Origin of the sequence: Flavonifractor sp. An306, assembly GCF_002159455.1 — a bacterium.
Lineage (GTDB): Bacteria > Bacillota > Clostridia > Oscillospirales > Oscillospiraceae > Flavonifractor.
In genome coordinates this window covers 1-54831 of the sequence record NZ_NFIQ01000008.1, presented here as the reverse complement: position 1 = coordinate 54831, position 54831 = coordinate 1, and the positions used below count along the sequence as shown (strand labels likewise).

At 55.2% G+C, this 54831-nt stretch carries 58 protein-coding genes, 3 tRNA genes and 1 pseudogene (1 of these 62 only partly in view); 22 read left to right on the top strand and 40 right to left on the bottom strand.

Going from position 1 to position 54831, the window contains the following annotated elements; all coding sequences use genetic code 11:
* The 9 genes from B5F88_RS03245 to B5F88_RS03205 all read left to right on the top strand — a co-directional run.
* Positions 1-134 carry the end of a NifU family protein gene (locus tag B5F88_RS03245; RefSeq protein WP_087341587.1) on the top strand. It extends 151 nt beyond the left edge of the window, so the window shows 134 of its 285 coding nt (coding positions 152-285); its start codon lies off the left edge, out of view; its stop codon occupies positions 132-134.
* A complete protein-coding gene (locus tag B5F88_RS21715) occupies positions 124-846 on the top strand; it encodes a hypothetical protein (protein WP_087341585.1) in 723 nt (240 codons plus the stop codon). The genes B5F88_RS03245 and B5F88_RS21715 overlap by 11 nt, the downstream gene beginning before the upstream one ends.
* A 25-nt stretch (positions 847-871) precedes the next feature.
* On the top strand, positions 872-1969 hold the full coding sequence (locus B5F88_RS03235) for a glycerol dehydrogenase (RefSeq protein ID WP_087341583.1): 1098 nt from the start codon (positions 872-874) through the stop codon (positions 1967-1969).
* 41 nt (positions 1970-2010) lie between these two features.
* Positions 2011-3309, top strand: coding sequence for an acetyl-CoA hydrolase/transferase C-terminal domain-containing protein (locus B5F88_RS03230; protein ID WP_087341581.1), 1299 nt, complete (start codon positions 2011-2013; stop codon positions 3307-3309).
* A gap of 85 nt (positions 3310-3394) precedes the next feature.
* Entirely contained in the window at positions 3395-3631 is a 237-nt protein-coding gene (locus B5F88_RS03225; RefSeq protein WP_087341579.1) for an acyl carrier protein, read from the top strand.
* 3 nt (positions 3632-3634) lie between these two features.
* Positions 3635-4285, top strand: a complete 651-nt coding sequence (locus B5F88_RS03220) for an MBL fold metallo-hydrolase (RefSeq protein ID WP_087341577.1) — start codon at positions 3635-3637, stop codon at positions 4283-4285.
* Positions 4275-5354, top strand: a complete 1080-nt coding sequence (locus B5F88_RS03215; protein WP_087341575.1) for an acyl-protein synthetase — start codon at positions 4275-4277, stop codon at positions 5352-5354. Before B5F88_RS03220 ends, B5F88_RS03215 begins: the two co-directional genes overlap by 11 nt.
* A complete protein-coding gene (locus B5F88_RS03210) occupies positions 5344-6543 on the top strand; it encodes an acyl-CoA reductase (protein WP_087341573.1) in 1200 nt (399 codons plus the stop codon). The genes B5F88_RS03215 and B5F88_RS03210 overlap by 11 nt, the downstream gene beginning before the upstream one ends.
* Positions 6544-6660: 117 nt before the next feature.
* Positions 6661-7977 (top strand): AMP-binding protein, encoded by a 1317-nt coding sequence (locus B5F88_RS03205; protein WP_242959615.1) that lies wholly within the window; start codon positions 6661-6663, stop codon positions 7975-7977.
* A 74-nt stretch (positions 7978-8051) separates the two neighbouring features.
* Here B5F88_RS03205 and B5F88_RS03200 read toward each other — a convergent pair whose 3' ends face one another.
* Positions 8052-8510 carry a hypothetical protein gene (locus B5F88_RS03200; RefSeq protein WP_140402049.1) on the bottom strand — a complete coding sequence of 153 codons (459 nt, stop codon included), beginning with the start codon at positions 8508-8510 and terminating at the stop codon, positions 8052-8054.
* A gap of 113 nt (positions 8511-8623) precedes the next feature.
* Positions 8624-9361 (bottom strand): hypothetical protein, encoded by a 738-nt coding sequence (locus B5F88_RS03195; protein ID WP_087341569.1) that lies wholly within the window; start codon positions 9359-9361, stop codon positions 8624-8626.
* Positions 9362-9681: 320 nt separating this feature from the next.
* On the opposite strand from B5F88_RS03195, the gene B5F88_RS03190 reads away from it, so the two are divergent.
* Together B5F88_RS03190 and B5F88_RS03185 are read left to right on the top strand one after the other, a co-directional pair.
* Positions 9682-9924: a type II toxin-antitoxin system Phd/YefM family antitoxin gene (locus tag B5F88_RS03190; RefSeq protein WP_087341567.1), complete on the top strand. Its 243-nt coding sequence runs from the start codon at positions 9682-9684 to the stop codon at positions 9922-9924.
* Entirely contained in the window at positions 9921-10298 is a 378-nt protein-coding gene (locus tag B5F88_RS03185; RefSeq protein ID WP_087341565.1) for a type II toxin-antitoxin system death-on-curing family toxin, read from the top strand. Before B5F88_RS03190 ends, B5F88_RS03185 begins: the two co-directional genes overlap by 4 nt.
* A gap of 50 nt (positions 10299-10348) precedes the next feature.
* On the opposite strand, the gene B5F88_RS03180 is transcribed toward B5F88_RS03185, so the two are convergent.
* The 5 genes from B5F88_RS03180 to B5F88_RS03160 are packed head-to-tail and all read right to left on the bottom strand — an operon-like array spanning position 10349 to position 15090.
* On the bottom strand, positions 10349-12034 hold the full coding sequence (locus B5F88_RS03180; RefSeq protein ID WP_087341562.1) for a recombinase family protein: 1686 nt from the start codon (positions 12032-12034) through the stop codon (positions 10349-10351).
* Positions 12035-12066: 32 nt separating this feature from the next.
* Positions 12067-12270, bottom strand: a complete 204-nt coding sequence (locus B5F88_RS03175) for a hypothetical protein (RefSeq protein WP_087341560.1) — start codon at positions 12268-12270, stop codon at positions 12067-12069.
* 17 nt (positions 12271-12287) lie between these two features.
* Positions 12288-13598, bottom strand: a complete 1311-nt coding sequence (locus B5F88_RS03170; RefSeq protein ID WP_087341558.1) for a relaxase/mobilization nuclease domain-containing protein — start codon at positions 13596-13598, stop codon at positions 12288-12290.
* Positions 13598-13915 (bottom strand): hypothetical protein, encoded by a 318-nt coding sequence (locus B5F88_RS03165; protein WP_087341557.1) that lies wholly within the window; start codon positions 13913-13915, stop codon positions 13598-13600. The genes B5F88_RS03170 and B5F88_RS03165 overlap by 1 nt, the downstream gene beginning before the upstream one ends.
* On the bottom strand, positions 13903-15090 hold the full coding sequence (locus tag B5F88_RS03160) for an AAA family ATPase (protein ID WP_087341555.1): 1188 nt from the start codon (positions 15088-15090) through the stop codon (positions 13903-13905). The genes B5F88_RS03165 and B5F88_RS03160 overlap by 13 nt, the downstream gene beginning before the upstream one ends.
* 149 nt (positions 15091-15239) lie before the next feature.
* On the opposite strand from B5F88_RS03160, the gene B5F88_RS03155 reads away from it, so the two are divergent.
* The 4 genes from B5F88_RS03155 (at position 15240) to B5F88_RS03140 (ending at position 19306) form a co-directional block, all read left to right on the top strand.
* Positions 15240-16364, top strand: coding sequence for a DUF6076 domain-containing protein (locus tag B5F88_RS03155; RefSeq protein WP_087341554.1), 1125 nt, complete (start codon positions 15240-15242; stop codon positions 16362-16364).
* Positions 16361-17323, top strand: a complete 963-nt coding sequence (locus B5F88_RS03150) for a sigma factor (RefSeq protein WP_087341552.1) — start codon at positions 16361-16363, stop codon at positions 17321-17323. The genes B5F88_RS03155 and B5F88_RS03150 overlap by 4 nt, the downstream gene beginning before the upstream one ends.
* An 84-nt stretch (positions 17324-17407) precedes the next feature.
* Positions 17408-17749, top strand: a complete 342-nt coding sequence (locus tag B5F88_RS03145; RefSeq protein WP_087341550.1) for a hypothetical protein — start codon at positions 17408-17410, stop codon at positions 17747-17749.
* A gap of 30 nt (positions 17750-17779) precedes the next feature.
* The gene (locus B5F88_RS03140; RefSeq protein ID WP_087341549.1) at positions 17780-19306 is read left to right on the top strand and encodes a hypothetical protein; all 1527 of its coding nucleotides are present in this window, start codon (positions 17780-17782) and stop codon (positions 19304-19306) included.
* A gap of 28 nt (positions 19307-19334) precedes the next feature.
* Here the strand turns inward: B5F88_RS03140 and B5F88_RS03135 are convergent, their stop codons facing one another.
* The 6 genes from B5F88_RS03135 to B5F88_RS20590 form a co-directional block, all read right to left on the bottom strand.
* Complete coding sequence (locus B5F88_RS03135) at positions 19335-19637, bottom strand: DUF6809 family protein (RefSeq protein ID WP_087341548.1); 303 nt, start codon at positions 19635-19637, stop codon at positions 19335-19337.
* Positions 19638-19701: 64 nt separating this feature from the next.
* The gene (locus B5F88_RS03130) at positions 19702-20301 is read right to left on the bottom strand and encodes a Fic family protein (RefSeq protein ID WP_087341546.1); all 600 of its coding nucleotides are present in this window, start codon (positions 20299-20301) and stop codon (positions 19702-19704) included.
* Complete coding sequence (locus B5F88_RS21280) at positions 20286-20450, bottom strand: antitoxin VbhA family protein (RefSeq protein WP_275532906.1); 165 nt, start codon at positions 20448-20450, stop codon at positions 20286-20288. Before B5F88_RS21280 ends, B5F88_RS03130 begins: the two co-directional genes overlap by 16 nt.
* A 70-nt stretch (positions 20451-20520) precedes the next feature.
* Positions 20521-20596, bottom strand: a tRNA-Thr gene (locus B5F88_RS03120).
* 47 nt (positions 20597-20643) lie between these two features.
* Positions 20644-20739: transfer RNA gene (locus B5F88_RS20595), tRNA-Thr, on the bottom strand.
* 128 nt (positions 20740-20867) lie between these two features.
* Entirely contained in the window at positions 20868-21008 is a 141-nt protein-coding gene (locus B5F88_RS20590) for a hypothetical protein (RefSeq protein WP_162612103.1), read from the bottom strand.
* Positions 21009-21146: 138 nt separating this feature from the next.
* Here B5F88_RS20590 and nrdR point away from each other — a divergent pair, with 138 nt between their 5' ends.
* Together nrdR and B5F88_RS03110 are read left to right on the top strand one after the other, a co-directional pair.
* A complete protein-coding gene (nrdR, locus tag B5F88_RS03115) occupies positions 21147-21602 on the top strand; it encodes a transcriptional regulator NrdR (RefSeq protein ID WP_087341542.1) in 456 nt (151 codons plus the stop codon).
* A 237-nt stretch (positions 21603-21839) separates the two neighbouring features.
* A complete protein-coding gene (locus B5F88_RS03110) occupies positions 21840-22403 on the top strand; it encodes a hypothetical protein (protein WP_087341541.1) in 564 nt (187 codons plus the stop codon).
* A gap of 65 nt (positions 22404-22468) precedes the next feature.
* On the opposite strand, the gene rplT is transcribed toward B5F88_RS03110, so the two are convergent.
* From rplT to infC, 3 genes are read right to left on the bottom strand one after another with little or no spacing between them, the layout of a single operon-like run.
* A complete protein-coding gene (rplT, locus tag B5F88_RS03105) occupies positions 22469-22825 on the bottom strand; it encodes a 50S ribosomal protein L20 (RefSeq protein ID WP_087341539.1) in 357 nt (118 codons plus the stop codon).
* A gap of 40 nt (positions 22826-22865) precedes the next feature.
* Positions 22866-23069, bottom strand: coding sequence for a 50S ribosomal protein L35 (gene rpmI / locus B5F88_RS03100; RefSeq protein WP_087341538.1), 204 nt, complete (start codon positions 23067-23069; stop codon positions 22866-22868).
* A 45-nt stretch (positions 23070-23114) separates the two neighbouring features.
* The gene (gene infC, locus B5F88_RS03095; protein ID WP_087341608.1) at positions 23115-23669 is read right to left on the bottom strand and encodes a translation initiation factor IF-3; all 555 of its coding nucleotides are present in this window, start codon (positions 23667-23669) and stop codon (positions 23115-23117) included.
* 298 nt (positions 23670-23967) lie between these two features.
* Here infC and B5F88_RS03090 point away from each other — a divergent pair, with 298 nt between their 5' ends.
* On the top strand, positions 23968-25902 hold the full coding sequence (locus tag B5F88_RS03090) for a bifunctional UDP-sugar hydrolase/5'-nucleotidase (RefSeq protein WP_087341536.1): 1935 nt from the start codon (positions 23968-23970) through the stop codon (positions 25900-25902).
* A gap of 193 nt (positions 25903-26095) precedes the next feature.
* The gene (locus tag B5F88_RS03085; protein ID WP_087341534.1) at positions 26096-26842 is read left to right on the top strand and encodes a hemolysin III family protein; all 747 of its coding nucleotides are present in this window, start codon (positions 26096-26098) and stop codon (positions 26840-26842) included.
* Positions 26843-26882: 40 nt separating this feature from the next.
* Here the strand turns inward: B5F88_RS03085 and trmB are convergent, their stop codons facing one another.
* Positions 26883-27536 carry a tRNA (guanosine(46)-N7)-methyltransferase TrmB gene (gene trmB / locus B5F88_RS03080; protein ID WP_087341532.1) on the bottom strand — a complete coding sequence of 218 codons (654 nt, stop codon included), beginning with the start codon at positions 27534-27536 and terminating at the stop codon, positions 26883-26885.
* 371 nt (positions 27537-27907) lie between these two features.
* Here trmB and B5F88_RS03075 point away from each other — a divergent pair.
* Together B5F88_RS03075 and B5F88_RS03070 are read left to right on the top strand one after the other, a co-directional pair.
* Positions 27908-27983: transfer RNA gene (locus B5F88_RS03075), tRNA-Pro, on the top strand.
* Between the two features lie 346 nt (positions 27984-28329).
* The gene (locus tag B5F88_RS03070; protein ID WP_087341531.1) at positions 28330-31569 is read left to right on the top strand and encodes a hypothetical protein; all 3240 of its coding nucleotides are present in this window, start codon (positions 28330-28332) and stop codon (positions 31567-31569) included.
* A 125-nt stretch (positions 31570-31694) separates the two neighbouring features.
* Here the strand turns inward: B5F88_RS03070 and B5F88_RS03065 are convergent, their stop codons facing one another.
* From B5F88_RS03065 to B5F88_RS02985, 18 genes are all read right to left on the bottom strand, one after another.
* Positions 31695-32924, bottom strand: a complete 1230-nt coding sequence (locus tag B5F88_RS03065) for a site-specific integrase (RefSeq protein WP_087341530.1) — start codon at positions 32922-32924, stop codon at positions 31695-31697.
* A gap of 119 nt (positions 32925-33043) precedes the next feature.
* Entirely contained in the window at positions 33044-33262 is a 219-nt protein-coding gene (locus tag B5F88_RS03060; protein WP_087287484.1) for a helix-turn-helix domain-containing protein, read from the bottom strand.
* Positions 33263-33332: 70 nt separating this feature from the next.
* Positions 33333-35291: a MobP3 family relaxase gene (mobP3, locus tag B5F88_RS03055; protein WP_204246188.1), complete on the bottom strand. Its 1959-nt coding sequence runs from the start codon at positions 35289-35291 to the stop codon at positions 33333-33335.
* Positions 35279-35698 carry a hypothetical protein gene (locus B5F88_RS03050; protein ID WP_087341528.1) on the bottom strand — a complete coding sequence of 140 codons (420 nt, stop codon included), beginning with the start codon at positions 35696-35698 and terminating at the stop codon, positions 35279-35281. Before B5F88_RS03050 ends, mobP3 (B5F88_RS03055) begins: the two co-directional genes overlap by 13 nt.
* Positions 35699-35886: 188 nt before the next feature.
* Positions 35887-36432, bottom strand: coding sequence for a helix-turn-helix domain-containing protein (locus B5F88_RS03045; protein WP_087341526.1), 546 nt, complete (start codon positions 36430-36432; stop codon positions 35887-35889).
* A complete protein-coding gene (locus B5F88_RS03040) occupies positions 36429-36638 on the bottom strand; it encodes a helix-turn-helix domain-containing protein (RefSeq protein ID WP_087341524.1) in 210 nt (69 codons plus the stop codon). Before B5F88_RS03040 ends, B5F88_RS03045 begins: the two co-directional genes overlap by 4 nt.
* Positions 36635-36997 (bottom strand): hypothetical protein, encoded by a 363-nt coding sequence (locus B5F88_RS03035; protein ID WP_140402048.1) that lies wholly within the window; start codon positions 36995-36997, stop codon positions 36635-36637. Before B5F88_RS03035 ends, B5F88_RS03040 begins: the two co-directional genes overlap by 4 nt.
* 149 nt (positions 36998-37146) lie before the next feature.
* Entirely contained in the window at positions 37147-37536 is a 390-nt protein-coding gene (locus tag B5F88_RS03030) for a sigma-70 family RNA polymerase sigma factor (protein ID WP_162612102.1), read from the bottom strand.
* A 251-nt stretch (positions 37537-37787) separates the two neighbouring features.
* Positions 37788-40904 (bottom strand): type I restriction endonuclease subunit R, encoded by a 3117-nt coding sequence (locus tag B5F88_RS03025; protein WP_087341518.1) that lies wholly within the window; start codon positions 40902-40904, stop codon positions 37788-37790.
* Complete coding sequence (locus B5F88_RS03020; protein WP_087341516.1) at positions 40901-41572, bottom strand: hypothetical protein; 672 nt, start codon at positions 41570-41572, stop codon at positions 40901-40903. The genes B5F88_RS03025 and B5F88_RS03020 overlap by 4 nt, the downstream gene beginning before the upstream one ends.
* A 27-nt stretch (positions 41573-41599) precedes the next feature.
* Positions 41600-42838 carry a restriction endonuclease subunit S gene (locus tag B5F88_RS21275; RefSeq protein ID WP_087341514.1) on the bottom strand — a complete coding sequence of 413 codons (1239 nt, stop codon included), beginning with the start codon at positions 42836-42838 and terminating at the stop codon, positions 41600-41602.
* A gap of 14 nt (positions 42839-42852) precedes the next feature.
* On the bottom strand, positions 42853-43503 hold the full coding sequence (locus tag B5F88_RS03010) for a hypothetical protein (protein ID WP_087341512.1): 651 nt from the start codon (positions 43501-43503) through the stop codon (positions 42853-42855).
* The gene (locus B5F88_RS21710) at positions 43500-43634 is read right to left on the bottom strand and encodes a hypothetical protein (protein ID WP_275532904.1); all 135 of its coding nucleotides are present in this window, start codon (positions 43632-43634) and stop codon (positions 43500-43502) included. The genes B5F88_RS03010 and B5F88_RS21710 overlap by 4 nt, the downstream gene beginning before the upstream one ends.
* On the bottom strand, positions 43631-45199 hold the full coding sequence (locus B5F88_RS03005) for a type I restriction-modification system subunit M (RefSeq protein WP_087341604.1): 1569 nt from the start codon (positions 45197-45199) through the stop codon (positions 43631-43633). Before B5F88_RS03005 ends, B5F88_RS21710 begins: the two co-directional genes overlap by 4 nt.
* 38 nt (positions 45200-45237) lie before the next feature.
* Entirely contained in the window at positions 45238-45423 is a 186-nt protein-coding gene (locus B5F88_RS03000) for a helix-turn-helix domain-containing protein (RefSeq protein WP_087341510.1), read from the bottom strand.
* Between the two features lie 387 nt (positions 45424-45810).
* A complete protein-coding gene (locus B5F88_RS02995; RefSeq protein ID WP_087341508.1) occupies positions 45811-46779 on the bottom strand; it encodes a site-specific integrase in 969 nt (322 codons plus the stop codon).
* A complete protein-coding gene (locus tag B5F88_RS02990) occupies positions 46776-47486 on the bottom strand; it encodes an integrase (protein WP_087341506.1) in 711 nt (236 codons plus the stop codon). Before B5F88_RS02990 ends, B5F88_RS02995 begins: the two co-directional genes overlap by 4 nt.
* Positions 47487-47651: 165 nt before the next feature.
* The gene (locus B5F88_RS02985; protein WP_087341504.1) at positions 47652-48992 is read right to left on the bottom strand and encodes a DUF4143 domain-containing protein; all 1341 of its coding nucleotides are present in this window, start codon (positions 48990-48992) and stop codon (positions 47652-47654) included.
* A 749-nt stretch (positions 48993-49741) separates the two neighbouring features.
* On the opposite strand from B5F88_RS02985, the gene B5F88_RS02980 reads away from it, so the two are divergent.
* A complete protein-coding gene (locus B5F88_RS02980) occupies positions 49742-50458 on the top strand; it encodes an EcsC family protein (RefSeq protein WP_087341502.1) in 717 nt (238 codons plus the stop codon).
* Positions 50459-50532: 74 nt separating this feature from the next.
* On the opposite strand, the gene B5F88_RS02975 is transcribed toward B5F88_RS02980, so the two are convergent.
* From B5F88_RS02975 to B5F88_RS02955, 5 genes and pseudogenes are all read right to left on the bottom strand, one after another.
* Positions 50533-51762: a site-specific integrase gene (locus B5F88_RS02975; RefSeq protein WP_087341500.1), complete on the bottom strand. Its 1230-nt coding sequence runs from the start codon at positions 51760-51762 to the stop codon at positions 50533-50535.
* A gap of 56 nt (positions 51763-51818) precedes the next feature.
* Positions 51819-52037: a helix-turn-helix domain-containing protein gene (locus tag B5F88_RS02970; protein ID WP_087341498.1), complete on the bottom strand. Its 219-nt coding sequence runs from the start codon at positions 52035-52037 to the stop codon at positions 51819-51821.
* Between the two features lie 69 nt (positions 52038-52106).
* Positions 52107-54065, bottom strand: a complete 1959-nt coding sequence (gene mobP3, locus B5F88_RS02965; RefSeq protein WP_087341496.1) for a MobP3 family relaxase — start codon at positions 54063-54065, stop codon at positions 52107-52109.
* A 63-nt stretch (positions 54066-54128) separates the two neighbouring features.
* Entirely contained in the window at positions 54129-54515 is a 387-nt protein-coding gene (locus B5F88_RS02960) for a hypothetical protein (RefSeq protein ID WP_242959614.1), read from the bottom strand.
* Positions 54512-54831, bottom strand: a pseudogene (locus B5F88_RS02955) (integrase); the annotation flags it as partial. The gene B5F88_RS02960 and the pseudogene B5F88_RS02955, both read right to left, overlap by 4 nt.

Here is a 54831-nt window from a genome sequence, read left to right as displayed (position 1 = left end):
CCACTGAGGAGTTGATCCAAACCACCCTGATGGAGCATCTACCCCAGATCAAACAGGCTATTCTGGTTCAGGATATCAGCGATGAGCTGCTCAACGAGGCTCGCACCATTCTGAAAATGCTCCATGGCGGATAAGCGACAGGTAGCCATCCGCTATTGCGGAGGCTGTAATTCCAGATACGACCGGGTGGCCCTGGTCAAGCGGCTGAGCTCCTTTTTCCCCGAGGTGGAGTTTGTCAACGCCCTTCCCGGCGTTCCCTATCCGGCGGCGCTGGTGGTGTGCGGCTGTCCTTCCCGCTGCGCCAATACCAGCGATCTGGCCGTTCCGGCCGGCCGCCTCATCCCCCTCAACGGCTGGGAGGATCTGCTGCCGGCCAAGGAAAAGCTCACCCTTGCCCTGCAGGAGCAGGAGGTACTTACGCTGACCCACCAGCAGGTGCTGGAGATCCTGCCCCACCGCCCTCCCATGCTGTTTATCGACGAAGTGAGCCGCCTGGTGCCCGGCGAGGAGGTTGTGGCTTCCTTCCTGGCCCGGCCCGACCTGCCCGCCTTTGCCGGCCACTTTCCCGGCTCGCCGGTTCTTCCCGGCATCTACACCATCGAGGCGGTGGCTCAGGCGGCGGACATTCTGATGATGTCCGCCCAGCGGTACGCGGGCACCCTCCCCCTGTTCATGGGGGTGCGGGAGGCCACTTTCCGCCGCAAGATCCTGCCGGGGGAGACCCTGGACATCCATGTGTCCCTCCTGGAGGAAAAGCCCTCCCGGGCCATTGCCTTCTGCCGGGGGCAGGTCTTTGTGGACGGCACTCTGGCCGCCGACCTGGAGGTCCGGCTGGCCTTTCGCTAATCCAAACAAGTAGGAGACAAGAAACATGACTTACGCAATCAAAGCCCCCGCCCGCTATGCTCAGGGCGCGGGGGAGCTGGCCAACCTGGGCCGCAGCGCCAAAAAGCTGGGCGACAAATTTCTGATCATCTGCTCGGACAACAACCGCTCCCGCTTCGGCGCCCAGGTGGAGGAGAGCCTGACCGCCCAGGAGAAGCAGGTGGTCTTTACCACCTTCCACGGCGAGGCCACCAAGGAAGAGGTCTTTGCCAAGATGGACGAGTGCAAGGCCCAGGGCTGCGACGTGGTGGTGGGCATGGGCGGCGGCAAGGCTCTGGACACCGCCAAGGCTGTGGCGGAGAATCTGGGCCTGCCCTGCGTCATTCTCCCCACCGTGGCCTCCAACGACGCCCCCTGCTCCGGCGTGGCCGTGCTCTACAACGACGCCGGGGTGGTGATTAAGGCGGTGCTCATGCGCCGCAACCCCGACCTGGTCCTGGTGGACACCAGCATCATCGCCAACGCCCCCAAGCGGCTCTTCGCCGTCGGTCTGGGCGACGCGCTGTCCACCTGGTTTGAGGCCAGGGCCTGCCACAAGAGCGGCGCCCGCACCATGGCCCGGGGCAACGTGTCCAACACCGGCTTGATGATGGCCCGTCTCTGCTACAATCTGCTGATGGAAAAGGGCCGGGCCGCCCTGAGCGCGGTGGAGCGGCATGAGGTGACCCCCGAGCTGGAGGATGTGGTGGAGGCCACCATTTACCTCAGCGGTCTGGGCTTTGAAAACGGCGGTCTGGCCGCCGCCCACGCCATCAACGACGGTTTTGCCCAGGAGCCCCAGGCCCACGGCATGTACCACGGCGAAAAGGTGGCCTTCGGCACTTTGACCCAGCTGGTGCTGGAAAAGGCCCCCCAGGAGGAGCTGGAGCAGGTCCTCTCCTTCCTGAAGGACACCGGCCTGCCCATGACCCTGGCTCAGCTGGGCGTTGCCGAGGTTGTCCCCGAGACCCTGCACAAGGTGGCGGAGGCCGCCTGTGTGCCCACTCAGTCCACCAAAAACCTGCGGGCAGATATCACCGCCCAGGAGGTCTACGACGCCATTCTGGAGGCCGACCGTCTGGGCCGTGAGTGGCTGGCCCGCTGAGCCACGCGCCAAATTCTAAATGGAAGAAGTGTGATTATACCATGAGTTGGAAAGAGCATTATCAGCAGCACCTGATGTCCGCCGAGGAGGCGGTGAAGCACATCCAGTCTGGCAACCGGGTGGTGGTGGCTCACGCCTGCGGCGAACCCTCCTACCTGCTGGACGCCATGGTGGCCAACGCCAGCGCCTACAAGGACGTGGAGATCGTCCACATGGTGGCCATGGGCAAGGGCGAATACTGCAAGCCCGAGTACGCCGCCAACTTCCGCCACAACGCCTTCTTCGTGGGCGGCTCCACCCGTGCCGCCATCGAGGAGGGCCGGGGCGACTTCACCCCCAGCTTCTTCTTCGAGGTGCCCCGCCAGTTCAGCACCACCATGCCGGTGGACGTGGCCATGGTCATGGTGACCCCCCCTGACGAGAACGGCATGTGCTCTCTGGGCGTGTCGGTGGACTACACCCAGGAGGCCGTCAAGCAGGCCAAGACCGTCATCGCTCAGGTCAACCCCCAGATGCCCTGGACCGGCCCCTACAGCCTGGTGTCCGTGGAGGACCTGGACTGCATCGTGGAGCATGAGGCGCCCCTCATTGAGCTCAATCCCCCCAAGATTGGCGACATCGAGAAGGCCATCGGCGAGAACTGCGCCTCCCTCATCCCCGACGGCGCCACCCTCCAGCTGGGCATCGGCGCCATCCCCGACGCGGTGCTTCTGTTCCTGAAGGGCAAGAAGGATCTGGGCATCCACTCCGAGATGTTCTCCGACGGCGTGGTGGAGCTGGCCGAGGCCGGCGTGATCACCAACGCCAAAAAGACCCTCAACCCCGGCAAGTTCGTGGTGGCCTTCCTGATGGGCACCCGCCGGCTGTACGACTTCGTGGACCACAACCCCGATGTGGAGCTGCGCCCGGTGGACTACGTCAATAACCCCTTCATCATCGCGCAGAACGACAACCTGATCTCCATCAACTCCTGCGTGCAGGTGGACCTGATGGGCCAGGTGGCCTCCGAGAGCATCGGACCCAAGCAGATCTCCGGCGTGGGCGGCCAGGTGGACTTCGTCCGCGGCGCCTCCGCCAGCAAGGGCGGCGTGTCCATCATGGCCATGCCCGCCACCGTCAAGGGCAAGATCTCCAAGATCGTTCCCCTGCTGGATGAGGGCGCCGCCGTCACCACCAGCCGCAACGACGTGGACTATGTGGTGACCGAGTACGGCGTGGCTGCCCTGAAGGGCCGCACCCTCCGTCAGCGGGCCCACAACCTCATTGAGATCGCCCATCCCGACTTCCGGGACGAGCTGAAGGCCGAGTACGAGAAGCGCTTCCACTGCAAGTACGAATAATATAGCAGCCTCCCAGCGGCATTGGGCCGGTCCACCGGACCGGCCCATGCCGCTCTCGCGCTGCAAATGGAAAGGAAACCACACCATGACCAATCTGGAGAAATACGATCAGCTGTTCCTGCGGGCCTTCCGGGTGAAGCCGGAGGATCTGCCCACCCTGAAATACCGCGGCATTCCCCTGTGGGATTCCCTGGGCCACATGGATCTGATGGGGGATCTGGAGGAGACCTTCCAGATCAGCCTGAGCACCGTGGACGTGCTGGACTTTTCCTCCTATGAAAAGGGGAAGGAAGTTCTGGCCAAATACGGTGTGGAGCTGTAAGCCATGCTGGAGCTGGAACGACAGACCGATCCGCTGACGGAGAGCAACTGCTATCTGCTGGGGGAGGGCGGCGGCGCGGTGATAATCGACCCCAACGATCCCGTCCGCGTACCGGCCCGGCTGGAGGAGCTGGGCTGGACGCCGGAGCTCATTCTGCTGACCCACGAGCACTGCGACCACATGGCCGGGCTGGAATCCCTGCGAGAGCGCTGGCCCCAGGCGGTGGTGGTAACCAGCGAGGCCTGCAGCGCGGGCATCCAGAGCAAGCGGCTCAACATGACCCAGCTGATGGAGGTCTATCTGACCTTTCGGGGAAAGACCGGCGTGTCCTATCCCCCCTTCGTCTGCCGGCCGGCGGACCGCACTTACGGGGATACCTGGGAGACAGTGTGGCGAGGGCACCGGCTCCAGTGTACGGCGCTGCCCGGCCACACGCCGGGCAGCGCCGGTATTTTTCTGGACGGAACCACCTTTTTCTCCGGGGATTATCTCATCCAGGGGGAAGAGGTGATCCTCCGGCTGCCCGGCGGCAGCGCCGATGATTACAACGCCCATACCAAGCCGTTACTGGACAACCTGGCCCCCGGACTGCAGATCTGTCCCGGCCACGGAGCTCCGTTCACGCTGACAGAAAGGAGCGGACATGACCATTGACCTGAACACTTTGCTGCAATTCCGGGCCTACTCCCTGCCCCGCCCGGAGAAGCAGGCTATCTACGCCTCCCTCCTCACCCAGCTAACCCAGTTCCACCGGACCCGCTGTCCGGCCTACGGCCGGCTGCTGCAGGCGTTGGGCTGTCCGGAGCATATGGAGTGCACTGTGGAAAACACCCCCATGCTGCCGGTGTCCATCTTCAAGGAGCTGGAGCTGCTCAGCGTACCGGAGGAGGAGATCTTCAAAACCGTAACCTCCTCCGGCACCACCGGACAGCAGGTATCCAAGATTTTCCTGGACGCCGACACCTCCGCCGTCCAGCAGCGGGCGCTGAGCGGGATCATGGCCGACCTGCTGGGGGAGCACCGGCTACCCTACCTGGTGCTGGACAGCAAGCGGGTACTGCGGGACCGGGCCATGTTCTCCGCACGGGGGGCGGGGGTGCTGGGCTTCTCCGTCTTTGGCTCCAAGACCTGCTACGCCCTGGACGAGCACATGGAGCTGGACCTGGACGGCGTGCGGGCCTTTTTGGAGGCCCACCAGGGGGAGCCCATCTTTTTGTTTGGCTTTACCTACATCATCTGGCGGCACGTGATCCGGGTGCTGGAGGAGCGTGGAGAAACCCTCTCCATCCCCAAGGGGATTCTGCTCCACGGAGGCGGCTGGAAAAAGCTGGCCAACGAAGCGGTCTCTCCCCAGGAGTTCAAGGCCCGCATCCACGCTGTCACCGGCATTGAACAGGTGCGCAATTATTACGGCATGGCGGAGCAGACCGGCTGCATCTATCTGGAATGCCCCCAGGGGCATCTGCACGCCAGCATCTGGTCCGACGTGGTGGTGCGCCGCTGGCGGGACTACTCCCCCTGCGACGTGGGGGAGCCGGGGCTGATCCAGGTGCTCTCCCCTCTCCCCCACTCCTATCCGGGACATTCTCTGCTCACCGAGGACCTGGGCGTGCTGCTGGGAGAGGACGACTGCCCCTGCGGACGGGCAGGCAAGTATTTTCAGGTGACGGGGCGGGCGCCCCGGGCCGAGGTAAGGGGGTGCAGCGACACCTATGAGGGATAATATCACCCTGTTGGCCGGTGTGGACGCTCCGGAATCCACGCCCTGGCCGCCCTTTGACTCCAGGGCTCTGAACTTTCTCTCCGACCTGTCGGCGGAGGTGCTGGGCGCGCCGGATACCCGGCGGCTGGAGGCGGCGGCCGCCTTCGGCTTCTGGTGCCGCCGGCCCCGGCTGGAGGCCCTGGCCAGACGCCATGCCTCCCCCCTTCCCCGGCTGGGCCGGGGGCTGATCTTCCACCTGGCCCCCTCCAATGTGCCGGCCATGTTCGCCTATACCATGGCCCTGGGCCTGCTGGCCGGAAACGCCAACATCGTCCGGCTGTCCAGCCGCCGGGCGGAGGAGGAGGCCCCCCTGGTGGCGGCCATCGTCCGGGTGCTGGACCGGCCGGAGCACGCCGGGGTCAAGGCCCGCACCGCGCTGCTCTCCTATGAGCGGGACGATACCATCACTGCGGAATTCTGCGCCCGCAGCGACGGCAGAGTGGTGTGGGGTGGGGACGCCACGGTGGCCGCTCTGCGGGCCATGCCCATGCCCCCCCACGCCGTGGAACTGTGCTTTCCGGATCGCTGGTCCCTGGCCCTGTTCAGCCAGCGGTATTTCTCCGCTCTGGATGACGAGGCCAGAAGGGCCCTGGCCCACCGGTTCTACAACGACACCTATCAGATGGATCAGAACGCCTGCTCCAGCCCCCAGCTGGTGCTGTGGCTGGCGGACGGCGGCGACCCGGACTGCCGGCGGCAGTGGTGGGAGACGGTGGCCGCCGAGGCGGAAGAGCGCTACCCCTTCGGCCCCTTCCAGGCCGCCCGCAAGCTGGAGCGGCTGTGTACCGCCGCCATGACCATGGAGGCCCCGGCGGCTGCCGGGGTGGAGCGGTATGGCGGCAACCTGCTGTATGTGGTCAATCTGGCGGGGCTGACCGCGCCCCTGCCGGTGCTCAAGGGGGGCTTTGGGCTCTTCTTCCAGGGGGAGCTGTCCAGCCTGGAGGAACTGCCCCCGCTGACCGCCCCCAAGGTGCAGACCCTGGTGTGCGCCGGTGTGGTGCCCCGGGAAGTAGCCGCCCTGCTGGCGGAGCATGGCGCCCGGGGGGTGGATCGGGTGGTGGCTCCGGGGCAGGCCCTGGAGCTGGACACCATTTGGGACGGGAAAGACGTGATCGCCGCCCTGTCCCGCATGATCGGAGGGGAGGTTTAATATGGAACTGTTTGCCCGCTGCGCCCGGGAGCCGGAACGGCTGCTGGCGGTGACCGAGGAGGGACGGCGGTATACCTTGGGGACCTGAACGCCGCCTCGGAGCGGCTGGGCCGGGCCGTGGGAGGCCATAAGCTGGTCTTTCTGCTGTGCGAGAACACCCCCGGCCTGCTGCTGAGCTATTTCTCCTGTCTGAACACCGGGGCGGTCCCCCTGCTGCTGGACGCCCACATCTCGCCGGAGCTGCTGGAGGGCCTGCTGGCCGCCTACAAGCCGGCCTTCGTCTGCGTCCCGGAGGATCTGCCCCAGGAAACCAGGCAGGTGCTGAAAGATTTCCAGCCCCATCTGACCCTGGAGGACGCCCAGCTGCTCCGCCGGCCGGGGACGGAAGGCCCGGAGCTCCACCCTGAGCTGGCCCTGCTGCTCACCACCTCCGGCAGCACCGGAAGCCCCAAGCTGGTGCGCATCAGCGCCCGCAATCTGGAGTCCAACACCAAATCCATCGTGGAGTACCTGGGCCTGACCGAGGAAGAGCGGCCCGTCACCAATCTGGCCATGAGCTATTCCTACGGTATGTCCATCCTCAACACCCATCTGCTGGCGGGGGCTACTATCGTCCTCACCCGCCGCAGCGTGCTGGAGCGGCCCTTCTGGGAACTGATGGAGCGGGAGGGGGTCACCTCCCTGGCCGGCGTGCCCTACACCTACCGGATGTTTCAGCGGGCGGGCCTGCAGAGCATGGCTCTGCCCGCCCTGCGCACCCTGACCCAGGCGGGCGGCAAGCTGCCCGAGGCCCTGCACCGGGAGTATGCCGCCTGGGCGGAGCAGACCGGCCGGCGGTTCTGCGTCATGTACGGCCAGACCGAGGCCTCCCCCCGGATGGGCTATCTGCCGCCGGAGGAGGCCATCCGCAAATGCGGCAGCATGGGGATCCCTGTCCCCGGCGGCCGGTTCCAGCTGCTCCAGGAGGACGGCGGGGTGATCCAGGCGGCGGACACGGTGGGAGAGCTGGTATACCAGGGCCCCAATGTGGCCATGGGCTACGCCCAGCAGGCGGATGATCTGCGCTTGGGGGATCAGTGGCACGGCGAGCTCCACACCGGCGACATGGCCAAACGGGACGAGGACGGCTTCTACTACATTGTGGGCCGGAAAAAGCGGTTTGTGAAGCTCTACGGCAACCGGGTCAGCCTGGACGAGGTGGAGCGGCTGCTCTCCACCCGTTTCCCCCAGGCCGGCTTCGCCTGTGTAGGCAAGGACGACTGCCTGCGCATCTTCCACGACAGCCCGGAGCCCGCCCTCACCCAGGATGCCACCGATTACCTCAGCGCCCAGATGCACTTTCCGCCCCGGGTGTTCCAGGTCCAGGCCCTGGCGTCCATTCCGAAAAACGAGTCCGGCAAAACCAAATACCGCACGCTGGAGGAAATGATTTGAGGTTCCACATAGGCGCAAAAACACCCCTTATCCAACGATAAGGGGTGTTTTTAATTCAGAACCGCCGTCCTTTATCAGGCCAATACGGAAAAAGGTTCTTTTACATAAGAATAATAATCTTCCATTGTAAAATCGGAAGGCAGACCCACCAGATCGCCCTCGCCCCGCTGAATATAATCCTTGTGGAGTTTGAGCCACGTGGCAAACATCTCCGGGTCATTCTGCCGCTTATCCTCCACCCACTTCTGGCCCTCCTCCTTCAGAAAGGTCAGCCGGCCGCCAAAGGACAAGTTCAGACTGTCGGCCTCATTCAGGCTCCACTGAAGGTGTGCGTCAAAGCTTTTAAATGTTTCGCTTACAATGGTCCATGCTCTTGGAACCTCCATTGTGATCCCATTGGAAACATCCAACGTGGCCTGACACTGGTCCGATGTCAACTCCAGAGTGTCGTACCGAGGTGTTTGCCCTGCCGGCTGCTGCTGGATGCTGGTATCCTGCAAGGATGTGCCGTCAGACAGCTTTTCCGGCATCATGAAATTTGCAGCATTGAGTATGGAGCCAGGATATATAGAGCTTAATCCATTCACCATTTGTATTCACACCTTTGAATTTCACTTTTTGTATTCATTATTTCCAAATGATTTCTTTATGCCATCGCCTGGAAAGAGGATATGTTCCCGCTGCGAACAGCTGCGATCATCTGATCCAACGCTGTCCGATCATACCCATTTTCCTCCCGATACTTGCCGATCTTCTCCTGCCATTTTTCACGCACCAGTTCCGCGTAATCAAACATCTCTTTCTCCGATGCGCCGCTCTGGATCGCTGCGCGGGTCTCTGCCGCCGTCTGCTTCATAACCGCAAAAGAGGCCTTTTCTTTTTCGGCCTTTTCGGTCATAAATTCCGTATAGGCAGCCAGACCCTTGTTCAAGGCGTCATATTCCTGCTCCGAAATCTCCCCTGCGGCAAAGGCACTGTCCAGGTCCTTCCCAATACCGCCTACCAGCTCAGCAAGCTGCTCCATGCTGAATCCATCCAGGGAAAACGTAACGCCAACGGGATATTCTGTCATCTGCGCCGCCAGTTCCTCCGCTTTTTCAGAAGCGTTGCCACCCGAAAACGCGACGAAATCCTGGCGCCCTTTTACAACAAAGGAGCTATCCAGATCATACTCAATATTCTTTCCGAACAGCGGGTCAAGGGGTATGGCGCCGCTAATGTCAACATGGTCCAGGATCTGCCCCGGCTTTAAGCCTTCCAGCTTCTCACCGAAAACGTCATCTTGCTGGCTTCCACCCTGATTGGATATCTCTATGGTTTTTACCCAGCTGTTATTGACGAGTTCGTCCGGTAATCTCGGCAATTGCCCGATGATCAATCCCATACAAGTCCCCTCCCTTTTATTATAATATCGCCATTTTCTAGAAATAATTAAGCTTTGGAACAATAATTCCCATTTCATTTGATCTATCCCACAGACATGTCAAGGCGGCGGCAGCCGTCTTTTCAATCTGGTTTGGGACACAAAAAAGCTCCTTATCTTTCGATAAGGAGCTTTTTGGAGCTGGAAACGTGACTTGAACACGCGACCGCTGGTTGTCGGTAAGGGTACATTGTGGAAGCGGTACTTTTCCTATATTTAAAAATTATAGGTTGAATTTATCCTATTTTGGCGTATAATAAAGGCAGAAGGAGCGTGATTGTATGATGATCAATTCCAACACCCTGGTGTCCATTACCGAGGCCAATCAGAATTTCTCCAAAGTGGCCCGTCTGGTGGATGAGCAGGGTTCCGCCGTCATTCTGAAAAATAATGTGCCCCGTTACCTGATTGTAGAGTTCAGCCAGGCGGAGCAGATGCAGGCCGTTGAGGACGAAGATATCATGCAGGTCTCGGCGAGGCTCATTCAACAAAACCGGGCGGCCTATGAGGAGCTGGCCAAATGAAGTTCCTGAGCAAGCGTCAGATACTGCTGCTCCATCAGCACCTGGTAGATGAGACTGGCGGCAGTCCGGGACTGCGGGACGAGGGACTGCTGGACTCCGCCCTCAATTCGCCATTTCAGGGGTTCGGCACCACCAGCGCCTATCCCTCCCTCCAGCAGAAGGCCGCCCGGCTCTGTTACGGTCTGGTGAAAAATCATCCGTTCGTAGATGGCAACAAGCGGATCGGTGCCCACGCCATGCTGGTTTTTCTGGCGGTCAACGGCGTGGAGCTGTCCTATACGCAGCAAGAGTTAGCCGATATCATTCTCCAGGTGGCCGCCGGAGAAAAAGGCTACGAGGACCTGCTTGCATGGCTTCTCGTACACCAGCTATAAACAAAAAATTCCGGGGAGAGCCGCATATGTGCGACTCTCCCCGGTCGTCTTTAAGCGGTCTGCTCACTGAGCGTCTGATGTTCCTGCAGCACGGCTGCTTCTATCGTTTCGTAACTGGCGGGCTCCCGTTTCCAGTTGACACAGCCGATGAACTTGTAGTGGATATCCACCTGCTGGCTCTTGCTCCCATCCTCCGCCACTACCTTCTCATGCACCACAATCTTCTCAATCAGCTCGTTGAGAATGTGGGGTGTGAGTTCGGTGATATTGGTATACTTCCAGATCACCGGCAGGAAGGCCTCAATATTTTCGTAGATCTCCTCACTGTGGGCAATCTCCGTAGTCAGTTCCTCCCGTTTCTCCTTCAACACCACCTGCTCCCGCTCATAGCCCGGCGCCATGGCCTGGTATCGCTCCTCGCTGATTTTCTCCAGGGCCGCATCCTCATAGAGCTTGGTCAGGATCTTGGACAGTTCCGCAATCCGCTTATCCACCTTTTTCAGCTCCCGCCTGCACCGGTCTGTCTCCGTCTTCTTCTTTTCCGTCTTTGCGGCGATAAGCATGTCCATATATTCTCCCGTGTTGGTGCGGGCTATGATGGCATTGCGCCGGATGTCCTCCAACACCAGCTGGTTGAGTGTTTTCCAGCCGATGGCGTGGGAGGTACAGCGCTCCTTGCCGTAATTCTTGTAGACCCAGCAGGAGAACCCCGTATATCTTCCGTGCTTTTTATCGTAGCTCACATTCAGAGAGGAGCCGCAGTCGGCGCACTTCACCAGCCCTGCGAAGGGCTGCACCTCCCCCTTTCCGTTCTCCCGCCGCCGGGCTTTCATCATCTGATGCACCGTGTCCCAGAGTTCCTGGGTAATCAGCGGCTCGTGGGTATTCTCCGCCACCACCCACTCCTCCTCGGCGGCCTCCACCCGGCGCTTGTCAAAGAAGCCCTTGGTCTTACTCCGGCCAAAGACCACCTTACCCAGGTAGACCGGATTATTGAGGATGGCCCGAACAGAGGTGGCGTGCCAATCAAAGGGCTTGCGCCAGTAGTCGCTGTTCTTGTAGTAGTCCGGATTGTTCTGATTGAAATAGGCCTGTGGATTCAAGACGCCCCGTTCCCGCAGTATTTTGGTCATCCGCACATAGCCGATCCCATCGGCGAACATCTGGAAGATGTCCCGCACCACATCGGCGGCAGGCGGATCGACGATCAGGTGATGGCGGTCGTTGGGATCTTTCTGATAGCCGAAGGGCGCCCGGCTCCCGATGAACATGCCGCTTTTCACTCTGGCACGGTGCGCCGCTTTCGTCTTGGTGGAGGCCTGGCGGGCGTAGAAGGAGTTGATCACATTGGTGAAGGGCAGCACCAGATTGTCGATCCCGTTTTTGGAATCAATGTTTTCTGCCACCGAGATGAAGCGGACGCCCTTTTCCTCAAAATAGTGTTCGATGTACAGACCCATCTGCGCGTATTCCCGTCCGAACCGTGAGAGGTCTTTGACGATGATCAGGTTGATCTTTTCACTCTCGATGTCCTCCAGCATCCGTTTAAACTCCGGACGTTCGAAGTTGGTGCCGCTCCATCCGTCGTCGCAGTAGTAGCCACCTATTTCGATTTGATGCTCCTTGCAATACTGAGTCAGCAGGGTTTTCTGTGTCTGAATACTCCCGGACTCACCCACGCTTCCATCGTCCTGACTAAGACGGCAGTAGATCGCCGCCGTTTCTTTTTCTTTCATAGCGTTCGCCTCCTTAGCAACACACAATACCGTTAATCCTCCTCCGTATCCATATCAGAACCCAATGAAGATTCCTTCGTAAATTTGTCTACTTCTGATGAAGAAAAGGACTCTGCAATCAGCCCTCCGATTTTTTCAAAGATATCCCGATCTCCATTGTAGTGGCTGACGGTGATGTACTTGACCCCGCGGATCTCCGTCTCATGCTTCAGCGTATCGCCTTTAAATAAAAACATTGTATTTCCTCCATATTTCACATGGTCTGCTGCCAGTTTTGTTCGTCTTCATGATCGTCCTCCTTGTGACCGAGGGCGATTTTCTTTTGCTGCTCCTGGCGGAGCGTTTTCCGGTCGGTGTGCTGGTGCATGGTGGTGGCATCCCTTATGGAATCAGCATCTTGATCACGCTCCAGAGAGCGGCCAAGCCGGACCAGATCACCTGCAAGACCACCATACCCACCATGGTCCCCAGCAAAATCAGGGCCAGCCATACCATGACTGACATCGCCGTTCTCAGGCTGGGCGGAGAAATAGAAAATTCTTTCTTCTTCCCAGCCTGTCGCAGCAGCGCCTGTATCTCTGCCATGTCCCGCGCCAGTTCCTCCATCTGTGCCTGAGTGGGGCACGGCTCCCTCCGGCTGGAAACCTCCCGCAGAAGGGCTGTGTGGGCCGCTGTGTGCCGCTCCAGCTCGTCCAGCCGTTGGAGCAGCTCCTGCCACTCCTCCTTGCTGGGACAGTTCTGCGGCATCATAGCCTGCGGAGCATTCCTCCGCTTCAATTCCTCCATAGGCAAGCGCTGCCCGGATTCTGAACTCATATTCCATGACCTCCTTTGTGTACTTTTCCTCGTGGAGCCGATCATCCCGGCACTTCATTCCCTTGGGCGTGGTGTAGGTGATGTTCTTTCTGCTATCCGTCCAGCGTACTTCATAGCCCTCACTTTTCATCAGAGAAATAAACTCTTCCTTGGTGGAGGCATACCGCATACACTGGTCAATGGTGTTCATGAGCCGGAACTTCCAACTCGCGCCCTTCGCGGCGGATCGGTACTCTCTGGTGCCCATCCGCTTTTGTTTGACCTGCTTCTGCGGCGGCGGAAGGATCTCCAAGCCATGGGCAACGCATATTTCATCGTTGGCCATCCGATGGGCCTGCAGGTCGGCGGCACTTTGGTGGAGCTTCTTACCATTCTGAAAGCTCACACTGTTCACCACCAGGTGATTGTGGAGATGCTCTGTATCCACATGGGTGGCAACCAACACTTCGAAGTTGGGAAACTCCCGCTGGGCCAACTCCAGCCCTATCGCGTGAATCTCCTGTGGGGACAGGTCATCCTGCTTGTCAAAGGACTGCACGAAGTGGTAGTACTGACGGCCTTCTGTTTTATGGAAGTGTTCTTTTGTGAGCTGCATCTCGGAGCAGACGCTTTGAGCGGTGCAGTTCCATCCGGAGACAAGCTGTCGATCTTCCCATGTGGTTTTCTCCCCCTGCTGGACATATCTCAGCACACCGCCCAGAGCACCTCTGCCGCCGCCACGATTTTTAATTGCGGTGAAGGTCGCCATCAGGTCACCTCCCGTAGGAGTTCCCGAAGCTGTTCATAGATCTTTCTGTGATTCTCTGCCAGCGCGTCACCCTTCACAACTGTCAGCCTCCCCATGTTGGCCAGGGTGGTGAGCTGATTCAGGTTTCGCCCCTGGGCTTTCAGTTCGGACAGTACCTGCTCCAGTCCTTCTACTCGCACGATCTCTTTTCCCAACCCGCTGTAACACAGGTAGTCGGTGACCGTCAGGCCAGCGGCTTTGGCCCGTTCCTGAATGGTTTTTTTGACTCTGGGTGTCACCCGAAGGGTGATGATCTCCGTCTTTTTTACTCTCTGCATTGCTCCCCCTTTTCCCCTTCAGGGGCCGGGTACGGGGCAGCGCCCCGAAACTGTGCATGGCGTATAGCCGAGCGCGATGCTTGCCCTCCCCGAAGGGAGGAATCCGTCTCCACGGCCCCCGCCGCGCCCTCTCCAGACGGTTGGTCAACGGCAGCAGGGTCGATAGGGACGATTTCTCCGGCACCTTCCAAATCGACACTATCGGCACGATTCAGCTCGATCACACGCTTGCCGTTGCTTCGGCGGACCACTGCAGCAATTCCGTTTTTCCTTAGGGCCTCAACGCTTTGCAGGATCAGCCTTGAAATCTTTTTTGGCGTTACCCCTTCGGTCTTATCAGGGTCGATCTTTTCGGAGAGCTCCGTGGGAGTGCCGATAAATATGGTTCTGGTGCTCATAAATGCAGAGAGGAGAATGACAATCCGATCCTCGCACAGTACGGGCTCTTCTCTGCTGTCCGAAACCAGTTCCCACACATTTTCCTCGCCGCGTCGAAGCTCCAGCTCCCGGTATTCGATGTCCCGGCCCACGCAGGTCAGTCTGGCCCTGCCGTTGCCACGCTTTTCTTCCACCAGCGTGAAGCTGGAATCCACTGCACCGCTGATGGCAGTGGTCCCGGAGATCCGGTGGAACACATCTTCCGCCTTTTCTTTGCGCAGATGATGGATGAGCAGGATAGCGATGCCGTGCTTGTCTGCCAGCCGTTTGAGTACAGACAGATCCCGGTAGTCATTGGCATAGGTAGCGTCGTGGATCGGACGGACCATCTGCAGGGTATCGATGATGACCAGCACGGTGTCCGGATGAGCGGTGAGGAATGTTTCTACCTGTTCCTCCAGTCCCTGACCGATGAGGGCGCACTCTGTGCAGAAGTGGACGCTGTCCGGCGCGTCCTCGGTGATCTCGAAGAGCCGATTCTGGATACGGAGAACGGAATCCTCCAGGCAGAGGTAGAGGGTGGTGCCTTGCTTCACGGACATCCCCCAGACGGGTTCGCCCTTGGCCACCATGACAGACAGCCACAGGGCCAGCCATGATTTCCCCACCTTGGGAGAACCGGCAAGGATGTGCAGGCCCTGAGAGATCAGCGTGTCCACCACGAAGTTGATCGGCATCAGCGGCAGGCTCATCAGGCTCTCGCCGTCGATGGTTTGCAGTCGTTTTGTTTTACTCATTAGGATCATCCCCTTGTAAGAAGATAAGGACAGAGACCACGCGGCCATCGTGGCTCTTGTCCTTTCACTTGATTATTGGGGGGATTTTGATAAAATGAGAATATCGTAAGACAGACGAAAAACAGATATAGGACAGAGGGGGTGGACCTATGCCACTGGGGATCAGGCAAAACAACAATCTTCTGCACCTGACCGTGGATATCTGGCAGGATCAGATCTTTTTCCATGAGACCGTCTACCCGGCTGGCCACTTTGCCTCCGAACTGTTGAATGTCCCCGATGAGACCATGCAGGAATTGGTCACCCACGGCGGGGCCATCAGCCATCAGGTGGAGGCCCTGGCATTGGCCGGGCGAGGTGAATTTATCAACCTGCTGGACGGAACCCGCGCCTCTCTGGAAAAGTTGCTGGATGCCCTGTGGCAATGTCCACCGTACAGCCTGATGGACAAAGGGCAGGAGCAGCACACACTGGAGGTGATGTTTTCCTCGGCTTCCCACAACGATCTGCTGAAGCCGGCTTCGCCTGCTCGGGAATTTTTCTTCCGCTATCTGGTCGCTGGCTTCAGCATCCCTTTGGGCATCCAGCACTTCGCTGTGGCTGCACGATATTTTGAGGAGGGCTATCTGCGGCGGCTGAAGAAGCGGACGGAGACCTACTTCGCCATGGCCGCCCACGACTGCTTCAACAGTGAATGGTTCTGGAGTATGATGCAGGATTTGCCGGTACCGGATATTGAGCCCTTCACCATTACACCGGAGCTTAGATCCTCCTATGTCTTTGCCAGACACCCAAAACAGGAAAAGGAAACCGTATTTGTGAACCGGTATTTCTTTGACCGTGCCATCAGCTTCTACATCTTTGACCTGATGAACGGACTGCAGCACGGCCATGCGCCCAGCCGGTGCTGCGGCTGCGGCACATACTTTCTCACCACCAACGGCCACATGCCAAAATACTGCGATGGGATTGCGCCTCAGGATCCCCGCATGACCTGCCGGCAGTACGGCGCCATGATGCGGCAGAAGGAGCAAAACAAACAGCACCCTGTCTACCGCCTGTTCACCACCCGCACCAACACCATTCGCAAGCACCACCAGAGAGGAAAAATCTCCGGCGAGCTGCGCAATGAAGCACTGTATGTAGCGGAGTGCCTGCGGGATAAGGCGCTCATGGATAACCACTATGCCGCCAACGGCTATGCACACGACATGGAGCAGGAAACGCTTTATGCTCAGGCGAGAGCACGCCTTGCCCGGGAGGACAGGCCATGAGCATGTACCGCTGTGAAGATCTCTGTCTGAGTAACGAGGAGCTTGCCCTACGGATACAGGACGGTGATGTGCAGGCCGCACCGCTCCTGCTTTCCCAGAACGAGGGATACCTGACCATACTGGCCAGAAGCTACTGTGAACAGTTTTTCCAGCATTCCCTGGTGGACGATCTCAAGCAGGAGGGGGCGCTTGCATTGCTGGACGCGGCACGGCGGTTTGATCCATCTATGGGAACCAGGCTGCTAACCTACGCCACTCCCGCCATTGAGACGACCATGCGGGACTGCACCGCCCAAAATTCTTTTTCTCTGTCCCTCCCACTGGACCGCTATTACCAGCTGCGTCAGGTTGCTTTTCTCTGCGCCACACACGAGCAGAACACTGGAATAGATCTTCTGACCACCATTCAAGAAAAGTTGGCAGTCTCCACCAAAGTGGCCAAGCGTTTGATGGAAAAATACCGCACCGTGTTTCAAATTGAATCGTTGGGTGAGCGTGTCTTTGATCTTGGATATGGCGGCGATCCTGCCAGGGCTTATGACCACTTTATACGCCGAACGCTGCTTCTCCAGCGCATGAAAGAGGTGCTGAGCCCCAGAGAACTGAACTTGGTACGCTGTTATCTCGGAATCGGCCAGCCCAACGAGCAGGGCATGACCTTTCAGGAGCTGGCCATCCGGCTCAACCACAACGGGCCCAGCGGTGCGGAAAAAGCCTACAAAAGCGCCATTCGGAAATTGAGGAAGCACCTAACTGGTGGCACATACGGCCAGTGGAACTCTATTCAGAAGGCGATTCAAAACGCTCGCCGGGAGGTCTGCGAGGTAAAGGCGTACAGTTCACCTCAGGCTACATGGATGGATGAACAGAAGCTGGTTCATGGCTTTTTGTGTAAAACCGCGGTATTGTCAGCTGTGTATTGTGTCCTCCATGAAGCATGGGAGACAAACAGGCCGTAACGCAACCGATCTGTACACCAGAGTACATCGCTCGTTTCTTTCTGTATGTCGGCATTTTTCTGTATTTTACGAGGAGGTTTCTCTATGGAATATGCTGCTTTTGATGATAATGAGCCCACCAATCACCGCTGGAAGGAGATCATGGCGGAAAAGCTGAAAACTGCTTCCACTTTTGAAATTCACTGTTGGACAGAGGAAACAGAGGAGATCAACATGGCGCTTTCGTTTGGAACATGCAAAGAAAGCACCTGGCAATACGGAAAAATCATTGAAGGTAAGGTAACACCGGAATTTACTTCTTTTTTATTGGGCTTACCTAAGCCCACCGATACGGAGATCTATAACAAAATGACGCCGTTTTTTACCATTGCGTTGGACAACGGCTTTTGGTCGGAGCATTACGGCACCGAGCTGAATGGCATTTGACGAAACCCTACTTACCGGGAGGAGCTTCCATTGAAACTTACCTATTTGGAATTTTTAAAGTATGGCATCGATTTGGCTCCTCTGGGGCTGGAACGGAGTGCCGGGGACGAGACCTATTTTTGCACCCCCAAGGGTGCCAAAATCATTGGCTGGGCTGGAGTGGATGGGATTCACTTTTGCTTGATCCGCGGGTTTGGCGAAATAGTGTTTTCCGTCAGCCCTATGAATATTGCGCCCCACTATGTCCACCCTCTGGCGCGCAATTTTCCTGATTTCCTGCGTCTGCTTCTTGCCTGCGGCGATAGCGCGGCACTGGAACAGGCGTGGCAATGGAACTTCGAGCAGTTTCAGGCGTTTCTGGCGGATCATCCGCCCACAGAGGAGCAGAAACCTGTGCTGTCACAGATTGCCAGTCAGACCGGCCTCTCTCCCATGGAGGAGCCGTGGCAGTATCTCCATGAACTACAGGACACATTTGATTACAGCAAAATTAAATACACAGAGGATTTCTATGACTTGGATCTGAATCCGGACGCACCTCAGCAGCCTCCAGAGTGGAAGGTCTTCTATGACGGAAATTTCTGGGGGCATTTCGGCCACGGAAGGGCCGGAAAAGAAGTGACCATCCGTAAGGAATTTGACTGGGCGGGCCGCCATTGGCTCATCCCTTCCGTCTACCTATGCGGCAAAGGGTTGGTAGTAGATTTCTGCATGCAGATAGCGCCATCTGATATTCGAGCGTTCATGGAGAAATGGGATCTGCACCAGGAGACCGAATCCCTCCGGGAATTTACCCAGGAACAACGTATGCAGATCGATTTGGATAACCCGATGAATCTGGATTTTCACGTCATCCCGCGCCTGAACGGGAAAGATCTGAACCCAGACAATGGCTGTGGAACCGCCTACAACCCCTGTCTGCCGACCGAGTATTCCGTGGGAGACGAGGCCAGACTGGCCGTGGAACACTACGGCCTGGACCCAAATTTCGGGTGGATGATCTGGCGCTCCACTTACCCCTGGGCGACAAAGCGCAAGCCGGAGATTCGCAGTCTTTCCCTGACAATCATCCAGGGTCCAGTCTCTATCCCCGGTCCACATGTTCAGGTAAGATGTCCAGGGGATGCCGCTGTCTTTTCCTATGGCGGCGAGGAGCATATCCTGACCGTGCAGGAATATGAAGCCCAGACTATGGACTGGAGCCGTATGCCGGACACTGGGCTGGAGAACCCCAGCCACTATGTGGCCATGAGCTATACTGTCACCCCGGAGCTACCTGACGGTGTTTTGACCATTGTGGACTGTGACGATGGCGACCGGCCCAGGCAAGCCCCTCCCGCTCCCGGCCAACCCGTATCCACCGCATGTGCCATGGTCATGGGGATCATCGGCGGTTCGGACAGTCCTGCAACAATTCTTTACAGTTCGGACGACAAGCAGGGCAAGCTCCACGCGGCCTGTTCTTCGCTGCATTTTGAGCCTGTGGAACAGGTAGAGTGGCGGATGGTATTTCATGAGAAGCGGTTTGAGGATACGGTCATTGACCTGTTTCCGTAATGCCTTGCCTATACCCGGAAATTTCATTCTATAGCATAGAACAGGCATCCGTCTCAGCTTCTTCAGCTGACAACGGATACCTGTTCTCTTTATCATAATTCAGTTCGTTTGCCATTTCCCACGCCAGACGAAAGCCGCAGATAAAGCTATCTATCGAGCGTTCCTCCGCAATCAGGTTCTGGGCGTCGATGATCCGCAAAACCAACTTCCGCTCCGGCTTGTCCAACCGCTCAATAAGCTGCCGGTGGCAGGTTTCCACTTCCTGTTCGGATTTCACCATGGGCAGAGGGGTATAAAATCTATCGTACAGCAATCTCAGAGTTTCGTTCATATGCCTCGCCTCCTTGCAGCAAGACACAATACCACAGAAATACCATCATATCCAGCGTTAATGATCAAAATACCCCCTCTCGTACACTTTCTTGAAATACACTCCGAAGCAGATCCGTTACTCCCTGTGCCGCTTGAATGGTGGCAATCATCAGCAAATCACCATCTACCTCGGCCCAGTTGATATCATATCCAGCATTGCGAATCAGTTGTGCCAGGAAGGCTCTTTGCGTGCGGCCATTGCCCTCCCGGAAAGGATGCAGCATATTTGTGACACAGTAAAAATCCACGATTTCATCCACAAAGTCATGATGGGAGAGTCCTTTAAAACAGTCTCGCTCTTTCAGTCGCTGGAAAATCAGCTGCGCTTGGGTTTCAATTCTCTCTGGCCGGCAGAAACAAGTTGCCTTTTTACTAATATTCACTTTACGGACTTGTCCTGCCCAATCATACAACTCAGAAAAGAGAAAATGGTGAATCGCCTTGTAATGGGTAAAATCAAAAACGCCTTCCAGCGGGCAATACTCCAGCTTGGAGGCGTTAATGTAGGTGATAAGGGCCTCCGCCTCATTCAGCGTAGCCTCATCCCGAATATTCAGCTTATTGACCAGCACCGTGGTGCCAGGATAACAGTCCTGGGAAACAGGCTCTAAACTGTATGCCATAATGAATCATCCTTCTGTCGGGACTTCAGAAAACGCTTCAGGCATTCCTCCATTGTGGCCTCGCCCCGCAGCACACGCTTACACTGTTCCCGCATTTTAGGGGTAACAGTATATCCCTCCATGCGGACAGATGCCTCAGCATTTTCCATGGATACAGTATAATCCTTTTCTTCGTTTTTGTACATAAAAATGCTCCTTATCCCTCGATAAGGAGCATTTTGGAGCTGGAAACGTGACTTGAACACGCGACCTGCTGATTACGAATCAGCTGCTCTACCGACTGAGCTATTCCAGCATACCTCTATGAGATCCCGGCTCCTCACCGTACTCTGTTTGTTCCTCGGCCAAAAATCGGCCCTTCCTAATTTACCACCCTTAGCCACAACCAACGACCTGCTGATTACGAATCAGCTGCTCTACCGACTGAGCTATTCCAGCATATCCTGTACAAAATCAAGCGCGAATATTATATTACTATATTTCCCTGCCCTTGTCAATCATTTCAGGTCCCTCTTCTTTTGAAAATGACAAAGGGCCAAAGCAATGCTTTGACCCTTGCCATTGGTTCAGAACCGTTCGGTCTGCTGGTTCTTTTCCTGGCCCTGATTTTTCTTCTTATGCTGGTTCTGGCCGGCCTGAGGCTCGGTCTGAGGATTGGGATTCTGGTTTCTGGACTTCATATTCTGCCCATTGCCCTGGTTCTGCATTGCGCTCACCTCGCTTTCGCCGCTCTCAGTGTGCCCAGGCAAGCAGGAATTATACGGAAAAATTTTTGTATGGGGATACCATCCGGCCTGCTTCTATGGTATAATTTCAACAAATCCACATAGGGAAGGAGATCCTCCATGAGATGTCCTTATTGTGCCCACCTGGAAAGCAAGGTCGTTGACTCCCGCCCCTCTGACGAGGGAGCCAGCATCCGCCGTCGGAGGGAGTGCCTGGCCTGCCATAAACGGTTTACCACCTACGAGACGATGGAGAGCCTGCCGCTTATGGTCATCAAAAAAGACGGCAGCCGGCAGAGCTTTGATAAGAGCAAGCTGCTCAACGGCATGATCCGGGCCTGTGAAAAGCGGCCCGTCGCCTTCAGCACCCTGGAGGCCATTGCCAACGAGATCGAGCAGAGCCTGCAGAACGATATGGACCGGGAAATTCCCTCCGCCAAAATCGGCGAGTTGGTGATGGACCGGCTGAAAAGCGTCGATGAGGTCGCCTATGTCCGCTTTGCCTCCGTTTATCGGCAGTTCAAGGATATCAGCACCTTTATGGCGGAGCTGAACAAGCTCCTGGCGGAAAAGTAGTTCTGATGGCCTTACATCCAAAAGGGGCCATTTGTCCCACAAAATGTACATGGGAGTCTAAGGAAAACCCTTAGGCTCCCTTCTTTTTCCGAATTTATTCTTCCGCACGCTAAGCTTTTTCAGATTTTTGTCGAATAATACTATAAAAGGCTCTTTCCTTTTCTGTCACTTCGTTTGTAATGCTGAAAAAAGCACTGTAAATTGCGGACATTGAAATAATATCGGGAGGTGAAGGTAATGAAAATCAATGCGGCCGGCGGTTTGTTTTCCGGCTACCGCACTTCGGGAGCTGGCGGAAAGAAAGCCGGAGTTTCATCCCCCTTGGCAGGCCGCGCAAACAGCGATCAGGTAACACTGTCCAAGCAAGTGCTTGCAGTCGTTCAAATGCAGAACAGGCTCAGAGCGATTGAGCAGGCAAATGAAAACGCCAAAAATTCTCCGGAAGCCCAGGCCTTGGAGAGTATGCGGAAAGCGATGAAGACCATGAAAGCCTGCAGCAAGATTGCCGCGAGAATACGGGCCGGGGATCGTGTTCCATTGAAGGACTTACGCTATTTGATGAAGCACGACATGCGGGCTTATCTGTTGGCTATGGCTGCACGAAGGCCAAAAGAGGACCCCAAGAAATGGGACAGCGCGATTCCAAAAGAAAAGCAGGAGCATACCCAGGCGGCTGAGTACGCATCAGGAGAAACCGACAGCGTATCGGCTTCTCCCGACTGTGAAGGGTCCTCCGAAATGTCGTCAGACGGTGGGGCATCCGGCGGCTCAGGCGCCGAGAGCAGCGGCGGAGACGCATAGCCGCTATTCTGCAGGCAACAAAAAAGAACGTCTGTCCTGGGACAGACGTTCTTTTTTTACCTTTTTCAGGCCAGCTGGGCCTTGGCCATCTCGGTCAGGGCGGTAAAGGCGGCCTTGTCGTTGACAGCCAGCTCGGCCAGCATCTTGCGGTTGATGGCCACGCCAGCCTTCTTCAGGCCGTTCATGAAGGTGGAGTAGTTCATCCCGTTGCTCTTGCAGGCAGCGGAGATACGGGTGATCCACAGCTGACGGAAATCACGCTTCTTCAGCCGACGGCCGGTGTAAGCGTAGGTCAGGGACTTCATGACCTGCTCGTTGGCCATCTTGAAGTGCTTGCTCTTGGCGCCCCAATAGCCCTTGGCCAGCTTGAGGATCTTATTTCTTCTCTTGCGCGTCATCATCGCGCCTTTCACTCTAGCCATTGTAAAAAGCCTCCTATATTAAGGTAAAATTGTTCTTATCTTATTTGTAGGGGATCAAGCGCTTGATGGCGGGCTCGTTGGTCTTGTCCGCGTAAGCGCCGGCGCGGAGGCCTCTCTTGCGCTTGGTGTCCTTGCCGTGGCCGTTGAGCAGGTGAGACTTGAAAGCGTGGGCGCGCTTGACCTTGCCGGACTTGGTCAGGCTGAATCTCTTCTTCGCACCGGAATGCGTCTTCAGTTTAGGCATGGTGGTTTACTCCTTTTCTGTTCAATTCGAGTCTGTGGGACTCTTTCAGGATTTTTTCCCTTCCTTGGCAACCTTGGGAGAGAGGAAAATGGACATATGCCGTCCGTCCAGCTTGGGGTCCTTATCCAACGCGGCCACCTCGCTGCACTGCTCCGCAAACTTCAGCAGCAGATCCTTGCCGATGTCGGTATGGGCCATCTCACGGCCCCGGAAACGGACCGTGACTTTGACCCGGTTGCCCTCGGCCAGGAATTTCTGGGCGTTGCGGAGCTTCACATTGAAGTCGTTCACGTCGATGCTCGGAGACATGCGGACTTCCTTGATCTCCACCACGTGCTGATTTTTCCGCGCTTCCTTCTCCCGCTTGGTCTGCTCAAACTTGTACTTGCCATAGTCCATGAGCTTGCACACGGGAGGATTGGCGGTGGGAGAAATCTTCACCAGGTCCAGGTTCTGCTCGATGGCGCGCTCCAGCGCCTCCCGGGCGGACATGATCCCAAGCTGCTCTCCCGTATCTGAGACCAAGCGGACTTCCTTGTCGCGGATCTCCTCGTTGATCTGATGACCCTGCTTGCTGATACGAAAGCACCTCCGTTTCACATTGCATAAAGGCGTAAAAAATACGGCTACCGTTCCGGTACCCGCATCACACAACCAGTCCGCGCCTCCTTGGGGACGCGCACATAACCGGATTAACCTCTTTGCCCTGGGCTGGAGGTGAGGACGGGGGTACCGTTCCTGCTTTCTTTTTACTCGGATAGTATAGCAGAGTGAAAGCTCACTGTCAAGGAGAAATCCTCCTTCCGCCATGTTATTTTCCGCTGTTGATAAAATCTGTCCGGTTAGGTCTTTCTTTTTTCGTGCAAATATGGCAAACTAGAGACGAGGAGGGAATCAAATGCGCCATTCTATGTGGAACAGATTATCTGCGCTTTGCCTTGCGCTCTGCCTGCTGGCCGCCGGTCTTCCCCTGACGGCCTCCGCCGCGTCCACGTCACCAGTCTATGAGAGCACCATACTCTTTACCCACGACACCCACGACCACTTTCTGCCCATGCCGGATGAAGAGGGCGGCGAATATGGCGGCTATACCCGTCTGGCCACGCTGCTGAAGCAGGAGCGGGAGGCTCACCCCGACGCCCTCACCCTGGATGCCGGCGATTTTTCCATGGGCAGCCTGTTCCAAACCATTTACGCCACCCATGCTCCTGAGCTGCAGGCTTTGGGCGCCATGGGATACGACGTCACCACCCTGGGCAACCATGAGTTTGACTACCGGGCTCAGGGGCTGGCCGACATGCTCAACGCCGCGGTGGACAGCGGCTCTCCCCTGCCCGCCATCGTCCAGGCCAATTATAAGCCCCCTGAATCGGATACCGACTCTTGGGAGGCCTGGGAGCGCTACGGCATCCAGGACTATATTATTCTGGAGCGGGGCGGGATCAGCTACGGCATCTTTGGCCTGATGGGCGAGGAGGCGGACAGCAACGCCCCCATGTCCGGCATGGAGTTTGAACCCACCGTCGAGGCGGCCCAGCGCACCGTGGCCGCCATCCAGGCCGAACTGGAACAGAGCTCCAACCCCTCTCTGATCATCTGCCTCTCCCACAGCGGCACCGACGGCAAGGGCAAGGGGGAGGATTATGAGCTGGCCAAGGCTGTGGACGGCATTGACCTGATTATTTCCGGCCATACCCACACAGTTTTGGAAGAACCCCTTCAGGTGGGCGACACGCTGATCGTCTCCGCCGGCGAATACACCAGCTACCTGGGCTCGCTCACCCTCTCCTGGTCGGAGGACGGCCAAAAGACCATCCAGGACTACAGGCTCATTCCGGTGGATGAAACGGTGGCCGCTGATCCCGGCATGGAGCAGCTGACAAACCGGTTTCAGCCCCTGGTGGAAAGCGAATATCTGGCCCAGTACGGGCTGAAGTTTAACCAGGTGCTGGCCACTACCGAGTTTTCCTTTACCCCCATCAGCCAGTTTGCCACCGAGCAGCGGGAGGATACCCTGGGCAATCTCATCGCCGACTCCTATATCTACGCCGTACAGCAGGCCGAGGGGGAGAACTACGTACCGGTGGATTTCGCGGTGGTGGCCTCCGGCGTGATCCGGGGCTCCTTTGCCGCCGGAGAGATCACCACCTCGGACGCCTTCAACGTCTCCTCCCTGGGTTCCGGGGCCGACGGCACGCCGGGCTATCCCCTGATCTCCGTTTGGATCACCGGCAAGGAGCTGAAGGACGCCTTTGAGGTGGACGCCTCCGTCACCCCCATCATGTCCGCCGCCCAGCTCTATGGCTCCGGCATGACCTGGACCTGGAATCCCCATCGGATCATCTTCAATAAGGTGAACAGCTGTGCCCAGGTCCTGCCGGCCGGTACCACCGTCCCCCTGGAAAATGACAAGCTGTACCGGGTGGTCACCGGCCTCTACTCCGGGCAGATGCTGGGCACGGTAAACAGCCAGTCCTTTGGCATCCTCACCATTACGCCAAAGGATGCAAATGGCAATGTCATCACAAACTTTGAGGATCACATCATCTACAACCCGGACGGAAGCGAGGTCAAGGAGTGGTACGCTCTGGCCTCCTACCTCCAGTCCATGGGTACGGTAGACGCCCGGTACTCCGCTCCGGAAGGGCGCAAGGTGGAGGAGCGCTCCTGGAATCCCATCAGTCTGCTGAAGGGCCTCAATCTCATCGGCGGTATCGCCCTGGCGGTTCTGCTGGTGGTGATCCTGCTGGTTGTCCTCCTGATTTACCGCATCGTCACCCGGAAACGGCGCAGAGGCAGCTGGCGCAGCGGCTATCGCCCCTATCGAGGATAATGAACAAAAAACCGCTTTGCCGGAGTATGAAACTCCGGCAAAGCGGTTTTTTTCTGCCCTTTGGGGCAGACTGACGGTATCCGCACCGAAATCCGTCACAAGATTTGAATATAATTTTCAAAATTATATTTCAATATGTTATTGATTTTATTATGCAATCTGTGCTATACTACAGTCAAGGTAAGGTGATCTTATGAATTCCGAACGTGCAATTCCCTATCAATCTATCTCTCTCCCCCGCCCGCTCCCCGTCCGCCGCAAGGTGCGGGAGAAAGACCGGGATCCCTATGACGGGCTGCGTCCTTGGTCTGCCATTACCCACGGCGCCGGCGCGGTGCTGGCCGCGGTGGGCACAGTCCTGCTGCTGGTGCGCTGTGCCCTGCTCGGACTGAGCGTTTGGCACGTGGTCTCCTTCCTGATCTATGGCTTGAGCATGGTGGGATTGTATACCGCCAGTACGCTGTATCACTGCCGCAACGTCAGCGTAAAGGGACGGATCGCTCTGCGCAAATACGACCACGCCTCCATTTATTTCCTGATCGCCGGCACCTACACCCCCGTGTGCCTGGTGGTTCTGCGGGAGTATGGAGCCTGGGGCTGGGGACTCTTCGGCGTAATCTGGGGGCTGGCTCTGGCCGGGCTGGTACTGACCCTTTTCTGGATCACATCGCCCCGCTGGGTTACCTCCGGCATCTATATCTTTATGGGTTGGCTGGCTCTGGCGGCGATTCTGCCCTTGATGCGCTGCCTGCCTTCCGACGGCTTCTTCTGGGTGCTGGGCGGCGGTATTCTCTACACTATCGGTGGCGTGCTCTATGCCGTCAAGTGGCCCGGCCGGTACAATCCCCGCTTTGGCTGCCATGAAATTTTCCATCTGTTTATTCTGCTGGGTTCCTTTTTCCACTTTATGCTGATGTATCTGGTTGTCGCCCGGCTGTAACAAAAAATCTGCTCCCATTTTTAGAAATGGGAGCAGATTTTTATTCTTCCGTTTTCTCCGGCTCCATGGTTGCCTCGCACCGGTTAATAGGCGTGCCCAGATTGTGGAATTTTTCCTCATAATCGGTCATCACACCGCAAATCCCATTGGCATGCAAGTCCCGGGTGACCGCCTCCAGCGAAAAACTCGCCTGGGGAAACTGCAGCAGAGACCACTCAAACAGATCCCGGTTGTCGGTCTTAAAATGGATCGCCCCGCCTTCCGTCAATACCTGCCGGTATAGGTTCAGAAAGTTGGGATGTGTCAGGCGCCGCTTGGCATGGCGGCTGCCCGGCCACGGGTCGCAGAAGTTAATATAGATCCGCTCCACTTCGCCCGGAGCAAAATAAGCGGGAAGTTTTGCCGCATCCCCGTCTATGAAAAACACATTTTGCAGCTCCTGCGCGCACACCCGCTCCATCGCAATTACCATAGCGTCCGGCACCCGCTCTACCGCAATCAGCAGAGTATCCGGCATCTGCGCTGCGGTTTCGGCCGTAAATCTGCCCTTTCCACATCCCAGCTCGATGTGGACCGCTTTTGCCTCCGGCATCAGCTCTTTCCAATGGCCCCGGTGGCTTTCCGGATCCTTAATCAATACCCGGGCGCAGCGCTCCATCCGCGGTACCAGATTCGGCTTTTTTCTCATTCGCATCTCACGTTCACCTCGTAAATGCCATCATATCATATCCAATTGCCCTCTTGCAATCCCCGATTAAATATATTATAATCTTATTCACGTTGCAGTGCTTATTCCTCTAAATAACTCCATATCGGGGTGTAGCGCAGTTGGTAGCGCGCCTGCTTTGGGAGCGTGAGGCTCGGGTTCGAGCCACAGGCCTTGGAAAACCCGGAAAGCCTTGGGACAGTTGGGCTGACAGCACTTTCCCCGTCGCCGGTAACTGGTCAAAAATCGGCGTTGACCACATGTTTGACCACAATTGGAAAACTTCATATCCGGGTGTAGCGCAGTTGGTAGCGCGCTTGCTTTGGGAGAAACCGCCCAGCAGTCCCACAACTTCATATCGGGGTGTTGCGCAGTTGGTAGCGCGCCTGCTTTGGGAGCAGGAGGCCCGGGGTTCGAGTCCCCGCACTCCGACCACCTTTCGCAGAAAAACCGCCTGAAAAGGCGGTTTTTCTGCGTTTTTTATTTTGTTTTTAAGGATCGGACAATTGCTGTTCAGCAGTGGTTCAAGGGGCAGAAAAGCGGCGGGAGCATGAGCGAGGATAGTTGCCGAAACCGCCAAATCCCTAACCCATCCCTAATTGGCGTGACTGCTGTTTTCTCGTTGTGGATACGACAAATTCTTGAGTTTTCCAGCCTTATCCACTATAATAGTTCTACGGTGAGCCTTTGCGCCACCAAGGCAGCCGTGTGGGTGTATTCCCATGCGGCTTATTTTATCTGTAATGCATTCAAAATAATGTCCGAACAGTGAGGGATTCAAATGGGACGTCAGAATGAATTCTACAAAAAGACACATCCTGAACAATTCTCGGATTCAATATTAGTAAAAAAGGGAAACTTAGACCGAGATATGTTCGATTATTACCTTGAATCTCTTACAAGTAAGAATCTCGAGAAAGCCTTTGAGGAATTTTGCAGAAAACTTGCTGAATCAGAAGTATGTCCAAATCTATTACCACAAACCGGCCCAACCGGAGGCGGTGATAGCAAGGTTGACAGCGAAACATATCCTGTTTCAAAAGAAATATCGGATCGATGGTACTTCGGAAACGCCGCCGCTTCAGAACGATGGGCGTTCGCTATAAGCGCAAAAAAGGACTGGAAGTCAAAGGTGAAATCCGATGTTGCCAAAATTGTCTCAGTAAATCAACAAGAGGGGCGCGGATACACTAAGGTTTTCTTTATGTCCAACCAGTATGTCCCAGACAAGAAAAGAGCACAAGCAGAAGATGAATTGCGAAACTTGCACGGTGTGGATATCCGGATTTTAGACCGGAGTTGGATCCTCGATAAGGTCTTTTCCTCACATCAAAACATTGATATGGCAATATCTGTTTTTGGCTTCTCTGACAGCTTTCGCGATGAGGTAAGAATAGGATCGCAGGATTTAAAGCGGAAACAAGAATTTGAAGAAAATGAACAAAAACTTGTTTCCCAGCAAACCAAGCAGTCAGAACTCGTGTTTCTTGCACAAAGAAATGTTATTTTAGCAAGAGAACTTGAATATCCTTTGCATCAGCTATTAGGGCTTATTGATCGCAGCATTAGTCTTTCAGCAGAAAAGGGGAGTACCATTGACCACGCCAATGCTGTACGCGATGCAGCCTGGACTGTATATTGGTGGTATGAGGATAAAAACCACTACTATCGTTTTTATAAAGATTATGAAAAACTTGTGGTGGAAAGTCAAAATGTACATCTTTTTATCGATCTAATCACTCTTTGGATTAATTTGTTTTCACTGTCCTTGAGCGACAACACATTTTCTATAGATGAACATACTCAGATTCTAAAAAACGAGTATGCTCGCTATACGAGTGACCCTTCTAAGCCAAATACCGCTATTGAAGCTAAGGCTGCATTTCAATTAATGCGCTTCTTCCTGGGGGATGATCCAGATACAATAGCTGATGATATCATCCTGATTTTGGAGGCAAGTTCTGGGCATCTTGATTTGGATATTCGCCCTCTTTGTCGTGCTATCCAAGAGTTTCCTGTATTCGAAAATACCAAGCGCTTTCCCGAGATGTTTGAGCGTTCCGTCGATATCATGAGCGAGCAGAAGAGAAATATCGAGGCCGCTAAACTTCTTATGAACCGTGGTCGCAAGTTAAAAGATGAGAAGCCATACGAGGCATTGATTTATTTCAGCCGCACGTTGAGTAAGCTCTACAACGAAGAAAGCAAAGAACTTCTGTCTTTTGTGATTTTGGATATGGCAGACATTTTCCAAAGCATCGGCCTGTATTGGGCTGCCAGGAATTTTTATTACTATGATTTTATTCTCTACTTAAATCAGTACTTCAAATATGGCGATGTCTCACCTGTACTTTTCATGAGTGCATATTCTCTGAAAAACCTTGAATTAAGGCTCGGGCATGTTCTTAACGCAATTGTATTTCACAGGTTTTCACTTATCGCTGAACACATATACCCTGGCGAGATTCGCTCAAACGCTGATAAGGGCGATAGTTTTGATTATGTGTTGGCGCTTCAATTACTTCGCACACCATACGAAACAGCAAAAAGACTTGGGGAATTTCCGGCCTTTTTGGACGAGCAGGGTTTGATTTTTTCAAGGGCTGCGATGAAATATGAACTTGGACACTACGATGAGGAAATGCTTGCCGAATTAGGCGGCAGTACTGAAGTATTTGATGATGTAATTGGGAAGTGGAAAGATCAACCGGCATTGAAGCAAATGGTCAATGCCCCTTGGTATGGCTTTGAAGACACCTGTTCACTTCACTCTAAAGTACTTGGATGCTCCTTTAATGTGAATTTTTCTACCCCTTATAATCATGGAGAATTTGAGTTTGCAGCGACTATACTTGCCACCATCGAAAGCTTCCTTGGATCAGGGTTGCCTAATAAGCTTATTTCTCTACACGGAGAGATAGAAATCAATCTCCGCTACGACAACTCGACTCAAGAATTGGTTCGGATTTTACATTCCGCCGAAAAGCCTTCAAGCATTGAGGTTGCTTTCAGAGATTATGATTCTCAAAATATTGTTCATGAACAAGACCTTTTCTCAGATTTCATGAACAGTTTGTTAGCTGAAGTCATTTCTATTATGTTTCCGGTTCCTTCTGAATTGGCGAAAATAGAGAAAATGGTTCGAAATGATGCCGCATTTGAGCGCTCAGGAGTTTTTGCAAATAGCATATTTTTTGATATGGAAGTTCTCGGAAAAGAAACTTTCTATTATCCCGCGTTAGTACATGATTATCCTTGTCTGGAGATGATAAGAACCCGAAAATCTCCGATAACAAGCGCTCCAAGGCAAGAAGCTGCAGAACCTGTGGTACTGCCAAAGAATGTGGTTTTTGACATACCTCCCGACGCAGATTTTGCCAAAATAAGCAATGCCAACATGTACACTTCCTCAATCATAAATATCCCTGCCTGGAACCAAGCACAATGGAAGGGTGTTATGTTTATGGCATATAAAGGATATTGCGTACCTCCTGTACTTTCTTTTATCTTCGAAACAGGCCATGGCAAAGCAATTTGGGAAGATTGGCGCAAACTAATGGGCGATCATAATATTAATAATCAGCTTGGGATTCGCATCATTAAGGGCATTGACCGCAAGCATCCAAATTGGTATCGTGTTGCTATTGGGCCAAATAGCTTTTCGAGCGATTCTGGAGAGGATTTGTTTATTGCTTCTTTACCTGTGCGGCTCCACACAATGCAACCATCCAGTGATACAAATCTGAAAATGTTCGAGAGCGAATTTGAAAAATATCAGGAATTCTTTTTGTGCCCTGCCTATATGCAAGATAGAACAGCAGAACCATTCGTCTATACGGAATTAGCAATCAAAATGAATCGGGAAAGTATTATCATCTGTAACGCCAGTGATATATTGAAAAATGATTTTTTGTCGGTGTGTGCTATTATACCAGGCGATGATCCTATTATCCCTACAGGCAAAGAGAATTCCCCCATTACGGAAATACTGAGGAGAAAAAAGTCAGATAATAAATTATGAAAATAACTTTGCTGTACAAAATCTGAGCGAGTTTTTGCGTTGTCTGCACAAAATGAAGGAGTTTCTTTTCGCATGATAAGCAAGTGCCAAAGGGACGATATTTCGCCCCTTTGGCATCATTTCTTTTACTCCACCCTCTCGAACGGTATCACCTTACACCGGCTCTCCTCCGGCGGGTCGGGCGGTTCCGGTTCTGGCTTGGCTGTGGCTGTTTCCATGAAGCCGCCGATTTTCTCAGCCGCACCTCTCTGCATATCGTTGGTGATGTGCGTATAGGTATCGAGGGTGAACCCGGCGCTGTAGTGACCCAGCATACTGGACAGGGTCTTCACATCCACGCCGCTGGAGAGGGCCATCGTGGCGAAAGTATGGCGCAGATCATGGAAGCGAACGCGCTCCTCGATGCCGGCCTGCGCCAGCAGTTTCCGGTTGATCCTGGACACCGCATCCGGACTCCAGTACCCGCCGGTGCGGGGCGACGGGAACAGGAGGGGGCTGTCTGGATGCTGTTCATGCTCCTTCACCAGCATATCCACGGTCTGCTGGGACAGCGCCACCTTGCGGACGGAGTTCTTGGTTTTCGGCTCCGTCACCACCAGCTCCCCGTCAATCCGGGTGACCTGCTTGCTCACCGAGAGGATGCGATCCTTCACATTCAGGTCATCCCACCGGAGGGCCAGCAGCTCTCCCCGCCGCAGGCCACTGGACAGCTCCAGATAGAACATGGGCAGGACGCCGTACTTCTCCGCCTCGCTGAGGTATACACCCAGCTTTTCCGGCGGGATGATAGCCATCTCCTTTTTCTCCTTGGGCGGGATACGGCAGTTGTCGCAGGGGTTGTAGGGAATGAGCCGCTCCTTGACCGCCTGCTTCAGCGCCGAGGAGAGCACCATGTGGATGCGCCGTACTGTGCTTCCAGACAGGGCCGTGTCGGTCTTTTTCTCAAAGCGCTGCACCCGCCCGCTGGTTTTGGAATCGTTGTACATCTTCTGGATCTGGATGGCGGTGAGCCGCTTGAGTTTGATTCCTCCAATAGCTGGTACGATGTGGTTTTCGATCATGTTCTCATAGGTCTTTGCGGTGTTGTGCCGGATCACGGGCTTGCTGTAGGTTTCAAACCACAGCCTGCACCACTCCGCCACGGTGTAGTCCTCGTTGTGGTTGACCGGGATGCCCCGGTTGTCTCGGATGACTTTCGCCAGCTTTTCCTTGCATTCGGCCTGTGTTCGGGCGGATACGCTTTTCTGGATGGCGCGGCCGGTGCTGGGGTCAATGCCCTGGGTGTATCTGCCCTCCCAGCGGCCATTGGGCTTTTTCCGGATGCTGCCCTCGCCGTTTGCTCGTTTCTTCGCCATCGTTCATTCCTCCTTTACGGCTCGCTAAGCGCCTCGCTTCGCTCGGTTGCTCGCATGCATTGCGCCTGCGGGCGCTTATTGCAACACAAACAAATACCACAGAATCTTTGAAATAGCCACTAAAATATTTCCGTCTTTTGGGCCGCCTGTTCGTCGATCCACGCCATGAACTTGTCACGGGGGACGATGATCCGGCTGCCCAGGGTGATGGTGGGGAAATCCTGCCGGTGGGCCACCTCATAGGCGTGGGCCAGCCCGATGCCCAGCACATCAGCCACATCCTGCACGGTCAGCATCAGGGGCAGTTCGTTGAACGAGCTGTACTTGGATCGTTTCATCGGATTCCTTTCTACCCTCCTGGCGGAAGGGATTTTATTCTTTGTTTTGCGGCGCAATTTCTGGAGGGGTTCACATCCCGCCCATGACCATGCCGCCCTGGTTCTGTTCCTCCTCGTGGTCATCCGGCTTGTGGCCCATAGCGATTTTCTTTGCCTGGATTTTTCTTCTCAGTTTGCTGTCCACCTGGAGGCCGGTGCTGAAGCGGGGCAGGGAGTGATCCTCGAAGATCCGGCTCATGTGGTAGAGCAGGCGGGTGACCGCCAGCATGACGGAGGGTGGACGGAGGTCACTCTGCCGTTCCAGGAAGAATTGTGCGTACTGGTTTCCCTGGGCGGCGGAGCGACCGAACCACACCATTGCCTGGGCCTGCTCTTGGGCTACTCCCTGTCCCGTCAGGCACAGCTTGCCCAGCATGTACTGGGCGTACTGGTTGCCCGCCTCCGCCGACCGGGTAAACCACTCCGCTGCCTTGGAGGTATCCTTGGTCACTGCCTCGCCGGTCAGATATTCTTTCCCCAGCCGGTAGGCGGCCCACTGGTTTCCGTTTTCCGCCGCTTCCTTCAGCCAACAGATACCCTCGTCCGGGTCCCGCACCTCCCAATCGTTGGAGAGAAGCAGTTTACCAAGGGCGTACTGGGCCTCCGGCAGCCCCTGTTTCGCCGCTTGGGTAAGCCAGTGCTTTGCTTTCCGGCTGTCCGGAATCAGCAGAGGGCCGTCCCGGTAAAGCTGTCCCATCAGGTACTGGGCATGGGCGTCGCCGCGCTCCGCCAGCTGCTCCAACTCCTCCGCTACCCGATCACGGTCGGTCAGGGAGAGGGTGTCATCCCGGATGATTTGACGCAGTTCCCAGCAATCATAGGATTCACCTTGCACTTGCTCCGGTTCGTCATGCCCAGCCAGGTCAGCGTCCTCGAAGGTGATCTCCCCCAGCCGTATTCGCTCCGCCTCCTGAATGACGGCGTTCTTGATCCGCCGGAATTCTTTCTCCTGAGACAGCTTTTTCTTCTCTCTGGGCTTGTCGTGGTAGTAGCTCTCCACCTCGCTTTGGAGGGCGCACCATTGGGCGTAGCACTCACGGACCACCGAAAGCTCCGCCAGCCTGTCCACCACTTCATCCACGGTTTTCTTGGCAGACTTGGGCAGGTATCCGTAGGACTTTTTGCCCTTGACCGTTTCCAACTGTTCAGCCAACTGCGACATCTTTTGCTCGATGGCAGGTTCTGTGCAGATGCTCCGGACCATCTTCTGCGTGAGTTTTCGGATGGCCCGCCGCGCCTCACGCACCAACTCGTCCCGTGACTGCGACTTCTGCTCGTAGGTATGGAGCATCTCCTGTCGGAAGATCTGATTGGTTAACTGAGACTTGATTTTGCGGATTCCATCCCGCGTCAGGTATGCCTCGCTGGGCTGCGTAGACCATGCCATCATGTGGACGTGGGGATGATCCCCTTCATCGTGGAAGGCGGCGTACCAGCGGAAGTGATTTGGCGGGATATTCATGGCGGCGGCGATATCGTTGCGGTTTGCTCGGAGCAGATTCATCCACGCCTTGGCATTGTCGTAACCGAGGCGGGCGGCATCCTCCCGCTTCAGGGAGAGGATGTGCGTCCACACGTTGCCGGTGTACTGCTCCAACTCCAGTATGGCCTGCTCCAAGTTCACGCCGTCCTCATCACTAAACAGGCCGTGATCACCCAGCCGTTCTGCTCTGGGGCGAGTCGCAATGTACTTCATATATCCCTCTGACTGCTGTACTGCCGCCCAGTTTTCTTCCAATGCTCGGGTGATAAATACTGAGGCATGGGCTTTGGTGGGCTTTGCTTCGTAGTCCAAATACTCGCCCAACTCCTTGGATGAAGGGAAATCCTTCACCAGTTTTCTAATCAGCTGCTCCTGTTTTCTGGTGGGCGGGCGGTCATCCGGGAGCAGTTCCACCCGCTCCCGCGTCCCAATGTACCGCAGATAACCGCCGACAGAGTTTCCGCCGTCACACTTCAGGTAGGGACTTTTCAGGATCAGTCTTGCCACTCATCGCCCTCCTCCCAAGCTCTCCGCACCCGCTGCTCCAGTGAGACGCGGCCATTGGTTTTCTTCACGTTCTGCACGCTCTCCGCCCGTCGACGGCGGAGATCCTCATCGCTGAACTGATAGGCGTCGGCCAGGATACCGGCCACCATGTCCTGCTCTACCGCCTGTCGGAAGGCCAGGGAGGACAGCCGCTCCTCCAACTGCCCCAGCCGCCCGTCCAGGTAGGACTTGATAGACGTTGGCAGGAAAAGCCCGGAATTGTTGGCGCTGAGATAGTCCAGGTAGAAGTCCACCGCCCGCTCAATGAAGGCGGTCATGCTCCGGCTTCCGTCCTCCTGAAACCGGCGCTCCAGAATAGCTTTCTTTTCCGGGGTGAGATAGAAGGCGAATCTCTCTTTTTTGCCCATAAACTGCTCCTTTCCGGGGCGTGACCCCTATTTTTTCGTTATGGCAGTAGGAGTTCGGGGATTGTGACCACAAACGTGATCCCCGCCGCCTGTTTTTGATCCCACTTTTGATACACCCCAAACCCCCGTAACTGCCCGCACTGCGGGCAGATGTGACCGGCCGGAGGAGCCACCGGCGCCCCCGGCTTTTATCCTGCTTTTTCTTTCGTCCCCAGAAGCGCCTCCGAAAGCGGGCCAAATTGGGCCACCACCCCCGGACCGGAAGTGGGACTCGCTTCCTCTCCGGAAGGCGCACACAGGGCGTTCTGAGGGCTTTCACGGGCCAATTCTGCGAGGCGTTCCGCCGCCCTCTGGCGGGCGGTGTCCTCCTCCAGCTGCCGGAACTGCCGCTCGTAGAACAATTCGATTGCCGCCTGGATCGGACGGATGGTGTAGAGCAGATTCCCGTTGAGGGGTCTGCCGTCTTTGCTCCGCACCATCGTCGGCTCGGTGCGGATGAGACCTTTCTCCTCCAGGCTGCGCACATACTTGCTCACAGTGTTCTCGCTCATACCCAGCGCCTTGCCGATGGTCTTGTAGCTGGGGTAGCACTGGAAGGTTTCTCTGTCCTCGATGCTCAGCAGATAGCAGTAGATGGAGATCTCCGGGTAACTGAGGCCGATGTGAAATACTTCGTTGGGAACCTTGAAATAGTTTTTGTCGGGATCTCGTTTGGGCCACGGTTGAAACTTCATATAGCACCTCCCGTGTGCTCCTTTACCCACTGGATGAACTGCTCCTTGGGTACCACCATCCGGTTGCCGACGCGCAACACCGGGAACCCCGGTTCATGCATCAGCTCGTAGCCGCTGGACGGCGACACGCCCAGCATTTTCGCCACTGTTGCCGAGTTCAGGAACAGCGGCAGGTCATCATAGGATCTGTATTTGGATTCTTTCAATCGGCATCCTCCTCTTGGTCATCACAGATATCGCCTGGGCGAACCAGATACAGGAACTCCTCCACGGAGCCGACCACCCCGGCGTCCTTCAGTTGCTGGTAACGGATCAGGTCGCAGAGCATTCGGAGATTGACCTCCGCGCACTCCAGCAGCTTATCCATCGCCACGATCTGCTGCTCTGCACTGAGTGTCGTTGCTTTTTCTGGGCCTTGCAGATAGGCCCGCACCGCGTCCTCCTCCGGCATCTCCTCACCCAGGATTTCCCGCATTCCCTGAAGAACATAGTCCAGTGTTTCTCTCTCCGCATTGGCGGTCAGGAAACTAAGCAGTTGTTTTTGCCTTGCACCAAATAAATTCATCGTCATCGCGCCTCCTGTGTACTTTGATCTGGGCTTTCCTGACTACGGCCAAGGTCAGGTTTCCGAGTACCGGAAAATCACCCTCTACTTATCAGGACACTCAGAGGCAGTTTGTAAACCAGAAAAATAAAAAAAGTTGAGGGGCTCTGTCATTTGACAGAGCCCCTCAGCTGTTCGTGGAGCTTTTTCAGCCGCTTCGATACCGCCGCCTTGGACACGCCGTAGATCGTCCCGATCTCCTCCATAGTCAATCCCTGTCCATATCGGAGTTCGATAAGTTCGCGGCCCTGGGTTCCCAGGCCATCGACGGCTTTCCGCAGACATTCCAGCTGGAGGTTCCGGAGTACAGTATCCTCCACGGGACGCCTGACACAGTCTGAACAGAACAGCACCGTTTCAAACTCACTTTTACTCAGATGCCTTTGGTCCCGCTTGTCCTGCGCCTGTTCCCGCTTCCGATCCTGCTCCAGGAAGTCTGCGACCTCCTTTGGCACTGATACTTGCTGGCCACTATAGGTAATCACGACAGAGTCGTTCATTTGCATCCTTTCCGCTTTCCACGGAAAGGCGCACACCCGCGCTGCCGGCACAGCGCCAAATACTGAAGACCTTCATGGAGTTCCCTTCGTTCAGGGTGGTTGTGGTGCCCTACGAGGCCCATGAATGTCTGAGGTCCCACCGGGGTGTGGACCTCACCGGAAAGCTGCGAGTTTTCGGCTTTCGCCTATACTTAGTATAGAACAAATGTTCTTGCCTGTCAAGCGCAGGGGGGGCATTCAATAGACGATTGCTATCCTTTCCCCAGCCCAAAGAACTTCTCAAAGAATTTTTGCAACTTCTCAATCACCCCCTGCTTCTTTTTGGCTCTGGCGCCGCCTCCGCCGAACCGGGATACCGGCGGCATCAGCTTATCAATGTCCGTCCCGGTGGTTTTGATCTCACCGTCCCGGAAGGCATTCTCCAGAAACTTTCGCGTCTCCGGCTCCTTGAGTTTTTCTTCCTGAATGATCTGGACCAGTTCTTTCTCCCGCTCTGCTGCCACAAAGCTCTGCCACTCCGCCATCACATCATCCACGTCGTTGATACCGGCGATAAACGTCTCAATGAGCTGCTTCTTGCTCCGCAGTTCGGGGCTGGCATCCACCGCCTTCTGGATGGTAACAAGGATCTCCTTGTCATCACAGTGGGAATCGTGGTACTTCTTCACCAGCATCAGGATATAATCAATGTTGATCTCGATCTGGCGGATCAGCTCGATCTCAAAGACGATATCATCGGTAATGTCCTCTTTCTCGCCTTTTGCACCGCTTACCCACTCGTCCCGCAGATCCTGATAGCGGCCCAGATAGTCCTGCAGATCCCGCTCGGAGATCATTTCCCTGCCTTTGAAGTCGTCAAAGGACAGCAGAAGGTTCCGCATCCGAAGGATGGCCCCAAAGAGGGCAATGAAATCCTTCTGATTCTGTTCCCCCTCGATCCTGGGCTCGGACAGTGGGAACTTTTCTGTCAGTTCGTTGATCATGTCCACATAGCCCGGCTTGTCCTTCCCGTCCTGAGTGGTGTAGCCGTAGTAGTAATCATCGAACTTGTGCAGCAGGACGATGCCGCCGGCCTCCCGATCGCCAAACAGTGCAATAGCAGAATCCACCCGCTTTTGCAGATTGCGGAAGCAGACGATGTTGCCGAAGGTCTTGATGGAATTCAGGATACGGTTGGTGCGGCTGAAAGCCTGGATGAGACCGTGCATCTTCAGGTTCTTGTCCACCCAGAGGGTGTTCAGAGTGGTGGCATCGAACCCGGTGAGGAACATATTCACCACGATCAGCAGATCCAGCTCCTTGTTCTTCATCCGCAGGGAGACGTCCTTGTAGTAGTTTTGGAACTTATCGCTGTCGGTGGAGTAGTTGGTGTGGAACGTTTCGTTGTAGTCCCGGATAGCGGCCTCCAGAAAGTCCCGGCTGTTCTGATCCAGGGCGCTGGTGTCCTCGCTGTTCTCCTCGTCCAGGATGCCGTCCGCTTCCTCCTCGTTGGCCCCGTAGCTGTAGATCGTCGCCACCCGCAGCCGCTTTGCCGGGTCGGCGGCCATCTGCTTTTTGAACTCCTGATAGTAAAGCTTGGCCATGTCCACCGAGGCCACCGCGAAGATGGAGTTGAAGCCGCTGAGGCGCTGTTTCTGCTTGATCTCCTCTACCGCGCCGTTTTTGCCGGAGGCCACCTCCGCGATGTTGGTGAGGGTATTGAACAGATAGGTCTTGTCCCCTCTGTAGGTCTTCTGGTCGAAGTGTTCCAGGATGTACCGGGTCACCAGCTCGATGCGCTCTGGCGCCATGAAAGCCTTTTCCCGGTCGATGTCCCAGACCGCCTTGTCGTCAATGTCTGGCTCGGCGTCCATGGTCTGGATGTAGTCCACCCGGAAGGGCAGCACATTTTTGTCATTGATGGCGTCCACGATGGTGTACGTGTGGAGCTGGTCGCCGAAGGTCTGGGCGGTGGTGAAGAACTGCGCCCCGCCGGCGGCCCGGGCATTGGCGGCAAAGATAGGGGTGCCGGTGAAGCCGAACAGATGGTATTTCTTAAAATTCTTCACGATGGCCGTGTGCATATCTCCGAATTGACTGCGGTGGCACTCGTCGAAGATGATGACCACATGCTTCTGATAGACCTCGTGGGCCGGGTATTTCTTGATGAAGGTGGACAGTTTCTGGATGGTGGTGATGATGATATGGGCGTTGTCGTCCTCCAACTGCTTTTTCAGGATGGCGGTGGAGGTGTTGCTGTTGGCGGCCCCCTTTTCAAAGCGGTCATATTCCTTCATGGTCTGGTAGTCCAGATCCTTCCGGTCCACCACAAACAGCACCTTGTCGATATAATTCAGCTGGGAGGCCAGCCGGGCCGTCTTGAAGGAGGTCAGCGTCTTACCGCTGCCGGTGGTGTGCCAGATGTAGCCGCCGCCCTGGATGGTCCCGTACTTCTTGTAGTTATTGGCGATCTCGATGCGGTTCAAGATCCGCTCGGTGGCGGTGATCTGATAGGGCCGCATGACCATCAGCATATTTTCAGAGGTAAAAATACAGTACCGGGTCAGCACATTTAGAAGGGTGTGCCTGGCGAAGAAGGTGCGGGTGAAGTCGATGAGGTCGGGGATCACCTTGTTGTTGGCGTCCGCCCAGAAGGAGGTGAACTCAAAGCTGTTGCTGGTCTTCTGCTTTTTGGCCTTGCCGGAGGACGCCTCCCGGATGGCGTTGAACCGGGTGGAGTTGGAGTAGTACTTGGTGTTGGTGCCGTTGGAGATGACAAAGATCTGTACATACTCGAACAGGCCGCACCCCGCCCAGAAGGAGTCCCGCTGGTAGCGGTTGATCTGGTTGAAGGCTTCCCGGATGGCCACGCCCCGGCGCTTGAGCTCGATATGTACCAGGGGCAGGCCGTTGACCAGCACCGTCACATCGTAGCGGTTGTCATGCTTGGCCCCCTGCTCCTGGCTTACCTCATACTGGTTGATGACCTGGAGACGGTTGTTGTGGATGTTCTTCTTGTCGATGAGGGAAATGTTCTTGGAGGTGCCGTCGTCCCGCCGGAGCACCTGCACGAAGTCCTCCTGGATCTTCCGGGTCTTCTCGACGATGTGCTCGTTGGGGTTGGCAATGGCATTCTGGAAAAACTGCTCCCACTCGCTGTCGGTAAACTGGTAATCGTTCAGGGCCTCCAGCTGACGGCGCAGGTTGGCGATCAGGTCGGCCTCCTGGTGGATTGGCAGATACATATAGCCCTGCTGGGTGAGCAGCTGGATGAACTCACGCTCCAGCGCCGCCTCGCTCTGGTAGCTGTCGGAGCGTTTTTTCACCGGCTCGTAGGAGGTGACCACGGTGTTTTCCGTTGTGGCGGCAATAATATTGAAAGAAGTCATGTTGGACCATCCTCCGCAGAACGGCAGTTGAAATACGCCTTGCATGGTGCCGTTTCAAAGAAATAGACTCCCATGAAAGAAGTATAGAACCTATACCAGTGCCCCATTGTAATCCGCTTGGATTTTATGGAAAGCATTTCAAGAACATTCTTTTTCTGGGTATTCATCACGAAATACTGTACGCCCAGATACTCTATCAGGACATACAATGCGCATAGCGATTCGATTGCAGCCTTTTGATTGGCATGCTTAAATGCCGCTTTCCCGTTCCACATTTCGTCTCTGTGATGCTTTACTTTGTTGTAGACATCCCACCAATGTGGGTTGTGGTGGTGCTTCCATGCTTGCCATGGCTGTATATCCCGATATGCGTGCTGCTCGATTGTCAATACTTCATCAGCAATTTGGGGGCGGTGCTGCATCAGGATATCTCTATAATCATTGATACCGACCTGGTCTATATTAAAATCGGGCGAAAAAGATTTGCATAACTGTTTGCAGATCGTGTCGATCTCTCCGCAGACTGACAGGATCAACTGCAGATATTTTGTTGAGTAGGCGGTGTCATTGATTTTGTCAATGGCACAGAACGGCTCAGTGGCAAAAACCTCGTTCTCCAACTGCAAATAGTAATTCCAATATAACTCAATAAACCTGTTGATATCCATGGTAAGGCGATTCCTTCCGTATCACTATCACTGCTTTTCCTGAAAACTCAGCAACTTGTCCCGGTAGTATTCATACTGCTTTTTCCGGGCCTCGATTTCAGCAGGCAGGCCCTGAGTCAGGTCGTTGCAGAGGGTGTCGAAGCGGTCGAGAATAGAGACGATGCTCTCTTGTTCATCTAAGGCGGGGACGGGTACCCGCACTTTTTCGAGTCTGGCAATTGACAAACCCGGCTGAGCTCCTGCCGTCTTATACTGATTTAATTTTGCCACATCCAAAAGGTAGTACAGAAACCGCTCATTATAACTGCCCTGCTGGGAAACTACAACGGCATGTTCAGTGGCATAAAATTTCCCCGTCACATAGCAAACATTTCCGCATAAAGCACCTTGCCTACCAACCACAGAAAAACTCCCATTTTGGTTATATGTGGCGGTATATCCGCGCAATCCGTTTCCTCCATAGCATGGATAAGGATGTTCATCCGATTGCATATCAAATATATCTGTAGAGGGGATTGCTTTTCCAGCTTTCAAATTGCACAAATCTCCCAGTGCAAACCACTTGACAGCCCGGCGGAAGTCAGCTATCCTTGTCTGTCTGTCTGTCTGTCTGTCTGTCTGTCTGTCTGTCTGTCTGTCAAGGATTGTCGCGCCTGCGTTGTTGAAAGTCAACAGCAGATCTCGATAATACTCATACTGCTTCTTCCTCGCCGTTAGTTCCGCTATGAGTTTTTCGTTCAGTTCCGCCGTGAGTTCCGTAAAGGAATCCAGGATGCGGACGATCTCCTGCTGGACAGGGAGCGGGGGGAGAGGGATGGAGTATCGCAACACTGCACTTTTATCCCCTCGCGGCATTTTTGCGCCTTTTGCATTCTGCATATCATAGTTGAAGAAAGAATCAGACGAAAGAATGTAGTATAGAAATTGCGGCCGCAGAATATTTTTGTTCTTTATCTGTATGACCAGAACATCCCCATTTGTGCCGCCATCATGTGTGGCAAGCCAAATCTTTTTCAAATAAGGCCGGATATTGCCAATCAGGATATCGTCTTTTCTGAAATGAATCCAACGCCCGTCGCTTGGCACATAACTGGCAACTGTTTTCCCTTGCTTATCTGGCAACAAATTTTCAACGCCAACATAATTGTCCGCATTTACTTCTGCCACATCAATCCGCTCCGTGGCATAGGAACATACATCGCCTAAGTATTTATACTCCACCCCATCCGGGCAAAGCTGCTGGATCAGTTCTTGCAATCTACTCATATTCTCAACTCTCTCTATAGCCTGATCAGTTCTCTGATTTTTTCCTCTGACCGCTGTGACACGACTGCCTGGTATGCCCGCTCCAACTGCTCCAATGCAGAGAAAACCTCTTTCCGATACCGTTCTTCTCCCAGGTGATCAGCCTTTTCTCCCAAAGTCCAGTTTTTCATTTCCGGGAACATGTCGCTGGACATCTGATTCCAGATTACTCCATATCCATACAGCGCTTTCAGCATCTTTCCGTATGCCAATGTAAAGGTGTTCAGTGGCTCTAAAATATCTTTCGGGAAAATCAACTCCATTTCAGCGGCGATCCGGTGAAGGTCCTCGATTTTCAAAAGCAAGACCTTTCGGGCCGGATTGTCCAGCGGCGGTTTCGGCGCGTCCCCTGCTTCCTCCAAATAAGAGTTATTGGTCAGATATGCGTAGGTTAGACTTACGCAGAACAATGGTTTACCATTATCCTCTATCCCCAAATTGTCCCGGTGCTCACGGTATAAGTCCAGGAGTCCCTTGGCGATCAGGTAATCAGACAATCGCCGGTCAAATAGCTGCTGCTTGTTGCTGAGCTTGATCTGCCGGTGGGTCTGCCACAGGGCGATTATAGAGATGACAACAGCGAGGAGCGACAGCCAGGTGTCCGGGTCTTTGATATAGTCCATCATTTACAGAACCGCACCTCCCGGGTCTGGGTCTTTCCCTCCATGGCGCCGTGGGGCGTGGTTATTTCCACTTTGGAAGCGACCACTTTTGCATCCAGTTTCTCATTGTAAAAACCCTGAAAATTCTTGCTCATGCGTCCACCTCGATCTCTCCAATGATCTTGTCGATCTCCTCCCGCAGCACCTGCTCCCGGGCCACGATCTTCTCGATCTCGGCATTCAGCGCGGTGATGTCGATGACCTCCCGGGTGTCCTCCTGCTCCACATAGGTGGAGACGGACAGGTTGTACTCCTGCTCCCGGATCTCCTCATAGGCGGCCAGGTGGGAGAAGTGGGCGACCTCGGCGCGGCCGGCGAAGGTGTCCACGATGCGGTCGATGTTCTCCGGGGTCAGCCTATTGTTGTTGGTCACCTTGATGCACTCGCCGGAGGCGTCGATAAACAGGGTTTTGCTGTCCGCCTTGTTCTTTTTCAGCACCATGATGCAGGTGGCGATGCTGGTGCCGAAGAACAGGTTGCTGGGTAGCTGGATGATGCAGTCGATGAAGTTGTTGTCGATCAAGTACTGGCGGATCTTCTTCTCCGCCCCGCCCCGGTACAGGATGCCGGGGAAACAGACGATGGCGGCGGTGCCGTTGGATGCCAGCCAGCTGAGGCTGTGCATGATAAAGGCCAGATCCGCCTTGCTCTTGGGGGCCAGCACCCCGGCGGGGGCAAAGCGGGGGTCGTTGATCAACAGGGGATTGTCGTCCCCGGCCCACTTGATGGAGTAGGGGGGATTGGAGACGATCAGCTCAAAGGGCTCATCGTCCCAGTGCTGGGGATTGGTCAGGGTGTCCTCGCAGGCGATGTCGAATTTGTCAAAGCCGATGTCGTGGAGGAACATGTTGATACGGCACAGGTTGTAGGTGGTGATATTGATCTCCTGGCCGTAAAAGCCGTTGCGGACGGCGTCACGGCCCAGCACCTTCACCGCCTTCAGCAGCAGAGAGCCGGAACCGCAGGCGGGGTCGTAGACCTTGTTGACCTCGGTCTTGCCCACGGTGCCCAGGCGGGTCAGCAGCTCGGACACGTCCGCCGGAGTGAAGAACTCGCCGCCGGATTTGCCGGCGTTGCTGGCGTACATGGTCATCAGGTACTCATAGGCGTCACCAAAAGCGTCGATCTGGTGGTCCTTCACGTCGCCCAGTTTCATATCGGCCACACCGTTCAGGAGCTTCACCAGCTTCTCGTTCCGCTTGGCCACGGTGGCACCCAGCTTGTTGCTGTTCACGTCATAGTCGTCAAACAGCCCGGCAAAGCTGCCCTCGGACTCGCTGCCCTGGGCGGAGCCTTCAATGTGACGGAAAACCGTTTCCAGCGTCTCGTTCAGGTTCTCGTCCCCGGCCGCCCTGGCGCGAACGTTACAGAACAGCTCACTGGGCAGGATGAAGAAGCCCTTTTCCTGCACCAGCCCCTCCCGGGCCTCCTCGGCCTCCTCGTCGGACAGCTTGGCGTAGTCAAAATCGGCATTCCCGGCCTCAATCTCGCCGGCGTTGATGTAATTGCAGAGGTTTTCCGAGATGTAGCGGTAGAACATGGTGCCCAGCACGTAGTTCTTGAAATCCCAGCCGTCTACCGCGCCCCGCAGCTCATCCGCGATGGCCCAGATCGCCCGGTGCAGCTCGTCCCGCTCCTGCTCTTTCCTGATATCAGCCACAGTGGTGTCCTCCAAAATTTATTTTGATGCGCATCGGATCAGCGACTTCCTTTCTCCTCTTTCGGGAACCGCGGATCAGGGGGCTTTTTCGCATCCGGCGGCAACAGCCAGGTCTTTCCTGCCTTGACCGTCCCCGGGATTCGCCCCTGAGCGCAGAGCAAGGCCACCCGACGAGGTGAAATCCCCCATAACTTTGCCGCCTGTTTCGTCGTCAAAAATTCCATAGAGCATCCCTCTATACGCAAATTTCTACCAGATATTATATTCTGTTATCTGAATATAGACAAGATATTTTTTCGTATAAGAGTATAGAAATCTTGTTGTCCCATAAACAGGCGTATTCTTTGATTATGCGGTGCATTTTTTGCGGGTGGCACTGTAGTTTAGAACGACACAGCGGCCCACAGGGCAAAACTGGCGGTAATCGCCGCTGCTGTGGCAATTCGTTCTTTCATTCCGGTTCCTCAGATACGAAACGAGCGCCCGTTCTACTGTTCGGAAAGCTCCGGAGGGGTATAGAAGCAGTCATACAGCCCCTTGAGCAGTTCGTTTTCCATTGTCATCGCCTCCTTGCGACACAAACCTATACCACACCTCCCGCAGAATATCCATCAGAATTTCAGGAGGTGATCCAGAATATCTGCCGCTTGCCGCAGCTCCTCCTGAGACGCTTCGGCGGGTTTGTTCTCGTCCTTGGCAACTGGGCAGGCCAGATAGGGGGCATAGTTCTGCCGGGTCATTGCGGTCCTGAAGTGGCCCAGCATCTGAGAAACCTCTTTCGTGTCCATGCCATTTTGCAGAGACAGGGCGGCGCAGGTGTGCCGGAGATCCGCGAACCGAATGTGATCCAGCCCGGCCTCTTGGATGATCTCATTGTGTAGCCGGCGCACCATCTGGGGCGAGTAGGGCCTCTGGGTGGCTGGGTGCATGAACATGAGCGGACTTCTTGGGTGTTTGGCGTGCTCCAGGCGCAGGAGTTCAACCGCCTCCGTTGTCAGACTGACGATCCTGGTGCCGCCTTCATACTCCACCAGCTCCCGCCGTTCCACGGAGCGTTTCTCGGCGATGGTCAGCGTCCGCTCTTTTACATCCAGGTCGCTCCACTTCAGTGCGATCAGCTCTCCCTGCCGAAGTCCCGCCGTCAGCGCCAGCAGGAACATGGGGAGGTACCCTAACCGCTCCGCCGCGTCCAGATAGTCCTCTACTTCTGCGGGCGTCAGCACATTGGCGCTGACCTTCTTGGGCTTTGGGTAGTGAAACGCTCGAGCGGGATTTTCCGTTATCAGGCCATCCCGCATCGCCTGGTCCAGACATTGCTGGAGCAGCCGGTGGATGTGCCGCATGGTATGCTCCCCCAGTCCTGGGTATTCGGGACTTTCCGGGCGGTGACCGCCAAAGCGCCTGCGCTCCTCCAGAAAATCTCCCACCTGCTCCGCGGTCAATTCAGAGAGCGGGATCTCCCCCAGTCCGGGGAGAATGTGGTTCTTAAAGATGTAGCCATGAGCTGCGTATGTGGTCGGACGGCTCTGGGGCTTGTCATAGGCTTTCTGCCAGCGGAGGACATACTCTCGCAGCGTCATATCCCCACCTCCATGCACTGGCGCTGCAGGTTCCGGAAGGCCACCCGCGGAAGCCCCGCTTGTTTCAGAATCTGCTTGTGGAGGTAGTAGAACTCGTGGAGCTGGTACGGTGCTCCGGTCTTGGGGTTGAGGAACACATAGCGGCCGGTTTCCGGTACCCGTTCCAGCAGATGCTCCGCCCTGCTGTTGAGGGTCAGCAGGCGTTGTCCCTTGAGGATGTACCGGCAGCGGATATGAAAATCGGCCCACGACAAGGTGATGAGTTCACATTGCCGCAGGCCGCTGGAGAGTCCTGTGTAGATGAGAGGGAGTGCGCCCAGTTGTTCCGCTGCGTTCAGGTACCGTTGGAGCTGTCCCAGGCGCAAGGGAGTTGTTTGATACGCTTCTGCTTGTGGCTCCTGACAGAGCCGCACCGGGTTGTAAGGGATGCGCTGGTCGCGGGCCGCTTCATCCATACAGCGCCGCAGGAGCAGATGGACGCACCAGACGCTTCTGGCGCTGAGTCCCTGGCTCCGCAGGCTGTCATAGAAGCTGGTGACGGTGCATTCTGACAGTTCCACCAGCGGGATACCCCCGATTCCGGGGAGAATGTGGCGGTAGATCAGGTTGCGGTATCCGCCCACGGTGCTGCCGCTCCATCTGCCCTGGTTCTCGCAGAACCAGCGGTCGCACCACTGGCCCACCGTGAGGTTAGGTTCTTTCTGCATATCGTCGCCTCCTTTTGGCAACCGAACAATACCACAGAAAGAGAGAAATAGCCACTGGAAAGAGTGGAATGTTTAATGTTTGCAGAAGAATGACCGCTCCCGAACGATGCCGCTTGTTGACTTTCTTGTCATATACTTATCATATGACAAGAATTCGATTCGGGATCAGATATTGGCTCCAGCCAAATAGCGTTTCAGCAGGAAAGCGCAGAAGTAGGGGAAGGTATAGATGTTATCACTATATCCGATGTTTCCGCCGGTGAACTTAATGCCGCAGTGAATATCCGCATACTTCTCACTGCTGATCAGGGTCCTCATGGACTTGGCAGTCCCGTTTTTGGCCTTCACCTCAACAGGGATCAGGGCGCTTGCCGTTCGGACGAAGAAATCCTGTTCCAGCGTAGAATCGTCCCGTTTATAGTAATAGAGTTTGTATCCCGCCTTGACCAGTGCTTCGCCAACCACATTTTCGTAAAGCGCGCCCTTATAGACGCCGAGATTTTTGTTGGTCCGCAGATCCTCCTGCGCTTCTTCGTCCAGCATGGCCACAAGCAGGCCGCTGTCGGCAAAGTAGATTTTATACTTGGTATCGTCATAGTTGCCCTGCAGCGGCAGTTCCGGGAAATTCAGGCAGTAGCAGATATTGACCATTCCCGCATCATCCAGCCATTCCACACATCCTCTATAGTCACGGAAGCGAGCGCCGGAGGCAACTTTGGAGATTTGAAACTTCTTGTTGTCCTTGGCAAGCTGCACGGGAATGTGGTTGAATACATTCAAGATCCTGGTCTGGTCGATGCCCTCGGCATATTTGCGAATGTCCTCCTTGTAGTCCGCAATCAACTGTCTCTGTATCTCAAGCGACCCTTCAAAGGTACCTTTTACAATGAATTCACGAACAACAGCGGGCATTCCTCCCAGGATGCAGTAGTCAAGGAAGAGGGAGCTGCACACCGACATCTGTACCTCGTTGAAGGGCGTGAGATTTCGCATATGCTCCAGCATATCTTCGATGAAGGTATCGTCATAGCCTTTGGCCCACAGGAATTCCTCGAAATCCAACGAGAACATCTCGTAGTCAGACTTGTAGCCCACGCTGTTGCTCTCGATTTTCCGGTAATTGATGCCCAGCATGGAGCCGCTGCAGATCACATCGAATCTGCCGTCGATTTTGAAGAACTTCAGCGCTGTTGCAATTTCCGGAAACTCTTGCAGCTCATCAAAGAATATCAGTGTTTCGCCCTCAATAAACCGTTTGGATGGGTCCATTCTGGAGATATTCTTGATGATGTCATCTGCCCTATATCCGTCCGCTGTGATCATTTTATACTTTGGTTCTTCCACGAAGTTGATGGTGATCACACTCTGGTAATTCATCTCTCCAAACCGCTTGATCGACTCGGTTTTCCCCACCTGTCGGGGCCCCTTGACGATCAACGGCTTTCTGTCAGGGTTCGCCTTCCATTCGGCCAGGAATGCATCGATCTTTCGTTTTAAATAGAGCATTTCACCCACCTCCTTCGCCACTATTATACCGATACCCGATGGAGAAATCAATCGAAATCGCAAAAAAATGAGCGAGTTTTCTTTTCTTCTGCACATTTTATGAGCGAGTTGTTGGGCCTGAATACATATTTTTCGTTTTTTGGGAGAACGTGTCCCGCACCAGGGGCTTATTCTTTGTTTATGCGGCGCAATTCCTGCGTCACTGTTTTGAGGTGATTGGCCTGTCATCTCCCCCTCAAACCGGGCGGAACATCTTTTAATACACAGAATCCAATCCCACACAAATCCCAAAAGACGAAAGGGTTTCTTGAAACAAGCAGGGCAAAAGAGTTCTAAAGAGGAACTGCCCAAGCAGAGGAAAGGGCCAAAGAGGGCGGAAAAGTGGCGGATGAAGGTTCAGACACACATTTGGGAGCAGGAGGCCCGGGGTTCGAGTCCCCGCACTCCGACCATCTTTCGCAGAAAAACCGCCGTTTTAGGCGGTTTTCCTGCGTTTTTTGTTTTGCTTTTGTGATTTGGACGATTGCTGTTCAGCGACGGTTTTAGGAGCAAAAAAGCGGCGAGAGCACGAGCAAGGATAGCCGCCGAAACCGCCAAATCCCTAACCCATCCCTAATTGGTGTGACCGCTGTTTTCTCGTTGTGGATACGACAAATTCTTGAGTTTTTTATCTATTTCCCATATAATAACTTTGAAAACAGAACGGGCGCATTCTGAGTTCAGGGAATCAGCCTTGAGGTGGAGTGTTTATGAGCAAAGACAAGAAAGGTATTTCTCAAGAAGATATCATGGCTCTTCTTGATACTTGCTACGAAAAATGTCTGAATGGCGTTCCCTATGTGAGCCCATCCGTAGAGAAATTGGCCAACAACTATTTAGATAAATATCCCACTAAGCAGCAGGCATGCAAGGCCATGATCAATAATCAAATTATCAAATGCACTACCTCTGGCTTCATTACCGGATTTGGTGGAGTTATTACAATGCCTGTTACCTTGCCTGCCAATATCGGCAGTGTTTTATATGTGCAAATGCGCATGATCGCCTGCACAGCATATATGGCTGGCTTTGAACTGAATAGTGACCAAACACAGACATTTGTATATGCCTGCCTTGCTGGTGTATCCGTAAACAAATTGGTTAAACAGGCGGGAATCAAGTTCGGAGTTAAGTTTGCTAACGGATTGATAAAGAAAATTCCCGGGAAAGTTTTGACCAAAATCAACCAAAAAGTAGGATTTAGATTTATTACGAAATTTGGAAGTAAGGGTATTATCAATTTGGGAAAGCTTGTCCCCGGTGTTGGGGCTGTTATCGGCGGTGGCCTTGATTTAGTAGAAACCAAAGCCATAAGTGTTCGAGCGTACAAATGGTTTTTTGAAGGAGACTTCTCTTGCGATCAAGATTCCGCTGATGATGCAGTCGAGATTGTAGCAGATGACTTTGAATGTTCCACAACTCTTTAATCATTTGATTTATGGCTAACCCTCAAATTATAAAGCCCAAGGGACGAGGTATCGTCCCCTGGGCTTCATTTATTTTACCCCACTTTCTCAAACGGTATCACCTTACACCGGCTCCCCTCCGGCGGGTCGGGCGGCTCCGGTTCCGGTTTGGCTGTGGCCGTCTCCATGAAGCCGCCGATCTTCTCCGCCGCGCCTCGCTGCATGTCGTTGGTGATGTGCGTATAGGTATCGAGGGTGAACCCGGCGCTGTAGTGGCCCAGCATACTGGACAGGGTCTTCACATCCACGCCGCTGGAGAGGGCCATCGTGGCGAAAGTATGGCGCAGATCATGGAAGCGAACACGCTCCTCAATGCCCGCCTTTGCCAGCAGCTTCCGGTTAATCCTGGACACCGCGTCCGGGCTCCAGTAGCCGCCGGTGCGGGGCGACGGGAACAGGAGGGGGTTGTCCGGGTGCTGTTCATGCTCCTTCACCAGCATATCCACGGCCTGCTGGGACAGCGCCACCTTGCGGACGGAGTTTTTGGTTTTCGGCTCCGTCACCACCAGCTCCCCGTCAATCCGGGTGACCTGCTTGCTCACCGAGAGGATACGATCCTTCACATTCAGGTCGTCCCACCGGAGTGCCAGTAGTTCCCCCCGCCGCAGGCCGCTGGACAGTTCCAGGAAGAACATGGGCAGGACGCCGTACTTCTCCGCCTCGCTGAGATATACCCCCAGTTTCTCCGGCGGGATGATGGCCATCTCCTTTTTCTCCTTAGGCGGGATGCGGCAGTTGTCGCAGGGGTTGTAGGGAATGATCCGCTCCTTGACTGCCTGCTTCAGCGCCGAGGAAAGCACCATGTGGATGCGCCGCACCGTGCTGCCGGACAATTCTGTGTTGGTCTGCGCCTCGAACCGCTGCACCCGCCCGCTGGTCTTGGAATCGTTGTACATCTTCTGGATCTGGATGGCGGCGAGCCGCTTGAGCTTGACCCCTCCGATGGCCGGGATAATGTGGTTCTCGATGCTGTTCACATAGGTCTTGGCGGTGTTGGGGCGGATCACGGGCTTGCTGTAGGTTTCAAACCACAGCCGGCACCACTCCGCCACCGTATAGTCCTCGTTGTGGTTCACCGGGATGCCCCGGTTGTCCCGGATGGCCCGGTCCAGCTTCTCCTTGCACTCGGCCCGTGTCTTGGCGGATACGCTTTTCTGGATGGCCCGGCCGGTGGCGGGATCAATCCCCAAGGTGTATCGGCCCTCCCAGCGGCCGTTGGGCTTTCTGCGGATGCTGCCCTCGCCGTTTGCCCGTTTCTTTGCCATTGCTCATCCCTCCTTTTGCAACACAAACAAATACCACAGAATCTTTGAAATAGCCACTAAAATATTTCCGTCTTTTTGGCCGACTGCTCCTCAATCCACGCCATGAACTTATCACGTGGGACGATGATCCGGCTGCCCAGGGTGATGGTGGGGAAATCCTGCCGGTGAGCCACCTCGTAGGCATGGGCCAGCCCGATACCCAGCACATCGGCCACATCCTGCACGGTCAGCATCAGGGGAAGTTCGTTAAAAGAGTTGTACTTGGATCGTTTCATCAAATTCCTTTCTACCCTTCTCGTGGAAGGGATTTTATTCTTTGTTTTGCGGCTCATTTTCTGCGCCGCTTACATGGTCATACCACCCATATTTTGCTCCTCCACATGGTCATCCGGCCTGTGGCCCAGGGCAATCCGCTTTTCCTGGAGCGCCTGAAGCCGCTTGTGGTCAATGTGCAGCCCCGTGCTTGTGGAATCCTCCGGCACATTGTCCCGGAAGATGTTGCCCATGTGGTGGAGGAGCTGTGTGGCAGAAAGCAGAAGGCCGGGCGGCCCAGGCTGGCCCTGTTCCATGCGTTCCTTGAAAAACTGTGCATAGGTGTGCCCCTGCATTGCCGCAGCTTGGAACCATCCATAGGCAACCTCCTGATCCTGTTCCACCCCCTCCCCCATCAGGTACAGCTTGCCCAGCAGATACTGCGCCCAGGGGTTCTGTGCCTCTGCAGCCTGCCGGAAATACTCCGCCGCCCTATCCGCATTTTTAAGTACGTGCTCACCCCTCAGATGCTCCTTGCCCAGGGCGTAGGCGGCGTAGTCGTTCCCGTTTTGCGCCGCCGCGTTCAGCCACCGGATGCCTTCGCTGGGATCGTGTACATCTGGGTCGTCGGAGAGAAGCAGTTTTCCAAGCGCATACTGAGCCTGAGGCAGTTCACGCTTCGCCGCCTGCTCCAGCCAGTGCCTGGCCTTCTCCGCATCAGGAATCAGCAAACCGCCATCCCGGTACATCTGCCCCAGGAAGGTTTGGGCATAGGGATCACCCATCTCCGCCAGCAGCTCCAGTCTTTCGGCGGCCTCGTCCCGTTCTTCCAACGGGAACGCCTCATTTTCAATGATTCTCCGCAGCTCCCGGCATGTCCAGGTGAGCGTCCCCTCATCCACCCAGTCACCGTAGTCCTCCATATCTCTGTCCTCGAAAGAGATATGGTTCAGCCGGATGTGCTCGGCCTCCTGAATCACCGCATTCTTGACGGCACGGAACTCTTTCCGTTCGGAGAGCGGCGGGCGCTGCCGCGCTCTCTCGGAGTAGAAGTCATTCACTTTGCATTGCAGCTCCCACCACTTCTGATAGCACCTGTCCACAACAGGCAGGTGTTCCATCTGGTTTACGATCTCATCGACCTGTCGCTTTATCTGCTTTGGAAGATAGCCATAGGACTTCTTGCCCTTTACATCGCCAAGTTGCTGGGAAAGATTTAGCATCATCCGCTCTGCTTCAGGATGCTCACAGACCGACTCGCTCATCTGCCGGGACAGCTCCAGCATGGCCTTCCGGGTCTCCCGCACCAGTTCGTCCCGGCTTTCAGACTTCTGCTCATAGAGGTGGAGCATCTCCTGTTTGAAGATCTGATTGGTGAGCGTAGACTTGATCTGCCGGATACCATCTCTGGACAGATATGCCTGCTTGGGATTTGCTGACCACGCCATCATGTGCACGTGAGGATGCTCCCCTTCATCGTGGAAGGCAGCGTACCACCGGAAGTCCTGGGGGTTGATATTCATAGCGGCAGCGATGTCGTTGCGGTGTGTGCGCAGGAGAGAACGCCACGCCTGGGCATTGTCATAGCCCAGGCGCTCAGCATCCTCCCGGTGGAGGGAGATGATGTGCGTCCACACATTTCCGGTGTAGTGCTCCAGCTCCGACATTGCCTTGTCCAGATCCACACTGTCCTCGTCACCGAACAGCCCGTGGTCACCCAGACGTTCTGCCCGGGGACGGGTCGCGATGTACCTGGCATATCCCTCCGAGGATTGAACCTGGGACCAGTTCTCCTCCAGGGCCAGCGTGATGAGGGACGAGGCGCTGGCTTTGGTGGGGTGCTGCGTATAGCTTTCATACTCTAGCAAATCTTTTGTGTCAGGAAAATCTTTTACCAGTTTTGTGATGAGCTGCTCCTGCTTGCGTGTGGGCAGACGATCATCCGGGATGATCTCCACCCGCTCCCGCGTGGCGATGTACTTCATGTATCCGCCCGCGCTCTGTCCGCCGCCGCATTTGATATACGGGCTTTTGACGATCAGTCTTGCCATGGGTCATCCTCCAGCTCCCACAGCTTCTGCACCAGCGATACCTTGCCGTTGGTCTTTTTCACGTTAGTCCTCCACTTCTGCTGGCGTCAGTACATTGGCGCTGACCTTCTTGGGCTTGGGGTAGCGAAACGATCGGGCAGGATTTTCCGCTATTAAGCCATCCCGCATCGCTTGATCCAGGCATTGCTGGAGCAGTCGGTGGATGTGCCGCATGGTATGCTCCCCCAGCCTTGGGTATTCAGGGCTTTCCGGACGGTGGCCGCCAAATCGCCGTCGCTCCTCCAGAAAGTCTCCCACCTGTTCTGCGGTCAATTCAGAGATCGGGATCTTCCCCAGGCCGGGGAGGATGTGGTTCTTGAAGATGTAGCCATGAGCTGCGTATGTGGTCGGACGGCTATGGTTCTTGTCATAGACCTCCTGCCAGCGGAGAATGTACTCTCTCAGCGTCATATCCCCACCTCCCTGCACTGGCGCTGCAGGTTCCGGAAGGCCACCCACGGCAGGCCCGCCTGTTTGAGTATCCGCTTGTGGAGGTAGTAGAACTCATGGAGCTGATACGGCGCTCCAGTCTTGGGATTGAGGAACACATAACAGCCGGTTTCCGGTATCCGCTCCAAGAGATGCTCTGCCCTGCTGTTGAGGGTCAGCAGGCGCTGGCCCTTGAGGATGTACCGGCAGCGGATATGAAAATCGGCCCACGACAAGGTGATGAGTTCACATTGCCGCAGGCCGCTGGAGAGTCCTGTGTAGATGAGAGGGAGTGCGC

What these genes read in the sequence shown, in the direction of transcription:
- B5F88_RS21715 (WP_087341585.1), top strand. Translation starts at nt 124, where the DNA reads ATGGCGGATAAGCGACAGGTAGCCATCCGCTATTGCGGAGGCTGTAAT.
- B5F88_RS03235 (WP_087341583.1), top strand. Translation starts at nt 872, where the DNA reads ATGACTTACGCAATCAAAGCCCCCGCCCGCTATGCTCAGGGCGCGGGG.
- B5F88_RS03230 (WP_087341581.1), top strand. Translation starts at nt 2,011, where the DNA reads ATGAGTTGGAAAGAGCATTATCAGCAGCACCTGATGTCCGCCGAGGAG.
- B5F88_RS03225 (WP_087341579.1), top strand. Translation starts at nt 3,395, where the DNA reads ATGACCAATCTGGAGAAATACGATCAGCTGTTCCTGCGGGCCTTCCGG.
- B5F88_RS03220 (WP_087341577.1), top strand. Translation starts at nt 3,635, where the DNA reads ATGCTGGAGCTGGAACGACAGACCGATCCGCTGACGGAGAGCAACTGC.
- B5F88_RS03215 (WP_087341575.1), top strand. Translation starts at nt 4,275, where the DNA reads ATGACCATTGACCTGAACACTTTGCTGCAATTCCGGGCCTACTCCCTG.
- B5F88_RS03210 (WP_087341573.1), top strand. Translation starts at nt 5,344, where the DNA reads ATGAGGGATAATATCACCCTGTTGGCCGGTGTGGACGCTCCGGAATCC.
- B5F88_RS03200 (WP_140402049.1), bottom strand. Translation starts at nt 8,510, where the DNA reads ATGATGCCGGAAAAGCTGTCTGACGGCACATCCTTGCAGGATACCAGC.
- B5F88_RS03195 (WP_087341569.1), bottom strand. Translation starts at nt 9,361, where the DNA reads ATGGGATTGATCATCGGGCAATTGCCGAGATTACCGGACGAACTCGTC.
- B5F88_RS03190 (WP_087341567.1), top strand. Translation starts at nt 9,682, where the DNA reads ATGATGATCAATTCCAACACCCTGGTGTCCATTACCGAGGCCAATCAG.
- B5F88_RS03185 (WP_087341565.1), top strand. Translation starts at nt 9,921, where the DNA reads ATGAAGTTCCTGAGCAAGCGTCAGATACTGCTGCTCCATCAGCACCTG.
- B5F88_RS03180 (WP_087341562.1), bottom strand. Translation starts at nt 12,034, where the DNA reads ATGAAAGAAAAAGAAACGGCGGCGATCTACTGCCGTCTTAGTCAGGAC.
- B5F88_RS03175 (WP_087341560.1), bottom strand. Translation starts at nt 12,270, where the DNA reads ATGTTTTTATTTAAAGGCGATACGCTGAAGCATGAGACGGAGATCCGC.
- B5F88_RS03170 (WP_087341558.1), bottom strand. Translation starts at nt 13,598, where the DNA reads ATGGCGACCTTCACCGCAATTAAAAATCGTGGCGGCGGCAGAGGTGCT.
- B5F88_RS03165 (WP_087341557.1), bottom strand. Translation starts at nt 13,915, where the DNA reads ATGCAGAGAGTAAAAAAGACGGAGATCATCACCCTTCGGGTGACACCC.
- B5F88_RS03160 (WP_087341555.1), bottom strand. Translation starts at nt 15,090, where the DNA reads ATGAGTAAAACAAAACGACTGCAAACCATCGACGGCGAGAGCCTGATG.
- B5F88_RS03155 (WP_087341554.1), top strand. Translation starts at nt 15,240, where the DNA reads ATGCCACTGGGGATCAGGCAAAACAACAATCTTCTGCACCTGACCGTG.
- B5F88_RS03150 (WP_087341552.1), top strand. Translation starts at nt 16,361, where the DNA reads ATGAGCATGTACCGCTGTGAAGATCTCTGTCTGAGTAACGAGGAGCTT.
- B5F88_RS03145 (WP_087341550.1), top strand. Translation starts at nt 17,408, where the DNA reads ATGGAATATGCTGCTTTTGATGATAATGAGCCCACCAATCACCGCTGG.
- B5F88_RS03135 (WP_087341548.1), bottom strand. Translation starts at nt 19,637, where the DNA reads ATGAACGAAACTCTGAGATTGCTGTACGATAGATTTTATACCCCTCTG.
- B5F88_RS03130 (WP_087341546.1), bottom strand. Translation starts at nt 20,301, where the DNA reads ATGGCATACAGTTTAGAGCCTGTTTCCCAGGACTGTTATCCTGGCACC.
- B5F88_RS21280 (WP_275532906.1), bottom strand. Translation starts at nt 20,450, where the DNA reads ATGGAAAATGCTGAGGCATCTGTCCGCATGGAGGGATATACTGTTACC.
- B5F88_RS20590 (WP_162612103.1), bottom strand. Translation starts at nt 21,008, where the DNA reads ATGCAGAACCAGGGCAATGGGCAGAATATGAAGTCCAGAAACCAGAAT.
- nrdR (WP_087341542.1), top strand. Translation starts at nt 21,147, where the DNA reads ATGAGATGTCCTTATTGTGCCCACCTGGAAAGCAAGGTCGTTGACTCC.
- B5F88_RS03110 (WP_087341541.1), top strand. Translation starts at nt 21,840, where the DNA reads ATGAAAATCAATGCGGCCGGCGGTTTGTTTTCCGGCTACCGCACTTCG.
- rplT (WP_087341539.1), bottom strand. Translation starts at nt 22,825, where the DNA reads ATGGCTAGAGTGAAAGGCGCGATGATGACGCGCAAGAGAAGAAATAAG.
- rpmI (WP_087341538.1), bottom strand. Translation starts at nt 23,069, where the DNA reads ATGCCTAAACTGAAGACGCATTCCGGTGCGAAGAAGAGATTCAGCCTG.
- B5F88_RS03090 (WP_087341536.1), top strand. Translation starts at nt 23,968, where the DNA reads ATGCGCCATTCTATGTGGAACAGATTATCTGCGCTTTGCCTTGCGCTC.
- B5F88_RS03085 (WP_087341534.1), top strand. Translation starts at nt 26,096, where the DNA reads ATGAATTCCGAACGTGCAATTCCCTATCAATCTATCTCTCTCCCCCGC.
- trmB (WP_087341532.1), bottom strand. Translation starts at nt 27,536, where the DNA reads ATGCGAATGAGAAAAAAGCCGAATCTGGTACCGCGGATGGAGCGCTGC.
- B5F88_RS03070 (WP_087341531.1), top strand. Translation starts at nt 28,330, where the DNA reads ATGGGACGTCAGAATGAATTCTACAAAAAGACACATCCTGAACAATTC.
- B5F88_RS03065 (WP_087341530.1), bottom strand. Translation starts at nt 32,924, where the DNA reads ATGGCGAAGAAACGAGCAAACGGCGAGGGCAGCATCCGGAAAAAGCCC.
- B5F88_RS03060 (WP_087287484.1), bottom strand. Translation starts at nt 33,262, where the DNA reads ATGAAACGATCCAAGTACAGCTCGTTCAACGAACTGCCCCTGATGCTG.
- B5F88_RS03050 (WP_087341528.1), bottom strand. Translation starts at nt 35,698, where the DNA reads ATGGGCAAAAAAGAGAGATTCGCCTTCTATCTCACCCCGGAAAAGAAA.
- B5F88_RS03045 (WP_087341526.1), bottom strand. Translation starts at nt 36,432, where the DNA reads ATGAAGTTTCAACCGTGGCCCAAACGAGATCCCGACAAAAACTATTTC.
- B5F88_RS03035 (WP_140402048.1), bottom strand. Translation starts at nt 36,997, where the DNA reads ATGAATTTATTTGGTGCAAGGCAAAAACAACTGCTTAGTTTCCTGACC.
- B5F88_RS03030 (WP_162612102.1), bottom strand. Translation starts at nt 37,536, where the DNA reads ATGAACGACTCTGTCGTGATTACCTATAGTGGCCAGCAAGTATCAGTG.
- B5F88_RS03025 (WP_087341518.1), bottom strand. Translation starts at nt 40,904, where the DNA reads ATGACTTCTTTCAATATTATTGCCGCCACAACGGAAAACACCGTGGTC.
- B5F88_RS03020 (WP_087341516.1), bottom strand. Translation starts at nt 41,572, where the DNA reads ATGGATATCAACAGGTTTATTGAGTTATATTGGAATTACTATTTGCAG.
- B5F88_RS21275 (WP_087341514.1), bottom strand. Translation starts at nt 42,838, where the DNA reads ATGAGTAGATTGCAAGAACTGATCCAGCAGCTTTGCCCGGATGGGGTG.
- B5F88_RS03010 (WP_087341512.1), bottom strand. Translation starts at nt 43,503, where the DNA reads ATGATGGACTATATCAAAGACCCGGACACCTGGCTGTCGCTCCTCGCT.
- B5F88_RS21710 (WP_275532904.1), bottom strand. Translation starts at nt 43,634, where the DNA reads ATGAGCAAGAATTTTCAGGGTTTTTACAATGAGAAACTGGATGCAAAA.
- B5F88_RS03000 (WP_087341510.1), bottom strand. Translation starts at nt 45,423, where the DNA reads ATGGAATTTTTGACGACGAAACAGGCGGCAAAGTTATGGGGGATTTCA.
- B5F88_RS02995 (WP_087341508.1), bottom strand. Translation starts at nt 46,779, where the DNA reads ATGACGCTGCGAGAGTATGTCCTCCGCTGGCAGAAAGCCTATGACAAG.
- B5F88_RS02990 (WP_087341506.1), bottom strand. Translation starts at nt 47,486, where the DNA reads ATGCAGAAAGAACCTAACCTCACGGTGGGCCAGTGGTGCGACCGCTGG.
- B5F88_RS02985 (WP_087341504.1), bottom strand. Translation starts at nt 48,992, where the DNA reads ATGCTCTATTTAAAACGAAAGATCGATGCATTCCTGGCCGAATGGAAG.
- B5F88_RS02980 (WP_087341502.1), top strand. Translation starts at nt 49,742, where the DNA reads ATGAGCAAAGACAAGAAAGGTATTTCTCAAGAAGATATCATGGCTCTT.
- B5F88_RS02975 (WP_087341500.1), bottom strand. Translation starts at nt 51,762, where the DNA reads ATGGCAAAGAAACGGGCAAACGGCGAGGGCAGCATCCGCAGAAAGCCC.
- B5F88_RS02970 (WP_087341498.1), bottom strand. Translation starts at nt 52,037, where the DNA reads ATGAAACGATCCAAGTACAACTCTTTTAACGAACTTCCCCTGATGCTG.
- mobP3 (WP_087341496.1), bottom strand. Translation starts at nt 54,065, where the DNA reads ATGGCAAGACTGATCGTCAAAAGCCCGTATATCAAATGCGGCGGCGGA.
- B5F88_RS02960 (WP_242959614.1), bottom strand. Translation starts at nt 54,515, where the DNA reads ATGACGCTGAGAGAGTACATTCTCCGCTGGCAGGAGGTCTATGACAAG.